39 protein-coding genes are annotated in these 45713 nt (G+C 58.8%); 14 read left to right on the forward strand and 25 right to left on the reverse strand.

The window, feature by feature from the left end; translation table 11 throughout:
- From D6B98_RS36210 to D6B98_RS36225, 4 genes are all read left to right on the forward strand, one after another.
- Nucleotides 1-1268, forward strand: a 1268-nt coding sequence (locus D6B98_RS36210) for a hypothetical protein (protein WP_349644829.1), incomplete at its 5' end; no start/stop codon positions are given.
- Between the two features lie 46 nt (nt 1269-1314).
- On the forward strand, nt 1315-3597 hold the full coding sequence (locus D6B98_RS36215) for a di-heme-cytochrome C peroxidase (RefSeq protein ID WP_283810189.1): 2283 nt from the start codon (nt 1315-1317) through the stop codon (nt 3595-3597).
- A gap of 918 nt (nt 3598-4515) precedes the next feature.
- Nucleotides 4516-5169 (forward strand): hypothetical protein, encoded by a 654-nt coding sequence (locus D6B98_RS36220; protein ID WP_235885252.1) that lies wholly within the window; start codon nt 4516-4518, stop codon nt 5167-5169.
- A complete protein-coding gene (locus D6B98_RS36225) occupies nt 5159-6109 on the forward strand; it encodes a nucleotidyl transferase AbiEii/AbiGii toxin family protein (RefSeq protein ID WP_126261760.1) in 951 nt (316 codons plus the stop codon). Before D6B98_RS36220 ends, D6B98_RS36225 begins: the two co-directional genes overlap by 11 nt.
- Before the next feature lie 869 nt (nt 6110-6978).
- Here D6B98_RS36225 and D6B98_RS36230 read toward each other — a convergent pair.
- From D6B98_RS36230 to nodU, 6 genes are all read right to left on the reverse strand, one after another.
- Entirely contained in the window at nt 6979-7179 is a 201-nt protein-coding gene (locus tag D6B98_RS36230) for a hypothetical protein (protein ID WP_126261761.1), read from the reverse strand.
- A 46-nt stretch (nt 7180-7225) separates the two neighbouring features.
- Nucleotides 7226-7657, reverse strand: coding sequence for a HipA domain-containing protein (locus D6B98_RS41115; RefSeq protein WP_347338982.1), 432 nt, complete (start codon nt 7655-7657; stop codon nt 7226-7228).
- On the reverse strand, nt 7569-8285 hold the full coding sequence (locus tag D6B98_RS41120) for a HipA domain-containing protein (protein WP_347338983.1): 717 nt from the start codon (nt 8283-8285) through the stop codon (nt 7569-7571). Before D6B98_RS41120 ends, D6B98_RS41115 begins: the two co-directional genes overlap by 89 nt.
- Entirely contained in the window at nt 8171-8500 is a 330-nt protein-coding gene (locus D6B98_RS41125; RefSeq protein WP_235884826.1) for a HipA N-terminal domain-containing protein, read from the reverse strand. Before D6B98_RS41125 ends, D6B98_RS41120 begins: the two co-directional genes overlap by 115 nt.
- The gene (locus D6B98_RS36240; RefSeq protein WP_126261762.1) at nt 8500-8787 is read right to left on the reverse strand and encodes a helix-turn-helix domain-containing protein; all 288 of its coding nucleotides are present in this window, start codon (nt 8785-8787) and stop codon (nt 8500-8502) included. Before D6B98_RS36240 ends, D6B98_RS41125 begins: the two co-directional genes overlap by 1 nt.
- A 294-nt stretch (nt 8788-9081) precedes the next feature.
- Nucleotides 9082-10743: a nodulation protein NodU gene (nodU, locus tag D6B98_RS36245; protein WP_126261763.1), complete on the reverse strand. Its 1662-nt coding sequence runs from the start codon at nt 10741-10743 to the stop codon at nt 9082-9084.
- Nucleotides 10744-12088: 1345 nt separating this feature from the next.
- Here nodU and D6B98_RS36250 point away from each other — a divergent pair.
- From D6B98_RS36250 to D6B98_RS36265, 4 genes are all read left to right on the forward strand, one after another.
- Nucleotides 12089-13666 carry an amidophosphoribosyltransferase gene (locus D6B98_RS36250; protein WP_235884827.1) on the forward strand — a complete coding sequence of 526 codons (1578 nt, stop codon included), beginning with the start codon at nt 12089-12091 and terminating at the stop codon, nt 13664-13666.
- On the forward strand, nt 13663-14343 hold the full coding sequence (locus tag D6B98_RS36255) for an HAD family hydrolase (RefSeq protein WP_126261764.1): 681 nt from the start codon (nt 13663-13665) through the stop codon (nt 14341-14343). Before D6B98_RS36250 ends, D6B98_RS36255 begins: the two co-directional genes overlap by 4 nt.
- Nucleotides 14344-14346: 3 nt before the next feature.
- The gene (locus D6B98_RS36260) at nt 14347-15249 is read left to right on the forward strand and encodes an NAD(P)-dependent oxidoreductase (protein ID WP_126261765.1); all 903 of its coding nucleotides are present in this window, start codon (nt 14347-14349) and stop codon (nt 15247-15249) included.
- A gap of 192 nt (nt 15250-15441) precedes the next feature.
- Entirely contained in the window at nt 15442-15768 is a 327-nt protein-coding gene (locus tag D6B98_RS36265) for a nucleotidyl transferase AbiEii/AbiGii toxin family protein (RefSeq protein ID WP_126261766.1), read from the forward strand.
- Between the two features lie 186 nt (nt 15769-15954).
- Here the strand turns inward: D6B98_RS36265 and D6B98_RS36270 are convergent, their stop codons facing one another.
- The 4 genes from D6B98_RS36270 to D6B98_RS36285 form a co-directional block, all read right to left on the reverse strand.
- Nucleotides 15955-17421, reverse strand: a complete 1467-nt coding sequence (locus D6B98_RS36270) for an NAD-dependent succinate-semialdehyde dehydrogenase (protein ID WP_126261767.1) — start codon at nt 17419-17421, stop codon at nt 15955-15957.
- A gap of 3 nt (nt 17422-17424) precedes the next feature.
- Nucleotides 17425-18354, reverse strand: a complete 930-nt coding sequence (locus D6B98_RS36275) for a dihydrodipicolinate synthase family protein (RefSeq protein WP_126261768.1) — start codon at nt 18352-18354, stop codon at nt 17425-17427.
- A gap of 175 nt (nt 18355-18529) precedes the next feature.
- A complete protein-coding gene (locus D6B98_RS36280; protein WP_126261769.1) occupies nt 18530-19681 on the reverse strand; it encodes a glycoside hydrolase family 88 protein in 1152 nt (383 codons plus the stop codon).
- Between the two features lie 249 nt (nt 19682-19930).
- Nucleotides 19931-21133, reverse strand: a complete 1203-nt coding sequence (locus D6B98_RS36285) for a CaiB/BaiF CoA transferase family protein (protein ID WP_126261770.1) — start codon at nt 21131-21133, stop codon at nt 19931-19933.
- A 264-nt stretch (nt 21134-21397) separates the two neighbouring features.
- Between D6B98_RS36285 and D6B98_RS36290 the strand changes: the two genes are divergently transcribed.
- Complete coding sequence (locus tag D6B98_RS36290) at nt 21398-22489, forward strand: LacI family DNA-binding transcriptional regulator (RefSeq protein WP_126261771.1); 1092 nt, start codon at nt 21398-21400, stop codon at nt 22487-22489.
- A 162-nt stretch (nt 22490-22651) separates the two neighbouring features.
- Here D6B98_RS36290 and D6B98_RS36295 read toward each other — a convergent pair whose 3' ends face one another.
- Nucleotides 22652-25288, reverse strand: a complete 2637-nt coding sequence (locus D6B98_RS36295; protein WP_126261772.1) for a CehA/McbA family metallohydrolase — start codon at nt 25286-25288, stop codon at nt 22652-22654.
- A gap of 198 nt (nt 25289-25486) precedes the next feature.
- Nucleotides 25487-26812 (reverse strand): MFS transporter, encoded by a 1326-nt coding sequence (locus D6B98_RS36300; RefSeq protein WP_126261773.1) that lies wholly within the window; start codon nt 26810-26812, stop codon nt 25487-25489.
- A 710-nt stretch (nt 26813-27522) separates the two neighbouring features.
- Between D6B98_RS36300 and D6B98_RS36305 the strand changes: the two genes are divergently transcribed.
- Complete coding sequence (locus D6B98_RS36305; RefSeq protein ID WP_126261774.1) at nt 27523-28305, forward strand: enoyl-CoA hydratase-related protein; 783 nt, start codon at nt 27523-27525, stop codon at nt 28303-28305.
- A 58-nt stretch (nt 28306-28363) separates the two neighbouring features.
- Here the strand turns inward: D6B98_RS36305 and D6B98_RS36310 are convergent, their stop codons facing one another.
- From D6B98_RS36310 to D6B98_RS36355, 10 genes are all read right to left on the reverse strand, one after another.
- Nucleotides 28364-29581, reverse strand: a complete 1218-nt coding sequence (locus tag D6B98_RS36310) for a substrate-binding protein (protein WP_126261791.1) — start codon at nt 29579-29581, stop codon at nt 28364-28366.
- A gap of 141 nt (nt 29582-29722) precedes the next feature.
- Nucleotides 29723-30979: an amidohydrolase family protein gene (locus tag D6B98_RS36315; protein WP_164719093.1), complete on the reverse strand. Its 1257-nt coding sequence runs from the start codon at nt 30977-30979 to the stop codon at nt 29723-29725.
- Between the two features lie 77 nt (nt 30980-31056).
- The gene (locus tag D6B98_RS36320) at nt 31057-31752 is read right to left on the reverse strand and encodes an ABC transporter ATP-binding protein (RefSeq protein WP_126261776.1); all 696 of its coding nucleotides are present in this window, start codon (nt 31750-31752) and stop codon (nt 31057-31059) included.
- Nucleotides 31745-32479 carry an ABC transporter ATP-binding protein gene (locus tag D6B98_RS36325; RefSeq protein ID WP_126261777.1) on the reverse strand — a complete coding sequence of 245 codons (735 nt, stop codon included), beginning with the start codon at nt 32477-32479 and terminating at the stop codon, nt 31745-31747. Before D6B98_RS36325 ends, D6B98_RS36320 begins: the two co-directional genes overlap by 8 nt.
- Nucleotides 32466-33476, reverse strand: coding sequence for a branched-chain amino acid ABC transporter permease (locus tag D6B98_RS36330; protein WP_126261792.1), 1011 nt, complete (start codon nt 33474-33476; stop codon nt 32466-32468). The genes D6B98_RS36325 and D6B98_RS36330 overlap by 14 nt, the downstream gene beginning before the upstream one ends.
- A gap of 65 nt (nt 33477-33541) precedes the next feature.
- Nucleotides 33542-34762, reverse strand: a complete 1221-nt coding sequence (locus tag D6B98_RS36335; protein WP_126261778.1) for a substrate-binding protein — start codon at nt 34760-34762, stop codon at nt 33542-33544.
- The gene (locus D6B98_RS36340; RefSeq protein WP_126261779.1) at nt 34759-35622 is read right to left on the reverse strand and encodes a branched-chain amino acid ABC transporter permease; all 864 of its coding nucleotides are present in this window, start codon (nt 35620-35622) and stop codon (nt 34759-34761) included. Before D6B98_RS36340 ends, D6B98_RS36335 begins: the two co-directional genes overlap by 4 nt.
- Before the next feature lie 892 nt (nt 35623-36514).
- Complete coding sequence (locus D6B98_RS36345) at nt 36515-38290, reverse strand: FAD-dependent oxidoreductase (RefSeq protein ID WP_126261780.1); 1776 nt, start codon at nt 38288-38290, stop codon at nt 36515-36517.
- Entirely contained in the window at nt 38283-39146 is an 864-nt protein-coding gene (locus D6B98_RS36350; protein ID WP_126261781.1) for a phosphoenolpyruvate hydrolase family protein, read from the reverse strand. Before D6B98_RS36350 ends, D6B98_RS36345 begins: the two co-directional genes overlap by 8 nt.
- On the reverse strand, nt 39139-40389 hold the full coding sequence (locus D6B98_RS36355) for a Tm-1-like ATP-binding domain-containing protein (protein ID WP_235884828.1): 1251 nt from the start codon (nt 40387-40389) through the stop codon (nt 39139-39141). Before D6B98_RS36355 ends, D6B98_RS36350 begins: the two co-directional genes overlap by 8 nt.
- 51 nt (nt 40390-40440) lie before the next feature.
- Between D6B98_RS36355 and D6B98_RS36360 the strand changes: the two genes are divergently transcribed.
- Nucleotides 40441-40851 carry a hypothetical protein gene (locus D6B98_RS36360; RefSeq protein WP_126261782.1) on the forward strand — a complete coding sequence of 137 codons (411 nt, stop codon included), beginning with the start codon at nt 40441-40443 and terminating at the stop codon, nt 40849-40851.
- Nucleotides 40852-41345: 494 nt separating this feature from the next.
- On the opposite strand, the gene D6B98_RS36365 is transcribed toward D6B98_RS36360, so the two are convergent.
- Nucleotides 41346-41543: a hypothetical protein gene (locus D6B98_RS36365; protein WP_126261783.1), complete on the reverse strand. Its 198-nt coding sequence runs from the start codon at nt 41541-41543 to the stop codon at nt 41346-41348.
- A gap of 357 nt (nt 41544-41900) precedes the next feature.
- Here D6B98_RS36365 and D6B98_RS42030 point away from each other — a divergent pair, with 357 nt between their 5' ends.
- Both D6B98_RS42030 and D6B98_RS36370 read left to right on the forward strand, forming a co-directional pair.
- Nucleotides 41901-42104: a DUF6894 family protein gene (locus D6B98_RS42030; protein ID WP_430642541.1), complete on the forward strand. Its 204-nt coding sequence runs from the start codon at nt 41901-41903 to the stop codon at nt 42102-42104.
- 306 nt (nt 42105-42410) lie between these two features.
- Nucleotides 42411-43112 carry an acyltransferase domain-containing protein gene (locus D6B98_RS36370; protein ID WP_347338638.1) on the forward strand — a complete coding sequence of 234 codons (702 nt, stop codon included), beginning with the start codon at nt 42411-42413 and terminating at the stop codon, nt 43110-43112.
- A gap of 131 nt (nt 43113-43243) precedes the next feature.
- Here the strand turns inward: D6B98_RS36370 and D6B98_RS36375 are convergent, their stop codons facing one another.
- Entirely contained in the window at nt 43244-43525 is a 282-nt protein-coding gene (locus D6B98_RS36375; protein ID WP_126261784.1) for a hypothetical protein, read from the reverse strand.
- Nucleotides 43526-43565: 40 nt separating this feature from the next.
- Between D6B98_RS36375 and D6B98_RS36380 the strand changes: the two genes are divergently transcribed.
- Nucleotides 43566-44153 (forward strand): hypothetical protein, encoded by a 588-nt coding sequence (locus D6B98_RS36380; RefSeq protein WP_164719094.1) that lies wholly within the window; start codon nt 43566-43568, stop codon nt 44151-44153.
- Nucleotides 44154-44638: 485 nt separating this feature from the next.
- On the opposite strand, the gene D6B98_RS36385 is transcribed toward D6B98_RS36380, so the two are convergent.
- A complete protein-coding gene (locus tag D6B98_RS36385; protein WP_126261786.1) occupies nt 44639-45208 on the reverse strand; it encodes a hypothetical protein in 570 nt (189 codons plus the stop codon).
- Nucleotides 45209-45713: the final 505 nt, after the last annotated feature.

Genomic DNA, 45713 nt, shown 5'->3' on the forward strand with positions numbered 1-45713 from the left:
CACGGCAGCCTAACCCCGGCAGAGGCTCCACTTATCGACGCGGATATTCTGTTCAGACAACCGGGGCCAGCTCAGACCTCGCCAATCTGATCGCCGTGTCCGATCTTGCGGGCCCTTCGGGATCGCCGCAGCGGCTGTTTTCCGACGCGGATTTCGCGCATTTTATCGCCAACGCCGAAAATCCGGAGCATCCGGGCGTGCCGGATTCGGGTGCACGGCACATTCAGTTTCCCGATGCCGTGAAAAAGGTCGGCGCCTGGTTTGTGGCCGGCATCCGCATCGATCCGGGCGCGCCGGGATTGTCGCCGGAGATCATCGCGCAGTTTGGCCGACAACCACAGATCCGGCTCATCATTCAGCCGGTGACCAACGGGCCGGACGGCTTCAAGGTTCATGACACTGCAGGCCACCTTATCTTCAGCTTCACTCTCGCCCCGGACCCGCCTCTGGATGGTTGCGGGCCGTTCCCGCGATTCAAACCGGACGACGAAGCATTCAAGGCGATCCTTCGTGACGTCGCGACCTTGCGCGATCAGCTTGGGGCCGGACAGTTTGGCAATGTCAAAGTCTCGACTGCGGGTGATCTGAATGTGCATCCGGGTCTTGTAGGAGCATCGGCAAAGGCGTTCCGCGATGCCCTCAAGGCTTTGATTGAGAAGCACCTCTCGCCGCAGCGCCTCAATACCATGGCCGTGATGGGCATCGCCCCGCCAGAACCCTGGATTTTCGTATCGATGTTAAGGGTCCCGCAAGCAGGCCTAATCCCAGTCCCCGCCCCGACGCTTGATGGTATGCACGTGGCACAAATGTTCAGCGCCGTCGGCGGAAAGCACGTGGTCCCGGAGCCGGGCACGAACAATCAAAACCCGGTCACCTGTCGACACGCGGCATTGCAAAATCCGCCCTTGCCTCAAGGCGATCGTAAGGGTGTTTCGACCTCCGAGTTCATCGATGGTAACGTGCCCAACAGCCGCATCATCGAGATCGTCAATACCATTGCCGATACGAAGAAGAGCCACTTCTTCAATACCGATTGCGTGAGCTGTCACACCGAGACGGCACAGCCACTCGCCAGGAAAATTCCAAATTTCGCAGTGCTGGGCGTCAACCGCGCGGTGTGGCCGAAAGAAAACTGGAATGTTCGCAACTTCGGTTGGTTCCCATCCTTTTTGCGCGGCGGCCCGGCAGCCGCGACGATAACCAGGCGCGCGGCAGCCGAGACGTCCGACGTTGTCGCCTTCATCAATAGCCAATTGCTGAACAAGTAACAGACGCCGTAGCCGTTTCCGGTAGCCTGCCGGGTCGGCTGGACGCATGAAAAAGATGGATGGAGTCCTTGCTATGGGCAGACCTTCTTTTGGCTCTCGTCTTTATTCCTGGTTGATGCGCTGGCCTCATATCACCAGCCTGTTATTAGCGACCGTCGTTGTCGTGATCGTGGCGGCCGGCCTGGTGTATTTCGCCCCGGAGAAGGTTCGCGACGCAGCCCTTAAGATCAAGAACGATGCCAATCTCGTCGCTCAATTACTGCCTGCGACCCTGCCCGAGCCATCAAGAGTACAAAGCGCTTATTGGCTCCCGCAAAATTGGAGCGCTCGCCAGCGTTACTGGTTTCACCACACATCGCAGGGGACAGCGACCATCCCTGTCCCTTATCAGTGGTTTTTGGCCCTGGAACGCCCGGAGCTGTCCTTCTCTTACACGAGCTTAACGGACGAGAACTACCTGCGCCGCCTCGGCTTCATTCCCAGTCCTAGCTCAAAGGACTTCGCCGGTATTGCGCCCGCATACGGTTATCACGACGATGCGCCGAATGGGGACATAGCCGACCCCGGTTGGACTCCAAGCGCGCCCGCGAACCCGAATGCTTTGCCGGTCGGCTTTGCCATCCTCAAGGGCGGTGTCGATCCGGCGACTGGCGTCCCGTATGAAGATCAGATCGGGCTAACCTGCGCCGCCTGTCATACGGGCCATCTCGAATACAAGAATGTTAGCATACGGTTCGACGGCGGGCCGGCGATGGTCAATCTTGGCGAGGTTGAAAGAGCCGTCGGGCTGTCTATCGGCTACACGCTGATCTTGCCATGGCGTTTCGAGCGTTTTGCTAGCAAGCTGGAGCAGATCAAAGGGCAGAGTGTCGATCGAAATCAGCTTCGACGCGATCTTGAGCTAGCACTCCAAAAGATCAAGAACCAAAAGGCAGAGACCGACAGACTTTTGACGGGTCAGGGAGTGGCGGATCTCGATGAAGGGTTCGGTCGACTTGACGCGCTGAATCGGATCGGGAACCAGGTTTTCTATAGCAATCTGCTCGATCCCTTGACCGGCGAACTGTCCGAGCCACTCCTCAAGGGCAACTTCACGCGCCACGATGCCCCCGTGAGCTTTCCACCGATCTGGGACACGCCGTATTTCCTTTGGGCACAGTATGACGCATCTGTTCTCAACGAACTCGTTCGCAATGCAGGCGAAGCGCTCGGTGTCAGCGCAAAAATTAATATGATCGCTGCCGCGCCCGGAAGGCCGCTTTTTGCCTCATCCATACATCTCTCCGACATCGCGCGGTTCGAAGAGCTTCTGCGCGGCACCGATCCCTTTTCGTCCGAAGATGCAGGAGGCAGAAAGTTCACCGGGCTCGTAGCCCCCCGATGGAAGGACGCGCAGCAGAAATTCCGCGGTGACCCGGCCTGGGCGATCGATGAAAAGCTCGTTGAACAGGGTCGCGATCTTTATCGTGCTCACTGCTTTGAATGCCACCGAGGCCCGGTGAACGATGCTGCCTTCGACAAAAAGTGGCCGGAAGACTCATTCTGGCGCGCAGAGAACCCCGATCGCTCAGCCAAGAACGAGAAGAATTGGGTAGAGGTCGGGGGACGGCATTATTTTAACGTCGTCCAGATGCCGGTCTCGGCGATCGGCACCGACCGCCAACAATCTAACGTCCTCACGACGCGGCGCGTTCACCTACCCGAGTCACTCGGATTAAATCCCGCAGATGACCTCAACAAAGCCGGAGGTTGTGGCCTTCTGGCTGATAAAGGCGTAGATCCTCTGTTTGTACTCGCGCTCATGGACGTGGTCGGCAAAACGATCGAAGAATGGGTCATTGCGAACGGCACTTCTGAAGAGACCAAGCGGCAAATGTGGGGGCCCCGGAAGAACTGCCAAAATCAGCGAGTCTATGTCGGGGCGCGTGCGAGCCGCAACGGCAAGGACGAAACAGTACTCGCCCTTGAGCCTCAGTACCGGGCCCGCCCGTTGGACGGCGTTTGGGCAACAGCTCCTTATCTTCACAATGGGTCCGTTCCGACACTCAGAGACATGTTGGTGCCGCAAGCCGAACGGCCGAGGTCGTTTTGCGTCGGCAGTCGTGCGTTCGACCCGGTCAAGGTCGGGCTTGTTACGAAAGTAAAGGCGACCGAGAGCTGTGCGGCCGGCCTGACGAACTTTAATGTGTCGCTGCTTGGCAACAGCAATCGTGGACATTCGTTCGAGGGCAAGGAAACCGACTTAACGAAGCTGCCGCCTGGCGTCATCGGACCAGAATTGACCGAAGCCGAGCGCCGAGCGCTTGTTGAGTATCTCAAGACTTTATGAGCGATGGGTTACCCGTCGACCTGTGTGTCGGCGCCGCCACCTTCGACCTTCCGCCGACGTCACGCGTGCCTCGTCAACGCGCGTGCCATTCGGGAGCTTTGCCTAACTGAGGGCTTCGAAGGGGAGCTTGGTCTCTTCGAGGCTGGTACGGTCGCCGGCTGAATCTTCTTATGAGCCTCGGCAACATCTGGCGCACGATGCTGCGGCGCGGATTTCATCTTTGATCCGGCATAGAAAAACTCTGCCGGTTGAATGCCGGCAGGGCTTCCTGTCCAACTCTCCGATACTTCAGCTCTGGAATCCTTCCATGCGGCGGGATCCGTGGCGATCGCGCGCTGGGCGTCGAGGCTTGATTGTCCCAACCGGGCGCGTCGCGACCTTAGTCTTCAGAAGGCCCTGGATCACGGCTTGCGGGTCAGTCAGCAGCAGCTTGCTCTGTTCCCGTCCAGCCAGGTGGCGCCATTTGAGCCGGGTCTTGTAGAGCTTCGCAGGATTGAAGTCCGCGGTCGGCTCGAAGGTCTCGACCCGGAAAACGATCGCCTGATTGACGGCGACCGTACGCTATGCGCTCCGCAGGCTCATTATCGAAAGTCTCGCCGATCTTCTCCTAGACCCTGTCAGTCAGTTCCTGAAACAAAGACAGATTGGCGCCCCGCGAAACACCCGCGCCGCAGAGAAATACGGCCTCTCCGTCATTGACCTCGCGGATCTATTCGGAATATCGGGGCTGGCCTCAATGAATTTCATCAATACCGGAAATCAGAACGCGAAAAGGACTCGCCTCGCGTGGAGGGTACGCCATCTTACGTCTTTAGATTGACGCCGTCCCCACATGAACAGGGCTAGTTCACTGCGATCTACAGCTGACCAATAACGACAACAATTTATACATTCTCTATCAAATAGATACACCTAAATTTGCATGATTTTTCAATGAAAAAACTTGCATATAAGTCAGTTCTGACTTATATGCTCAGCGTGACGAAGCTCGATGAACTCAAGCGGCATTTGAAGCCGGGCCAGGCCTATCGGCTCGCCGATCTGGCCCGCTGGTCCAGGTCTGTCGACCGGCATGCCAGAGAGTTGGTCGAGAACGGCACTCTTAAGAAAGTTTCGGGCGGATTGTACGTGTATCCGAAGGAAACGGCGTTCGGCCCGGCACCGGCATCCGACAAGGAGGTCGTGCGCGCCTTCCTGAAGGACGACACGTTCCTGCTGGCTTCGCCAAACGCCTACAACAGCCTGGGTGTGGGCACGACGCAGCTCTATGACAAGACCGTGGTCTACAATCACAAACGGCATGGAGAGTTTCGGCTCGGCAACCGCACCTTTGCGTTTCGCGTGAAGCCGCGCTTTCCCAAGGCGCTGACAAAGGAATTCCTGCTCGTCGATCTGGTCAACAATGTCAATCACCTTGCCGAAGCCAAGGATCAGGTTCTCAAACGCGTGGCGGAGCGTGCTGCTGAGTCCGATCCGAAGCGCTTGCGTCATGCGGTGCGCGCGTATGGGAGCGAGCGCGCCAAGAAGTTCTTCGAACGCGCGCTGAGAGCCAACGAATTGCATGTCGGCTGACTTTATCCACAATCATGAGCAGTTCGCAGATCTGATCCGGATTGTGGCGGAAGAAAAAGGCATTGATCCAGCATTGGTGGAGAAAGATTACTGGATCATGCATTGCCTATATGGCCTACAGCAGCAGAAATTCACCTTCCAACTAAAAGGTGGCACATCCCTTTCCAAAGGGAACGACATCGTCCGTCGTTTTTCGGAAGATATCGATATTCTGATCGAACCTCCGGCCGGCCAAAACGTGAAGACTCACAAGAACCACGACAAGCCGGCGCACATCCAGTCGCGCAAAGACTTCTTCGATTGGCTTGCCAAGACCATCAAGATTGATGGCGTCACGAAAGTGGAACGCGATACCACGTTTGACGATGTTCCCAACTACCGAGGTGCCGGCATCAGACTTAACTACGCTAGTGTGAGCGAGGCGATGGAAGGCCTTCGCGAAGGCGTATTGCTCGAGGTGGGTTTCGACACTATAGCCCCGAACGCACCGAAAGACATCAGCTCCTGGCTTTACGATCGGGCCAGTGCAAGCAACGTCGATATTATCGACAACCGCGCTAAGGCGGTGCCTTGCTACGATCCTGGATACACGTTCGTGGAGAAGCTACAAACCATCTCAACGAAATTCCGCAAACAACAAACCGACAACAGCGACCCTGTCGGGTTCATGCGGCACTACTACGACGTCTACGAACTGCTCCAGAATAAGGAGGTTCAGAATTTCATCGGCACGAAGGAATACGCAGAACACAAACAAAAGCGCTTCCGGCAGGGCGACAACCCGATTATCGCCCAGAATGAAGCTTTCCTCCTAAACGATAAGAAGGTTCGAGCGCTATACACCGATGCTTATGACCGCAGCCGCGCGCTGTATTACGCGGCCCCGCCTGGCTTTGAGCAGATACTCGACGAGATTAGCGAGTGGGTTGAGAAGCTATAGTTCTGGCGCTGGGAGAGTTCTATTCGGATTTGGCCAACGCAATGGCTTCACCCCGCCCTCAAATGCCGCATAGCGAGCGTCTACTCTACTAAGATGTGACTCGCTATTGTGGGTTGAAGAATCGGCCGATCCCCACTCGATTTCAGCATAGATCGCGCCGCCATACACGGAGCGGCCCGGGCCCCTGACGGACATTCTTCTAAAATCAACGACCGCAACAATCAGCCATCATGTGGTGTTCATCCACGGACTCAAGGGAATTGGTCACGCTCCCTGGATGTCGTCAGGGGCGCCTCAAGAGTTTTGGCCACTGCGGCTCTCGAAAGATATCGCCGAACTCGGCATTTGGAGCATCGAGTACGACTCCGCCCCCACCCTCTGGCGTGGTCACTCGACGCTCTCAACCTCGTTCCGACATTTAAGCCCAGCGATTACGAAAAGACGCCCGTACTCGCCTATCTGTCAGCAGGTGCACACCTCGTCCAAGCTACACCACAGGAGCTGCGGAAAGCCATTTTGGCAACTGCCGTTTGACTCTGCCTCAATTCCGCTGGCGGACGATGCCTCGTCTCTGAATGAGCGGCGTAAGGCGATTGATCTCTATGAGCAGACTGCAACGTTTGCATCTGCCCTTGGATGTACCCGGATAAGCAACGATGCGAGCGACAAGTTCAGTGCTTTTAGGAGGTTGCGTATAGTCGCTGCGCGCCCGAATCGCAATGATCTTCCGAAAGCGCCCTCATGTCGCGTTGAGATCGCTCCCAGAGATTCCCAAGCCTGCCGAAACCTTCCCTTTTGTCCTGGGTTCGGCCTATTTGGAGTTCGGGAAGCGGGTCCCTAATAGCGAGACTCAGCCCGTTTCTCGAGTTTCAAGTGCGGGCCGTATCACCCCCCAGAGCTATCAGGCCAATACGGAGGCACGTCATGGCTGGCGCCGGCTTGGTGTTGCTGCCGCTGCTGCTGATCATCGGCGCCGATGATCGCGGTCCGGCAATTCCGGCGCCGGTGCCGCCGACGGCCATCATGGCCGCGATGATCGCGCTGTCGACATCGATGCCGGCGATCAACATGCTGCTGCTGGTGCTGCCGGTGCGGATTGATCTGCTGGCCCCAAAACTAGGTTCCCTTCAGAACGCGTTCGCAGTCCCGAGCTCGTTTGGTCAAAGCCGCTGCCAATCGCTCGATAACGGCGTTCTCCAATCCCTCCTTTTGCGCGCGCGCGCGGATTTCGTTAACGAGGTCGGGGATCTGCCCAGCCATGGAGATAAGAGTAGCAGTGACCAAATCCGCATCAGCCCGCGTTTCGCGCGAGAACTTCTGCCATTGACGCAAGCCAATTTGGTCGAGCTTGTACGCGCCCCCGACTTTCATGGCGAGCTTGACCTTCCGCGGGTCGACGTGATCGTAAGGAAGAATGCTAGCTATGTCGTAGAGCGGCGCAAGCCGTACGTGCGGGCCGCTAGCCAAAAGCAAGGAATAGTTCTTGGCGTGAGCGTCGGCCCCCCCCAATGAGCCAGTTGAAGCCCAAAGCGCTGACGAACGTCTCAAGGTCAGCGTCGCGGTCCGTCGAGTATGTCCGTAAGGGCTCGATCACGTCAGCAGACGTTGGTCCTCCCTCGTTCTGGTATTTCTTGGTCGGCAGGATGCCCATGGCCTGGCAAATATCTTCCTGGTGAATCCGAATGATGTCGTTCCCACTAACTTGCTGGTCGTAGCGTTCAACGACGATTGCGATTTCCTTTTCGAAGCGCATCACCTTGGTTTCAGCGGCCGGCAGCCCGACTTCTCGCGCGAGCTGCAGGCAGATATGCTCGTTCTCGGCGTGACCATCGAAGTGGCCTGTCGGCGGTTTCAAAATGTGGGTGGTCGGTATGCGGCCGGACGGAATGCCCCATTTGCCGTCTTTGAGGACAAGAGCAGTTTTAGGCTGGGCGCCCGCAAGGCTGAATTGACCCGTATCGCCGGGCAGACGCCAGGCAGCATGATCCTCGCGTAAGGCTTGAAGCCGGTTTGCTATTTCCGGCTCGTCAAGCCATTCGATCTTGTCATCTCGGCCCGTTTTCAGGCCTCCAGTCGATCGGGGGTGACAAACTGAACGGCGCCTGCGCAATCCTGACCGACGTTCGAGATGAAAGCAAACACGTTGCGCGCTGATACCTGAAATTTCTTGGCCCAACGCTCGAGCACCTGCTCATTGTCGGGAAGCAGCCCCCACAGGAAGGCCTGAATGGCGGCTGGACCATGCTCCTCAGCGGCAAGCGGCATCGAAAGCGAGAGAGGATAGGCTCCCTCAGCGTTGCGCCATGCATTGTCATAGACAAAGGTCAGCCGGCCGCGTGCATCACTTCGGACACGACCGACTTCGTTGCCGTCCGCAATGAGCTCGGCCATTAAGGCTTGCCTTTTTTGGCTTTCGCCACGATGGCGTCCAGATCGACGGCGGTTTTCGGGACGCCGCGGCCCGCGGAGGGATTGCTGTCTGCATCGAGCTTAATGCCAAGAGCATCGAGGACGCGGCGGATTAGCCCGAGTTCTGCGCGCGGATGTCCATGCTCGACTTCAATGAGCCATTGGCGACTGACACCAACCTTTTTGGCCAGCGTCGACTGATCGAGCTTGAGGCGTTTGCGCCGGTCGCGGATGACGGCGCCAAGATCGGCTGCGGTACGTGTGAGCATGGCAAATCCGAATGTCAGCGTTCGCTTACATTATCATATGTCGCCATTCGCTGACAATCAAGATGTTGCCGTTCGCCGACATCGTCGAATGTCGCCAATCGACGACATCTACTGACTCAGACGTCCGACATCCGCCGCGGTCCGTTCACGGTCATCGGGTCCTCGGAAAGAGAGGGTATTCTAGCGGACGTCTGCGTGGGCTGGATGAGAACTATCCGCCGCCCAAATGGCTCTGAACGGTCGGCGTTCCGTTCTCAAATCTCACGTCCACAGAAAGATGCCTTTGACCAGCGCTCAGTCGCCGCCCTCGCGTCTCGTCCACAGCATGCCATCGCACCACACGTGGTCAACGCGGTTCCACTGGCAGGCAGATGCCGCATTCGGGAAAAAGCCGCGTCCATTGTGATTGGCGCTGGTGTTACATAGTAGCGGAATGCCTGTGAGGCCTTCGTATTCGACGAGAAGTTCGGCGATCTTGTGCCGAGAGGTCCTGCAAATGGTCTGCAATCGCGCAGATCCGTCCAGATGCACAACAGCGGGGATCTTATCCCGCCATTCTGCTCGTGTTAGGTGCTCGAAAAGCATGTAAGGGTCTGGCGTTCCGGGACTAAAAATATCCGGCGCCCGATCCTCCAGGCATATTGGCGCTACAGGCCGGAAGTGCTCGCGAAGTTTGATGTCGTTGAGACGGTCCTTCATTTGCGGCGATGTCGCCGCGGCCAGTATGCTTCTGCTACCGAGAGCCCGAGGTCCAAGCTCCGCGCGGCCGGCAAGAAAAATGACGGGTTTGTTGCTGGCGAGAATGGTTGCAAGTTCACGCATGCTGCATGGTGAGCCGCCCCATCCGGGCGGCATGTCGCCTCGTTCCACGGCTGGACCACTATAGACGGACCATTCCAATGGTACAAAACCTTGGTCCGCCGCCAATGCGGAGCAAGCAGCACCTATTGCCGAGCCACTGTCATTCGGAAAGGGTGGCACCCAGATAGCATCGAACAAGCCGGCAGCTCGTAGTGCACTATTCCATTTTATGTTGAGACCGCAGCCACCGACTATGCACAGATTGCGCGCGGAAAACCTCGAATGCCTCTGTATAGCACTCGCCAGTTTGCTAACGAGCAGACGCTCTTGGAAGCAATGAAAGGATGCAAGCACATCTGCGGGGGCTTTGGCCTTTAACCGTAGCACGCAGGCATCGAAGAACGCATGGACAGGCTCAAGCGCGGCGTCCTCGCTGCAACGACCGACTGGCTCCGTGAACATGCTAAAGTGCTTTTCATAGAGCTCCTGAAACACCTCGACGATGCTTTCATCGGCCGAACCGAGCGCGATGTAGGCCATCAACTTGCCCGCAACACCGAGGTCCCACTTGATGCGGTTAGCCTGCTTGTATGGTCCGAAGTGATAGCCTGCGGCAGCATAAGCATGCCCGATCAGCGGAAAGAGGCACTCGACGAACCTGGCTGCGTGGCGCTCTACATGGTAGAGCCGTGGAAAGGAGGCGCCGTCCCAAACCAGACAGAACGCGGGTTGCCCGGCCTTGGCGAAAGGACTGGTACAAAAAGCGGAAGCCACGTGACCTGTGACATGCGGATAGCTTTTATAAGGGAAGGCGCTCCCCTTGAGCATCAGCCCAGCGCCGTCGCGCGCTATGAGGAGGCCGTCGGCATCGCCCTCAACATACGGCGCCCCTTTAAGGGTAATGGGTGCAGTCCCGCTGAGAACCTGAAATTGTGACTCACTCTCGCCCCACCATCCATCGATGACGAACCGGTCAACGTCCCGCGGATCCAAACCGTGTTCTGCCAAGGCGACAACAACCGCATCGAGATTGTGGAGTTTTTGATATCGCGGATTATTGTCCCGCTTCTCCTGCTCCACACAAAAGACCAGCCTTCCGTCCTCGACAAGGGCGACTGCTCCGTCATGAGTCAGTTTGATACCGCAGATTCGCATACAGTCTCCGAACCTAATGTCAGATACACTCGATTTGAACGCTCCCCCAACTGCTGCTCACGTTGCGAGACTCAGATGGGCTCCCATCTTTCACGATGCACGCTCTGGGCCAGTTCCAATCAGAGGAATCGCCGGCAATTGTCTGATTAAAGTCGAGATTGGAGGCTGCTTGACCGATTCGTGACACCGAACGCGTTCGGTTTCGGACCAAGCACTCGGGCCTACAGCAACAATTTCCATGCGCGCGACCCGGGGCCCCCGTTATGCCTTCTGCGAGGTCGAGCGAACGGGTGCAGCGAAATTTTCTGCCGGCTAAACGAGATCATGGCCGCGCTGCCACGAAATGGCTCACCGTGAGACGAACGCGCTTCGTAATTCAGTTAGCGCCTAGGCATTCGCGCTAGGACGACATTATGAATCGTGGCGACTGCGCATCTCACAGGTGCCATGTGCCGAGATTCCGGGAGTGTCGGCAACACCGATGCGCTAGTCTGTACCGGCTTGGGAGTGACGGCACTTTGAGAAAACAAACAGATGCTCCTTTTTTAAGTGGTGTCTCGCTCAAGGTCGCGAACAGCCCCTGATCGTTGCACCGTCGTCTGTATTGCGTGAAGACACAGGGACGAGGATGCCCTCCACAGCTAGGACTCGGCAGTACAGGATCCGGGATCATGGCGGCTTGGTATATCCGCCTACCCACCTGTTATCTCAGCGCCGTCGATCGAGCCGCGTTTTGCCGCCAAGGACGTGGACACCTGAGCCCCCTCGGGCTCGAAGAATGTCGGATACAAGATAATTTGGCCGCGCGCGCAGCGCCAGAGTCGTTGAAGGTGACATATTGCAGTTCCTGACCACACCGTTTGAAGGTGGATCGTCATGGGTTGGTCCGCGCAAGCGACACGATTCGTTCTGGCCAAGGTTCATGGTCCTGATCAATCACCACTGTTAGTAGTTGATCAGGCGAGCGTCGAACGCCACTCTCTGGCCTGCTTAGAGCTCCTTTTCGTAGGCTGGTTGTCTTTAAAGAACCGGTTTGGTGGCTGGACGCAAAAATGAAAGACATGAGTGAAAGTGCAGAAGGCTTTCGTCGACCTTAAGCCCCCACTTCCTGCTCGCTCCGGTGTGGAGCGTTTCGCACATGGTCGTAGCATCCTGAACATCGCGTGGGTGCTGAAACGACGCACAATACCCACTCGATGGCTAGAATGGCCTGTCTTCCAACCCTACTCGCTCCGGAAATGCCAGCCAGCACATGCAAAGGGCTGGTACGACGCTTGCTTAAGGATGAATCGAAGTGCCATCGAGGCGCCCCGCCAGAGCGACTCCTTAACAAGTGGGTGACTATATGTCCGGTGTCGCCGGTGCATTTTTCTGCGCTTCAAGCGAACCATCGCCGCGTGTCCTTGATCAGCTAAACAAAATGATTCCGACACTTGCACTCCGTGGGCAAGCGGGTGTCGTCGTCTCTGCTTTTATGCAAGAGCGTGGACTCCGACATGGAACCTTTCGATCGAACGATAGCTCTGTGCTCATTGACTGCATCGAACGGGACCCGTGCTTTCGGCCTCATGTTGCAATCGCGCAGATCCGTGGCGGATCCTGTGGAACTGGAGATGGCGACGACGTGCAGTCAATGCCTAACCGCCATTTTGCCATTGCTCTGGACGGCGCCTTGGTGAACGCTCATGAACTCAAGAGCGAATTACTCGCTCGAGGCCAACTGATAGATACGAACACAGACGCCAAGCTCCTGCTGAGGTGGATTGAACACTCTTGCGAACGAGAATATTGGCGTCACGGCCGGCCCGTAAACTACGAAGCTATCTTTCGCGAGCTTGATGATCGTATCGATGGTGCCCTAAGTGCGCTTTTGCTAGATAAGGACGGAGATCTTGTTGCATACCGCAGTCGAAGCGGTTTGCGACCATTGGAGACTATGCGAGCAAGTAATGGCTTGTTGCTCTTTGCTTCTGAAAATTGTGCCTTCGCAGGCTTGGAAGGTGAGATCAGCCAGCTCTTGCCTGGGAGCATACAGCGCGTGGACGCCAAGACCGGCGCCAGCGTTGACCATGCCCTGAACTGCCGAGGACATAAGGCCAAGCTCTGCGCGTACGAAGCCCTCTATTTGGGAAGTCCAAACACGTCGGTCGAGGGCCATTCACATCGCCAAACCCGTTACAACATCGGGCTCTCTTTGGGAAGAATTGTTGCGGAGCGACTTCAAGCAGAGCCACTCTTGATGCCGCCAATCGTGTCCTCAATGCCAAATACTGGGGGCCCGTACGCCGATGGTCTATTTGACTCTTTCGCCGAACAGGGCGTGCTTGCCGAGCGTAGTGACGTAGTTGCAACGCAATTTCAAGAGCGAACGCTCCTCGGCAGAACCAGCGCCCGGCAATCTCGCATTGCCCAGAAGTATCGAGTTTCGGAACCGGCCATAGCCGAACGGACCTTAATAGTTGTCGACGAAGCCCTCATTCGAGGCGATACCAGCCAAGCCGTCACAATGATGCTCCTTGCCGCTGGAGCCAAAGACGTACATTGGGCGATAGGTTCTCCCCCTATAGTTGCGCCAAACTACTACGGCATGGGTATTGATACGCTAGATGAGCTCGCATTCTGGCAGGCATTGAAGCGGCTGCCGTCCGAGCTGCGCGCCCAATGCCTTCGCTTCCATAGGATGGAGCCGCCAGCACTCAGAATCGTTGAGAGCAACATTGCGACGGCGATCCAAGCAGCATCGATAACTTATCTGCCTTTCCGCGCCCTTGTATCCGTTTTGGCCGACAGGCTAGAGGGCATCGATCTATCACCGTTCACGTTCGACATGCCGACCCCCGCTGGACGGCAGCGCGCGCGTAGACACTTGGAAGCGTTGCTGGCCGCTTTTCCTGTCAATACCCCTCTGAGGTCAGAATCATGAAACCCGCTCTCGTATTTGACTGGAACGGAACACTGCTCGATGACACCTATGCGCTGCTCGAAACGACCAATGTCATTTTGGACCGCTTTGGTCGTCCGAGCATCGATATAAAGACCTTTCGGGATCGTTGTGATGTTCCCCTCTCTCTTCTCTACCTTAGCCTTGGAATGTCGCGCGAAGAGATTGAGGCAATGGAGCGTGATGATGGCGCACTATTTCACGACTTATACGAGCCTCTTGCGGCCAAGGCCGATCTACGTGAGGGCGCGCGCAGAGTGCTCGAGATAGCGCGACGACAATCCGCTCTACTCATCATCCTCAGCAACCACATAGTGGCGCCTCTACAGTCCCAGCTGAGGAGGCTTGGAGTAGATCACTACATTACCGATGTGCTCGCTTTTGAAAGCCGCGCCACGCAATACAAATCAATGAGCAAAGGAGAGCGGCTTCGGCTTTACATGCAAAGGTACGACCTGAAGCCCGCATCAACCTTCATCATCGGCGATATGCCCGTGGAGACTGATATTGCACGTAATCTCGGTCTGACGAGCATATCCATTACCGGAGGATTTGTTTCGACCTCGCGCCTGCAAGCCGCGCGTCCAGATTACACGATCAACAACCATCACGAGCTGCTGCCCATCCTGCAAAGCCGTGGCTACTTTTCGGAATGCTAAGCCATGAGTAAGGGATCATCAGCGAGCGCGGCTCCCAGACTGATCAAGCAGAGCGTAGGGCTTATCGGAGCGGGGCGCATGGGAACAGGTATAGGCATCAGCCTGCTGCGTCAGCAACGCGAACTCCACATCAAAGTCAACAAGGAGCGGTTCGGTGCCGATCGCCTGATAAGTGCAGGGGCCCGCGAACATACGTCGATCGCTGAGTTGGCGCAGCATGTAAGTGTGGTGGTGTTGTCCTTACCGTCCAGCCGCGAAGTTGAGATGGTGTGCCTTGATGACGATGGACTATTTGTCCACATGTGCCGAGGAGGCTTGATAATTGATTGCACAACCTCGTATCCTGCCTCGACTATTGCATTGGCGAAAACGGCGCAAGGACGAGGTCTAAGCTTTATTGATGCTCCAGTAACACGAAGCCCCGAGCAAGCAGAGCTCGGCCTCCTCAATGCGATGGTTGGGTCGGATACAACACTCTTTCCCGTCGCTGAACGCATTCTTGCTGCGTTTTGCGAGACCGTGATGCATGTTGGAGATGTCGGACACGGCCACAAGCTCAAGCTTGTTTACAACAGCATGACTATGGGCATAGCTGCGGTCGCCGCTGAGGTCTGCCAATTCGCGGATAGTCTTCAGATAGATCTTGTAACACTACGGTCTTTGGTCAGTCGGGGCTCTACGAACAGTGGAATATTCCAAGCCTTCGCCGCCTTTTTGTTGGGAGAGAAACCGGATGCACTGGCAATCTCGATTGCAAATGCTGCAAAGGACATCGAGTGTGCTGTGCGCCTAGCGCGCGAGAGTGCCGTTTCCGTGCCGGTCCTGGATGCTGCCGCGCAGGAACTCAACCTCTCAGTTGTCGCAGGCAAAGGTGAACTGACCCTACCACATTTGGCCCTATCGTAAATGCTTGGTATGGCTCCAAGCGGGCCATTTTTCCACGAGTCCGTGGCGCCCCTCGACTCCCTCGTCATCGAGAACGATGATTAGGACGAGACGGTCCGCATCTTCAAAGAAGTCAGCGGCGTTTCATACAACGATGGGCGGAGTTCGATCCAAACAGCCTCAAGGTCAATCGCATTCGCGAGGAAACCGAGTATGGCGGACTGCGCATCACCGCCGACGCATTGTTCCGCCAAGGCCCGTATCGTTATCGATATGGCCGTTGATGATGCGGTCGAACCGGGTCTACTGGAAATGGACTTGTCGGTTCTCCACGATCTTCCTGCTCCGCATCTGCGCGCTTATGCGCGTGAGATGGTCATCGCCGAGAAATTCCAGGCGATGGTCATGCTGGGCCGCGCCAATATTCGTGGTGCTCGCGGGCTATCATTGGCGCGGAAGTTTGGGGGCTTTGGCACACGCAGCTGTTATCCGTCCGCGCCGATTTGCCGGACAAAGTATCTTACTTCTGCTTCCGCCTGAATGAACAATAAGGTGTCAGTCCCGCAAGGAAAAAGAACCGCTGCCGGATTTCTCCGACAGCGGCTCAAGTCCGGGGAGAAGGCAGACGTACCGGTCTGCCAGCGGAGAAGGGGAGAGCGCTTGAAGCTATCCGGCGGCACCGTCGAACAATCGTTCTGCTCCGGTTTGGCACCTGGGATTCCGGTTCTAGCTCGCCTGGCTCACAAATTTGGTGTCGAGATAGCCCTCGATTGCCTCGAGGCCACCTTCCGAGCCGAAGCCGGACTCCTTCGTTCCTCCGAAGGGCACTTCGGGAAGCCCAAGCCCATGATGATTGATCGATACCATCCCGCATTGGAGATCGGCCCCGATCGCGGCCATGGTTGCGGCGGATCGCGTGTAGGCATAGGCGGCGAGCCCGTAAGGCAGTCGATTGGCCTCCGTGACAACGTCGTCATAGGTCTTAAACCGCGCAATCGGGGCGACAGGGCCGAACGGCTCTTCATTCATGATGCGCGCTTGAGGTGGAAGATCGGTCAGGACCGTCGGCTCGAAGAAGTACCCCGCATTGCCGATACGCTTGCCGCCGGTGCGCAACTGGGCGCCGCAATCGAGAGCGTCCGCGACAAAGCTCTCCATTGCGTCGATCCGCCGCGAATTGGCGAGCGGTCCCATGCGGCTGTCTCTCTCAAGGCCATTGCCAACCTTGATCGCGCTGGCCTCGGCAACAAACCTCTTGACGAAATCTTCATAGACACTCTCATGCACCAGAAACCGCGTCGGCGAGACGCAGACTTGGCCGGCATTGCGGAACTTGTTCGCCGACAAAATTCTTGCGGCTTTCTCGACGTCGGCATCTGGGAAAACGATGGCAGGCGCGTGCCCGCCGAGTTCCATGGTGGTGCGCTTCATGTGGGCGCCGGCAAGGGCTGCGAGATGCTTTCCGACTACGGTCGAACCGGTGAAGGAGACTTTACGGACGATAGGATGGCGTATGAGATGGTCTGAAACTTCGGATGGCACGCCGAAGACGAGATTGATCACGCCCGCCGGCGAGCCCGCATCCGCGAAACTACGCACCAGCTCCATGCAGCTCGCTGGCGTCTCTTCAGGTCCCTTGACGATGATGGAGCAGCCGGCTGCAAGGCTCGCCGAGATCTTCCGCACGGCCTGGTTGATCGGAAAATTCCAGGGCGTAAATGCCGCAACCGGCCCGACAGGCTCCTTGGTCACGAGCTGGGCAATATTGCCAAAGCGCGCCGGCACGATCCGCCCATAAGCGCGCCGCCCTTCTTCGGCGAGCCAGTCGATGATATCGGCAGCGAGGAGCGTTTCAGCACTCGACTCGCTCAGCGGCTTACCCTGTTCGAGGGTCATGATTGCAGCGATGTCGGCTGCGCGCGAGCGCATGAGCTCGGCGGCCTTGCGCATGGTCCTGTACCGGTCGAAGGCAGAAACCTTTCGCCAGATCTCGAAGCCGTCCGCCGCCGCCGCGAGGGCACGATCAAGATCACCGCGGGATGCGTAAGGCGTTTCGCCAATGGGCTGTCCGGTCGCGGGGTTGAGGATCTCTTCCGAGCGCTCTGCCTCCCCTTCCGTCCATTCCCCGGCAATGAACATCTTGATCTGGGGGTACACAGGTTGTGCCTGCACCGCTTGTTCCGGATTGTTCATGCCTCAATGTCCCCAGCGAAGAGCCAGCGGGTTGAGCTCGTGCGCAAGCTCGATCAATCCAGCTCTCGTCGCCGGATGGAGCCCATCGAGCGGATGCCGCACCGCTTCGTATTTGATCACACCACCTTCAGCCATCACGCTCTTGGCAGCGCGCAGGCCGCACTGGCGGTTCTCGAAATTGATGAGCGGCAGCACCTTTGCATAGGCAAGAGCGGCTTCTTGCCTGCGTCCCGCTTTGTGGTGATCGAGCACCGGGCGAAGCAGATCGGGCAGCAGCGCACTCGACATCGTTCCGGTCGCACCGGCGTCGAGGTCTGCCATCATGGTGATGGCCTCCTCCCCGTCAAAAGGACCAATGATGGCCTCACCGCCGAGCTCGATCAGACTGCGCAACTTGGCAGCAGCAAACGGGACCTCGATCTTGAAATATCTGGCGAGCGGCACCTCGCAAGCGAGGCGGACGAGAAACGGGACCGTCAATGTAACGCCGGAGAGCGGCGCGTCCTGGACCATGATTGGGATCCCTGCCGCGTCTGCGACCCGGCCGAAATGGCCAATCATGGCCCCGTCATCCGCCTTGAGGCTTGCACCATGATAAGGCGGCATCAGCATGAGGAGGCTTGCGCCACGTTCGGCCGCATAGCGGGCGCGTTGCACCGCAATCTGGGTGCTGAAATGGCTGCAGGTCACCATGACTGGCTTGCGGCCCGCGACATGCGAAAGACAGAGCTCGACCAGAATGTCGCGTTCTTGATCAGACAGCAGGAACTGCTCGGAATAGTTGGCCAGAATGCAGATCCCGTCCACGCCTTGATCAATCATGCAATCGATAACGCGCCGCTGCCCTTCAAGATCGAGATCTCCAGCCTCCGTGAACGGCGTCGGAGCCACCGGGAACAAGCCGCGATAGATGGGAGTCTTCGCACTTCTCATGTAGAGGATTCCAGACAGGAGGCGGTCAGTTGCTGTCGAACGGGGTCAGCCATCGCAAACATCTAAGGAATGGCGCCGATACCGGCGCACTTTTTTGACAGATTGACTAGCATGGCGTCACAAACGAGATTGGTTTGAGGCTTTGCTCGCGTTGGACGCCTTTCGTGCCTCCCCATTAAATCCAGCCAGGCGGCACCAGGTCCGTGAGGACGGCAAGACATTCAAACAGGAAGTAGCTTCCGAAGATCAGCTCGACGTTCTGAGCCGCATCGATATCGCGCACAATCGCCTTTCGGGTGAAGCAGCCGCCGGTGAGCATTCCAGGCGGGCGCGGGTCATCGGGAGCAGTCGGCGTCAGGTATTTCGAGCTCAGCTGAGTAACTGTGCGCTCCGCAAATGATCGATATCTGGCGCCCCGCTCAGGACCAAGTGCGGATGCGAGGCGCAGCGCCGCGGCAGCAGCGATAGCAGTGGCCGCAGTATCCCTGCTGGTATTGGGGATCGCCGGATCGTCGAAATCCCAGAAGGCAATGAGATCCGCAGGGACATGGTCGATCCACCAGTCAAGAAGGCGCACGGCGTAGTCGCGCCATAGTGGTTCGTCCGGGCGGACCATGGCGGCGTGAGCGGTGTAGAGCATCGCCCATCCCTGCGCCCGGCCCCAAGTGCTGATATCGCTATAGCCCTTGTGCGTGTGCGTTCTGAGCACCTCGCCGGTCTGTGGATCAAGGGTGGAAGACTGGATAACTGAATTGTCCTGCCGTACGTGGATCTCGAGGACACGCCGCATATGTGCATTGGCGACCTCCTCCATCCGGGCATCGGAAAGCTCGTCCGCGGCCCAAAAGAGCAGGCCTGTCGCCTGGAGCGAGTCGATGCTGCTCTCGGAGGCTCCGACTGCGCTCGCCTCCTCGGCATCCCTGCCCAACGGTATCAGTCCGAGGTGTGGATCGAACATATCACGAAGCGACCTTGCAGCTGTCAGAGCCACCTCGCGCGCGTTTTCGTCCTCGAACAGGATGCTGCCGAGGGCGCCAGCATGATAGAAGCCGAAACCCTTGAAGGCCGTAAGCCGCTCGGCACGCGGCAACATTCGGCTTAGCGCAGCACGCGCGTCTTCGATTGGGAACTGCCTGGGATTAGCGAGATGCGCGAGCCAAAGCTCGCCGACAAAGGCCCCGCCGGTCCAATCACCATCGGGCGTAAACGTCCATGTTCCGTCGGCGGCACTCGCCCAGTGTGGCAAGCCCGTGCGTGCAGTGTCCCTGGTCTCGGCAATGCGCTTCAACATACGCTCGCGCGCGGGCAGATATTGGCTTTCCGACATGGCTCTGATCCAACATAAAACTTGCCGCGCGGCTTTGGCCTGGCGGCAACTTAAAGCTCTTTACCAACAGGTCCTGGACTGGGGTGAACGGTTAATGTTCACCAGACTTCCAAGCGTGCGCTTGGTTGCATCGCTGCCGAGGAGCACGCCTCGTCAGCAACACCGCAGGGAAAGCCGCGCGCAAGTTTATGCCGATCACCATGCCCTCCTGACGTAAGCGCGCTACTTTCGAGAAGTCACTTTGGTCGTTTAGTGATGCGAGTCCGCAGCGCCGATGGCGCCCGTATCGTAAAGATGCTTCAATGTCCTGGCGTCATAGCCCAGCTCTTTCAGAATCTCTTCCGTTTGCGCACCGAGCTTTTGCGGGGGCAAACGCACGTCCGGCTGCTCGCCGTCGTAGCGCACGGGATGGCTGACGAGGGTGATGGGAGTTCCGGTCGCGCCGGTCACGACCTGAAAATTTCTGTTGTGCACAATCTGCGGATCCTCAACGACGTCAGCATAATCGTTCACCGCAGCGTGCCAAATTCCACGCGCCTCGAACAAGGCGATGCATTCGGTGGTTGTGCGTTTGGCGACACTGGGCGCAATCATGGCTGAGGCTTCGTCCCGCCGGCGATACGCCTCCCCGTCAGGAATTCGCTGGTCGAGCGGAAGGCCAAGCGCGTCTGAGAGCGCCTCCAGCGATCCCAAAGAGATCGCAATGTGTCCATCGCGTGTCGCATAGATGCCGTAGGGCGCGCCGTAGTACCAGCCCGCCACCGGACCCGGCTGACGGACGTCGTCAGGCCTTTGGCCGTTCAGGTAGCAGGTAAAGGATTCCATCTGCAGGTCGAGCGCAGCCGACAGTAGGCTAACATCGACGCGGCAGCCCTGCCCCGTGCGCGCTTTCCTCACCAGGGCAGCTAGAATGCCCGCGGCAAACAAGGCGGCGCCGTGATGATCGATGGCGGAAACGCCCACAGCCCGCGGCCCCTGCTCGCGACTTCCGGTGATCATCGCAAGTCCTGATAGGGCCTGGATCAAGAGATCCTGGCCGGGGCGGTTGACGTAGGGCCCGTCAGGACCGTAGCCGGAGGCAGCCGCATAGATGATCTGCGGATTGATCTTCTTTGCATCCTCGTAGCCGAGACCAAGCTTGTCGAGCACACCCGGACGGAAGTTCTCTGCGATTACATCCGATTTCGCGATCAGTTGCCTGGCGATGACGACGGCTTCGGGTTTTTTCAGATCGAGCGTGAGGCTGCGCTTGTTGCGGTTGCCCGTGAGAAGCAACATTGACTGGCCATCAACCCGCTTGTCCGCCCCGCCCCATTTCCTCTGAAAGGCCCCTCCGGGCGGTTCCACGGCGATCACGTCCGCACCGAGGTCGGCGAGAAACTGCACGCCGACCGGACCCATCAGAAAGTGATTGAGGCTGAGGACACGAATGCCCTTCAAGAGATCGACCATACGTCCTTGCTTTCGGTTTTGCCTGAAATCGAGCTGCTTGGCTCTCGATTTCTGAAATCGATTTCAGACTTAGGCCGCGCAAGAACCGGAGTCAAGCAAATCAACCAACTTTCGAATGAGATTCGCTTCCCCCGCTCGATGTGCGCATGAGAGGGCCAGAAATAGCGCCGACAGCCCGTATACAGGGCTTGAGAAGGTGGCGCTCATGATGGTTTAACCCTTTTGAGAGGGTGCCCCTCTCCTTCTTCTGGTTGACCAACGCAAATGGACAAGAAACCTGTAATCGCGCCAAAAGGCCGCCTGCAGCCGCGCGTGAAGATCGAGGACGTTGCCCGGAAGGCGAATGTGTCGCCGGCGACGGTATCGCGAGTGCTCAATCACCCCGATATCGTACGGCCGGAGCTTCGCGACAGGGTCATGCGGCATATCAATGACCTCGCCTACACACGCGATAGCGCAGCCAGAGCATTAAAATCGGGACGCATGCGGACCGTCGGCGTCATCGTTCCGACGCTGGCGCTCGGTATCTTTGCAGAAGGGGTCGAAGCGCTCCAGAACCGCCTCAGCGAAAGCGGCTACACGCTGTTCATTGCGAATTCGCAATATGACCAGCGGCGTGAACTTCAGGAACTGCAAAGTCTCATTGAACGTGGCATCGATGGAATTGTGCTGGTCGGAGCTTCCCACGGACGGGAGCTGAGGAGTCTGATCGAACAGGCAAGCGTACCCGTCATCACCACCTATGTTGCCAAGGCCGGCGGCGGCATCCCCGCGATCGGAATCGACAACGAAAGCGCCACCCGCGAGATGACGGAGTATCTGCTAAGGCTTGGACACGTCCGTTTCGGCGCAATTGCCAACGTTGTTGCTGCGTCAAACGACAGATCCCGTGCCAGGCTTGAGGGAATTCAGCGCGCGCTCTCGGACGCCGGCCTCCCGCTCAAGCCAACCCAGATCGTCAAGGCCGATTATTCACTTGCCCAAGGCCGTAGTGCCCTTCGTCAACTCCTCACCGATCACCCGGACACGACAGCAGTCATCTGCACCACCGACACGCTTGCCATCGGTGCAATGGCAGAGGCTCGCAAGATGGGTCTGGCCGTACCGGCCACGCTTTCCATCACAGGATTTGACGATGTGGAGCTGGCGGCGCAAATGGACCCGCCGCTCACAACGGTCAGTGTTCCGGCAGCAGAAATCGGCCGGGGAGCCGCCGATTATCTCATCAATGCCATTGCTGGAAGTCCTGTCCCGAGAAGTGTCGTGTTGCCTTATCGGCTGGTCATGCGCTCATCGAGCGCGCCGCCGCGCTCCAGCGCCCGTCCCGCCCGTCGCGGGCGCAATCGAGATCATTGATCGGGCCACGGTTCCTGAAAACTATTCAGAACCGTAGCCTGGCCTTCGCGTCCCAAGACCCGGTGACGGAAGCTGCTCGCCCCATAACATTATTCGGCCGTAAGTAGAGGCGGCTGAGATGCGATGCGCCGCCTGCGCGATCGTCAATGGCACAAGATCTTCTCAATGCTCGCGTTCAACGTGAACGGAGTGAACGGGCGCATGGTGGTGGCTGGCGCCCAATTCGTGCAGTCTATGATGCAGGCGATGATGCGCAAGTTCCAGGGCAGCTCGCAGCCGCGAGTGTCGCGCTTCGTCGGACTTGGGAGCGAGCGTGTCCATATAGGCGATCGATCCCTCGATTTGTGCAAGGACCGAGACTGCATCTGCGGTGGCAAAGATGGGCATCTCGCCTACTTTGACATATACCGCACTGGTGTGCGCCGCAATGTCGGCCTCGCGTCCGGCGACACTGCCCCGAACGCGCAGCGCGATCCAGCATGACTCGCTGATCGGCAGCGAAAGCTGTCCCTTGCACGACAAGCCCCCACATCGAATCTCCTCGACGACGCGGCCGTTGCGGATCAGCTCCACCCGCGCTGACGGAACGCTGACCGATTCGATCCGCCAGTCGATCGTGAGGGTGCCGCCTGAATGGGGAAGCGCGACCGTTCCTCCAGGGCGCCGTCCTTCAACGATCATCTCAACCAGAGGCCCGACAGTGATGAACGTGTCCCCCCTACGTACGGCATCCATCCAGTTGCGATACGTGAAGTCGTTTTCGCCAAGCCGCACATAGGTCCGCGAGCCCCCGAGGAGTGCGGCAGCGTCCATCTTGTCGGAGCCGGCTACCAGCGGCAGATGGTACCCGATATTGAGGTAGCGATACCAGTCGGCAAGACCAAATGCGCTGATCTGCGCGGTCCGCGGGTTGAACGACATCATTTCGATGGCGTCGACAAGGCCGAGCACGATGTCGGCCGCACGTTCCGCCTGCGGGTTCGGCGCATGCGGCATTACGACCAGGCCCCCTTGCTGACGGCAGCGCTCCGCCCAGTCGGCCATGGTCGCTTCCAGAACATGGCCGATCGCAGCTTCGTTGGACCCGCCGCAAGAGAGCGGATTGATCATCTCACCTTCGTAGCCGAGTAGCGATATGTGCCCCAGAACCTGCATCCGGTTCTCCGTGCCGACCCGAACCAGGAATTCCCCGTCCCCGCCGAAATCCTTTGCCCCGATCGTCGTGCGTCCGTCGAAATCGGCGACGTTGGTGAATAGCTCGCCCCACTGTGCGGCGAGCAGGTTGACGACGTTGACACCCTCCGCCTTGCCCTCAAGCAGCGCTGTCTGCGGGCTCAGGAAATGGACGTGCGTATCAGAGCTGACCCATCCCTGTTCGCGCCAGCGCAGCACACGGTCGAGCGCAAAGGTGAGATTGTCCGTCGTTGCAGTGATTTCGACGATGGCGCGCAACGGACGCACCTCAAAACCCCTGCAGATCTCAACGAACACGGGCCCGAGCGGCAGGTCCGCCTCGCAGCTGCCGTCCACGTAGGCGTACTGGTTCAGCCCATTGGCAAATTCGCCCGAGAAGTCCTCGAACCTGCCGGTATTGACCTTGCGGTGATGTCCCTTGGGTGGCAGATACTCCCCGTGCTCACCATGGAGATGCAGCCGCGCGGCAACACGCACCCCGCTGCCCTTCTCAACGATGCGGATCTTGACCGGTCTTGTGGCCGGTTCGACTCTTGCCACGGTGAGCGAGGCGCCGCCTGCGTTAGCGCAACCTTCCAACGATCGAAGATCGAATATGTGCGAGCGGCCATCGTCGGAGCACAGATAGAGCCTTGCGTCGGGATGCGCGGAGTACTCGACGATGACATCGTTGGCGGAGCGCACGGGTTGCACATCAACTTTGGCGCCCAGCCAATCCGCTCTGGAGTACTCGAGCACTGCGCGGGCCGAGATAACCGTTCCGAGGTCCATGCCGATCTGCTCGCCTCGATCGTCGACATCGAGCTCGCCAAGCTTATTGAGATGAACCCCGGGCGGCAGCCTCACCTTCAGCTTGCGACGGCCCTGGAGGCGCAGCGGGTGCTGGGTGAGCGTTGTCGTCGTCACCGCAAAGACAAGCGAGATTTCCTGTTCCGCGCGCAAGCTTAGCGCCGAAAGCTCCTTGTCCGGATAGGGGTTCGGGAGCGCGTAAAGCCACAGGTTCTCACCTTGTCGATCCATGCGTCCCGATTGGGTGCGGGCCTCGCCCTGGAAGAAGCTCGCCCCCGGCGCTCTGCCGAGTATAAAGTCCTCGCCCGTGCTTGCATGCACGATGGGGCCGCGTAGCGGCAGGGCGGCGAACGCACTCGCACTCCAGGAGATGTGGTTCTGCTGGATCGCGAAGCGGCGCAGCACCGGCACGTCGGTCTCGCTGCCGTCGGCATAGCGGAGCCCGTATGTCGCCACCCGCTCGCCGAGTGGATTGCCTTCTACAGGTAGCGTAGCCGGGCCGATCTCTCCGAAACCATCGGGGCTTATACTGGGGCGGTCTGCGACCACTTGCACGAACAGCACATAGCTCGTCATTGCCCGCGGCAACGCAATTACGGCAGGAGGGGCCCCGGGGCGCAGCTCCAGCACATCCGGCCCTGTTTCGCTGCCGAAGAGAAAGGGCATGCCGCGATGAGTCTGGAGCCCGCGAAGCGAATCGATCCACCCGGTGTCACCCGGGCGGTTGGCGAAACCCTCACCGGTATTTGCGCGCCTAGCGTTGAAATATCGCGTCAAGTCGACAGGCGTGAAGTGTGGCGATGAAGGTGTTTTCATGCTGAGGACTCCAGTTTCAGCAACTCTGGTGCCGCGCAAGCAGTCTTTGTCTTGTGAATGACTGCTCGCGCAAGGAGGCTTGCGCCAATCCCATGCCTATGCCCATGCCCAGCATGAAGGGATACGCGCGAACCGTTATGTTTTGCACTTGATGCGAACACTTTGCGTCTGTCGCGGCGAAGCGCAGGGGCAGAGTGTTCATTCACCGATGTAGAGGCGACCCCGCTTCTTGGCGATGTGGTAGACCAGCACGCTTAGGAGCGCGATCAACGATCCGTAAACGGGAAACATCCAGGCGATGTGCTCGCGTTGCAACCAGACCAGCAGATAGGGTGACGTCCCGCCAAACAGAGAGACGCCGAGCGCATAGCCGAGAGCCACTCCGGTGGTCCGCACGGCGCGCGGCATCAGCGTGGTGGCGATGAAATTATAGAGGGCCATGTTGAAGCCCACGATCGCGCCGCCGAACACCGTGACAAAGAAGAACGTGACGATGCCTTTTTCCGAATAGAGCAGTGTCAGGAAGAAGCATGGAATGAGCAACAGGCGCAGCAGCGTGAACGCGCGCGAGGGTCGCACCTTGTCCGCGAAAGCGCCGATAAGGGGCGCCGTTGACATCCAGATCAGGACCATCAGCGTCATGATCCCGTACACATACGTGCTGTTCTCCTTGAAGACCGTGTTGGCCATGTTGGGCAGGCCGGTGTTCCACGCATAGTTGGCGATCTGCACCGAGCCGATCACCAGGATGACGGCGAGCAGCGAAAGGCGGACGCTCCATAGCGTTTTCCACACACCGCCAGTCGTTTCCTGAATACGCGAAGACTCGTCTTGCCGATGCATGGCTCGATTGATCAAGGTTTCCGGCACCGTGGTGCGCAAATAGATGATCAAAAGGCCCAGCAGGCCACCGACCGCAAAGGGTATGCGCCAGGCCCACTCGCGCATGGCTTCAGGTGCGACCGAGGCGCTCACCAGGAAGGCAACCAGGCTCGATCCAAGGTTTCCCAACTGGATAAATGTGCCACCAATCAGACCGAGGTAGTGCCCCTCTTTGCCAGGTGGCGCCAATTCAATTGCAATGGCGTTGGCGACACCAGCCTCAGCGCCAGTAGCAAGCCCCTGAATGAGCCGCATGATCAGCAGCGCTATCGCCGCCGTGACGCCGAGATCCTTGTAGGTGGGCAGCAAGGATATCAAAAGCGAGCAAACCGCCATGGCCGTAACCGAGATCAACATCACGCGCTTGTGGCTGATGCGATCTGCGACCGGCCCCAGCAAAGCCGCGCCCAGCGGCCGAGCGCAAAAACCCGCCCCGTACACGGCCAGTCCCGCTAGCAGCGAGGTGGTGGGATCATCGGAAGGGAAGAAGTGCGGCGAGAGAAACGCTGCCATTACGCCGTAGACATTCCAGTCGTACCACTCCAGCGCCACCCCTCCTCCAAGGCCGGCGGTCATCCGCTTGTTGGCAGTTTGCTTGTCAAGCTGGATGGGTACTGCGCTGGGCTGAGCAATGATGTTCATGGGTCCTCGGGCTCTATTGATGTCGTTAATAATTTTAAGGGTCGCGCGAGAACGAGCAGCCGCTCGTCGGCCCAACTGCGCCCGCAGCGGCGGGGTCTATGAGAGCGGCGGCCTTGAGGAGGCCGGACCGCGGAAGCGCAGGCGCAAAGGGTGCCCGGGATGCCGGTGGAAAGCCCGCCTCCCTTCGCGTATTTGCGGGCCTCGCCTCAGGAGCGGCCATTGCACGATCCTAACGGCGCAGGACGCCTCCATCGTTGCCTCCGACTTGCGCGGCGGCTCGCATAAAGCGCGCGCGACATTCCGTGCCATTCCCATGGCTAACCCTCCTCCTGTTGCTCTTAGCGCGCTTCTGAAGAAGCTGATGTTCTTGTTGGACGGCGCGGCGTCAAAGAGCGCCGCAGCGTCAATGAGATCCTTCAGATGCGCCCGCTCTCGCTGGCCGCACGCTTCCGGTTTCCCGCATTTGTCAGCCTTTTTCTACACCATTCCTGAAATCGATTTCACGATCAATAAGAATTCAGAACTGTGGAGTCAAGCCGCTTTTCAAGGCTAAGGCGCGCCTCATGGGGCGCCGTCAGCCCGCTTGAGCGACCGGTGCCAGCGGCGCGGGGACTGATTCAGCCCAAAAACAGGCCCTAAGAACCGTCGTTGCCAAGAAATCGATTTCAGTTTATGCGCTGGTTCTCATATTCCTTCAGGAGAACCGCTCCATGACCAAGACGTCCGATCTCATCCAGTCGACATCTGTCGCGCCCCACGTGCGCCTTTTGACGCTGAATAGGACATCGAAACGAAACGCCTTGAGCAACGAACTGATTGTGGATCTAGGCGCGACCTTGCGGGATGCCGCAATTGACGAAGATGTCCGCTGTGTCGTGATTTGTGGCAGCGATGCGTTCTTCTCTGCCGGCGCCGATATCAAGGAGATGCGAGAGCGCGGCTTTGAGGCAATCGACAATCCCGCGCGACGTTCTGCCTGGCGGGATGTCGCCAATTTCCCCAAGCCTCTCATTGCCGCAGTCGAGGGCATTTGCTTCGGCGGCGGCCACGAATTGGCACTGCTCGCGGACATCGTGATAGCAGGCGAAGGGGCGGTATTTGGACAGCCTGAGATTAACATCGGGATATTGCCGGGCGACGGCGCGACGCAAAGGCTGACACGCGTTGCTGGCAAATCGCTGGCCATGCTGATGATCCTGAGCGGCCAATCCATCACGGCGCGGATCGCGATGCAGGCCGGCCTTGTGGCGGAAGTTGTCGAAAGCGGCAGGGCGCAGATTCGTGCGGTCGAACTAGCCGATCTGATTGCGCAAAAGCCTCCCCGTTCGGCTGAACTTGCCAAAGCTGCAGTTCTCGCCGCGTTTCAGACCACGCTGGACGCCGGGCTCGAGTTTGAACGGCAAGCGATCCGGTTTGCCTTCAGCACAGCTGACCAGCAGGAAGGCATGAACGCCTTCTTTGAGAAGAGGCCGCCAAACTATCGCGGAAACTAGCTACCGCGATCTGCTCGCATGCGGCGCCAGCAAAGCTGGACCGCGTAACATGGGCCTTTCAACACTCCTTTGGGTCGACCAGGCCGGCGCTACGGGCGACGATTTCGTATTGGCCGGCCCTTGCCACACCAACGTACATGTTCATCCTACAGTGGCGCTTGCCCGGCACCATCTCCGCCGGCCCGCCAGGCCCTTCCGCAAGCTTTGCGTGGTCGAGAGCGGCGGCGACCGCCTCGCGGTCAAGCGTACCAGCTTCCTTGACTGCGGCTTCCCACAGCTTCAATCCTCGATAAGTGCCGGTCGCGGCGCTGCCTGCTGAGAACCGGAACTTGCCAGGAAACTGCTTTTCGTAGGCCGACTGAATTTTGGCGCTCACCGGATCTTCCACCGCGAACGCCCTGTAGTAGTCCAGGCTGCTGGCGAGGCCTTCGATCTCGTGAGCCTGATTCATTTCGAGCGTGTTCTCGTCATAGTAGACGCAGCCAAGCCGTCCCCCATTCCTGGAAAAGCCCGCTTCATAAAGCTGTTTGAAGAAGGAGCCGACGCCCGGGGGGATGACGCTGTTGAAGACCACGTCTACTTTGTTGGACGTGATGCGGCTCACGGTCGATGAAAAATCGATCTGGTCAAGGGGATAGTACTCCTCGAACACCACCTCCCCGCCGCTGCTCTCGATCACCTTGCGCGCATAGGCGTTGATTGTTTGCGGCCAGACGTAGTTGGAGCCAGGCAGCGCGAAGCGTCTGCCCCCGTTCTTGATCAGCCAGGGGATGAACCGGTCGCAATTCTGCGCCGGAACCGGGCCGGTGCAGAACAGATTGGGCGTGCACTCCTTGCCTTCGTAGGCCTGCGGATAGATGTAGAGCGTCTTGCCACGAGAGATGATGATGTCCTTGATGGCGTTACGCATCGAGCTCGCAATGCCACCGAGCACCAGGTCGACCTTGTCTCGCTGAATCAGCTTGCGGACATTGCCGACAGCGACGGACTCGTTGGACGCGGTGTCCTCGATCAGGAGCTCGATGGGGCGCCCCAGTAGACCACCGGTCTCGTTGATCTCGTTGACCACCATGCGAGCGACATTGGCGTCGGTATTCCCGGCAAACCCGAGTGCCCCCGTAAGGTCGGTGGCAATGCCTATCCTGATCGGGCCTTCGGCGGCGTTGGCCCAGTCAGGACGGATCACCCAGCTGGCCGGGCCGGCCGCAATGGCCGCCGACGCAAAGGCGAAATTGTAGAGAAAGCGGCGGCGGCTGAGTTGTCGGCGATCATTCAACATCGAACTGACCCATAGCCTTAAATCCACGTGCCTTGCTCTTTCCCCGGGACCGGCAGCCTGAAAGCTATCTGTCATTTTAGGTTTCAAGCAGCCTCTTCCGCTCGCGTTTGGGTAAAATCGCGTAACAAAGGGCAGCCTTCAGGACAGTCTGAAAAACTCCTTCGCGTTCCCGCCAAGGATTCTGATCGCCAAACGCTCTGCGTCTCGCGACTGAAAGTAACCGTTCGCGACTTTTTCGTTCAGAACCTCACCGATCAACCGGCGTGCGCCCTGTATCGCGGCAAACGTCTCCTCAACGTGAAGACAATCTCCTCCGATCATCATTCGCGATTCATCTGGCAGGACTTCAATGGATTCGTGGAGGGCAAGCTTGAAATGTGACGGGCTCAATAGAAAAGACCAGCACAAATCAAGCCAGACATTTCGGTACACAAAGGCCATTCCCAACAGGTCCCGGCTCCATGGATAGGCCAAATGCATCAACAGAAAGCGGGTCCGAGGATGACGCTCAATCAACCCGGTCATGCGTAGGGGGTGGGAGCCGCTTATGATTGCCGTTCCAAGATGAGTTTGGACTGGCAGGTCGGCCTCGCCTGCGAGTTGGCAAAACAAGTCGACGACAAAGTCGCAGAACGCCTTGCGCGCCGCAGGGGATGGAGACCTTTGTCCCCAAGCCTGCCGAGCCAGTTCCTCGTCCGGTTCGTCAAAGCTTAGATCCCGGTCATAGGCGAGTGCGTTCTTGAGCGCGATGTGATTGCGCCGTGAGCAGCCGGCAACGAGCTCACGGATTGCGTCGCAATAATCATCGAAGGTTTTCACCTCGAGGCCGAGGCGCCGCAGCAACGTATGCCCGCAATTTCCATTATGATCGCGAGATTCGGGGTGCCAGCCGAGGGCGAATGCGTTAATCCGCAGGACCGCATCGTAACTTTGCCCAAGGACCGGCCGCGGATCCATCAACGGATCGAGAAAAGGGTCTGTTACGATCCTTCCGATGGCGGCCCGCCCGATCACCTCACTTGGCCATGTCGCCTCCTTGTGACGCAAGCGCACTGACGCATCTACCGCCTCCCAGTTGTCGCGAGTGATTCCAGTGTCGGCGACGCCGTAAAGCTCGGCGACTCCGCGGACGAGGTTACGGACGAATGCGTTCGATCCGCTCCTCTCGAGGAACGGCGCAAGGGCCTCCCAGGTGGTCGGCTCGGGAGGGATAGATACCATTTCGATGGTTGCCTTAGGCTCGGATGGCAGCACGTGACTCGTCCAAGCCGCATAGCTCTGTTGGAACAGTTTCAACAGATTTACGTCCGCGCTATGTGCGACCTCGGCCATGTGATGTTCATGGACATCGACGACTTGGCACGAATTGACAAAATCGCTCATGGTTTCGGACATTGCCCCTCTCCGTTCAGCCATCGCAAGAAACTCAAATGCGCCACCTTCGACATGGAGATAGCCTCCGGCGAACGCCTCTACGGCGCTAGATACGACAACAGCCGCGGGTCGTTGCGCAGCTGCTGCGACGCGCCCGAAAGCGCGACACGGCCGCGATCGAGCACATAGGCCTGCTCCGCTACGGGCATTGCGAGGTCGAGGTGTTGCTCGACGATGATGATGGCGATCTCTCTGGCTAGCTCGACCAACCGCTCGGTGATCTCCTCGATGACACCGATCCAGACACCCTCGGTCGGCTCGTCCAGCAGGAGGAGTTTCGGGTTTCCGAGGATCGCGCGCCCTATTGCGAGCATCTTGCGCTCGCCACCGGAGAGCGTTCCGGCCGGCTGATCGAGGCGCTGGCCGAGTTTCGGAAACATCTTCATCACCCGCTCCACTGCCGATCCATCGGGGTGCAAAAGCGATCCGACGGCGAGATTGTCACGCACGGAGAGGCGCGCGAACACTGAATGCTCTTGCGGCACATATCCAATGCCGGCCCGCACCCGCACTTCGGTCCGCCGGCGATCGATGTCTTGGCCGTTGAACTGCACGCCGCCCTTCCATGCCGGCAGTTCGCCGACAATCGCTTTCATGAGCGTGCTCTTTCCGGCGCCGTTGCGGCCGAGGACGGCGACCCCGCCATGCGGCGGGATGGCCATATTGACGCCGAACAAGACTTGGCTACGTCCATAGCCGGCATCGAGATGCTTGATATTGAGGAATTCAGGCACGGCGCAGATAAATCTCCTGGACGCTTCTGTTGGCTTGGATCTCGGCAACCGTTCCTGACGCCAGCACCTTGCCCTGATCAAGCACCGTCAAGCGGTCGCAGATGTCGCGGATGAAATCCAGGTCGTGCTCCACGATGACGAGCGAGCAATGCTGTTTGATCGGCTGCAGCAATTCGCCGGTGACGCGGCGCTCTTCCAGGCTCATGCCGCCGGTGGGCTCGTCCAACAGCAGCAGGCGGGGTCGGCATGCGAGCGCCATCGCGATCTCCAACCATTGCTGCTGCCCGTGAGATAAGGTCGCCGCAGCATCAAAGGCGCGATCGGCGAGCCGGAACTGGAGCAGCATCGTCATGACCTCCTCGTGCAGTCGTCCTCGAGTGCGCGAGAACGCCAGGTCCAGCAGTGAGGACCTGGCCTGCAGCGCGAGCAGGATGTTGTCGTAAAGCGTGAGGGTCGGTAGGACGGCGGTGATCTGGAATTTCAAGCTCATGCCAGCTCGCGCACGCTCTGGCGGCGTAAGCGAGGTGACGTCAGTGTTGATGAACGTCACCTTGCCTCGGGTTGGCACGAGCGCACCTGCAAGACACTTCATCAGCGTGCTCTTGCCCGAGCCGTTCGGTCCGATCAGGCCATGAAACTCTCTGTCGCCGACCGTGAGCGCCGCTCCGTCTAGCGCCGTGAGCTTGCCAAAAACCTTGGAGACGCCGGCGGCTTCAAGGAGCGGCATTGCGCTTCTCCTTCAGGCTCGGGCCGAAACGACCGACACGTTCTCGCTCACCTAGCACGAGGCTGATCAAGCCGAGGGGCCGGAACAGAATGACGAGCAACAGCAGAACGCCGAGAATGATCGGCCAGATATCGCGATAGTTGTCGGAAAGCCAGAAGCTGAGCCCCTCGACAATCGCGGTGCCGACGACCGCACCGATCAATGTCCCGGAGCCGCCGAACAAGACGTAGAGAACGACCTGGGTCGACATGACCACGCCCAGCATGTTTGGCCAGACGAACCCCTCGTGAAACGCATAAAGGCTTCCGGAAGTACCTGCAATCGCGCCGCTGATTGCGAATATGATCGCCTTCAAATGTTGCACTTTGTACCCGAAGAAGGCGATCCGCTGTTCGTTCTCTCGCAATCCCGCGAGCGCCAGGCCGAACTGGGATCGCAGCAAAAAGCGCGACAGAAGATAGATCAGAACTAGAATGGCGAGCACCAGGTAGTAGAAACCTGGTCCCTCGCTCAATTCGTGCGAGCCGATGGTCATCGGTTGGATCGAAGGGATACCGTTCTGGCCGCCAAGATAATGTGACCCTCTCGCCAGGCGGTCAGCTGCGTAAGCTCCGGTCATAGTACCAAGGGAAACGAAGACTACACTGGAGGGATGACGGCCGAGCAGCAGGAAGCCTGCCAGCAGCAATGCCGCCACAAAGCCTATCAGGGCTCCGGCCGGAAGAACGGCAAAAATCGATCCGACCCCGAAGTCGCGTGAAAGCAGCGCCACACCGTAGCCGGCCATGCCGAAGAACAACGACTGGCCCAAGCTCAATATCCCGGCATAGCCCCACACCAGGTCGAACGACAACGCGAAGAGGCACAGTATTAGCACTCGCGTCGCATAAACAGTGATGTAATCCCGCAGGACGAGAGGTGCGATCGAAGCCGCAATCAGCAATGCTAGTTCGAGAATCGGAAGCACCTTCGTTCGCCCTGCGAAGGCAGATGCCAAGGGGAGCGAACGAGCAGCTTCAATGACGCGTGGCGGAGGCTGTATGCCAGTGCCGGTCGATGACATCAGCACTCCTTCGGATCGACAAGGCCGGCGCTACGCGCGACAATCTCGTACTGGCCGCCCTTCGCCACTCCGATGTACATATTCATCTTGCAGTGGCGCTTGCCGGGCGCCATCTCGGCAGGCCCGCCCGGCCCTTCTGCGATCTTGGCGTGGTCGAGGGCGGCAGCTACCGAGTCGCGGTCAATTGTACCAGCCTCCTTCACCGCCGCCTCCCATAGCTTCAGTCCGCGATAGGTGCCGGTAGCGGCGCTGCCTGCCGAGAACCGGAACTTGGCAGGGAATTGTTTGTCGTACGCCGATTGGATCCTGGCGCTCACTGCATCCTCCGCCGCCAGCACCTTGTAGTAGTCGAGGCTGCTCGCGAGCCCTTCAATCTCGTGAGCCTGGTTCATTTCCAGGAAGTTTTCGTCGTAATAGACGCAGCCCAGCCGCCCGCCGTTTTTGGAGAAGCCGGCCTGGTAGAGCTGTTTGAAGAACGGGCTAACGCCGGGCGGAACAATAGCGTTGAAAACCACGTCTACTTTGTTGGATATGATGCGGCTAACCGTAGAGGAAAAGTCAATCTGGTCGAGCGGGTAGTATTCTTCAAAGACGACTTCGCCACCGCTGCTCTCAATCACCTTGCGCGCATAGGCATTAATTGTTTGCGGCCAAACATAATTGGAGCCAGGCAGGGCAAAGCGTTTGCCACCATTTTTGATCAACCAGGGAATGAACTGGTCGCAATTCTGAGCCGGTACCGGCCCGGTGCAGAACAGAGAGGGCGTGCACTCTTTGCCTTCGTAACCTTCCGGATAGATATAGAGCGTCTTGCCGCGAGAGATAATGACGTCCTTGATCGCATTGCGCATCGAACTCGAGATACCCCCGATCACCAAGTCGACCTTATCTCGCTGAATCAGCTTGCGCACATTTCCCACGGCGACGGATTCGTCGGAGGCAGTATCCTCAATCAGGAGCTCGATCGGGCGTCCCAATAGGCCGCCGGAATCGTTGATCTCCTTGACCAGCATGCGAGCGACATTGGCGTCGGTGTTGCCGGCAAAGCCGAGTGACCCCGTAAGATCGGTAGCAATGCCGAGCCTGATCGGGCCTTCCGCAGCATTTGCCCAGTCCGGGCGGATCACCCAGCTGCCTGGGCCCGCCGCGATGGCAGCCGAAGCGAAGGCAAAATTGCCGAGAAAGCGGCGGCGGCTCAGTTCACGGCTGGCGTTGATCATCGGTTGACCCCTCTTCCCGAAATTAGGCCTTGCGGCCGGAACTTGATGAAAATGATGGCGAGCACGAACACCAGAACGTCGGCGATCACCGGCGACATCAGCCAAGGCAACCAGGCACTGAACGTGCCGATGACGCTGGCGCCAGCGACCGGGCCCGCGAAGGACCCGACACCGCCGACCATCACGGCAACAAAACCCTGGATAAGAAATCGGATGCCGAGATCGGCGAACAGCGAAAAGACCGGCACGATCAGCGCGCCGGCGAGGCCCGCGAGCGCCGCGCCAAACGCAAAGGTGACGCTGTAGATCATGCCCGTGGAGATGCCCGAGGCACGCGCTAGCTGTGGGTTCTCCAGCGAGGCGCGGACCCGCAGCCCAAACGAGGTGTAGGCGAGCAGTGCATGGCTCGCGGCCATCACCAGCAAAGTGATGATGACGATGACGCCGCGCCAGGCAGCGAAATGCAGACTACCGATCGTGATAGAGCCACTGATTGGCTCCGGCACGGAGAGATAGAGTCCGCCGGTCAGGCCGCGCACGGCTTCACGAATGATCAGCCCGAGCGCATAGGTGCCAAGCATGGCGACGATTGGAGCGGCGTAGAACCGTCGCACCACGACTTTTTCCAGCACGAAACCAAGCGCGCCGACCGCGACGGGCGCGACAAGCATGCCGAGCGGGACCGGCAAACCGAGGCTGTGCACGAGATAAGTGACGTAGGCGCCGAGCAGGACGAACTCGCCCTGGGCGAAGTTGAAGATACCCATCATGCTGGCAATGATACCGAGGCCGAGCACGACCAGGACAACGATCGCGCCGAAGCTCAAGATTTCGAACATGGCGATAAGTAGCGTATTCATGCCGCTGCCTCACATTCCTTGAGATTGCGAGCACATCTTCTTCACCCCGATCGTTTGAAGGGGTGAGCTACTCGTTGGAAACGAAGGGCTGCTGGCACGAGAGCGCTCCTAGAAGGTCATCCCGGCAATGGGAGTTGCAGGCGATGGTGGGCTTCTTGGGCGGCCCGCCTGTCGGCGCTTCATTCACGACATGCTGCGCGAGATTGCCTAGAGAAAGGTAGGGAGATCTGAGTAATTTTGGGTAATGTTCGCCGGGCAACCGACATTGCGCCCGCGTAAAGAGAGCCGCCTGCGGGCCGCAAACGTTCTCGCCAGGCCAATTTCAATTCAGCCAAAACGATAGGAGAGCTACCCGCATGTCCTAACCGAGTCGCAGGGGGCGCAAACGCGTTCCGCGGCGAACGATGTCGAAGCATTGGAAGAAATCAGGTGAAATGACGCACTACTTGACTATGCCGCAGGCTGTTTGTTCAGTACTGAAAAGCTCATTGCGGCCGAACACCTGCCTTGCCAACCAGCGGAAAGGTAGATTCAGTTCCCCCGCACACGTGTTTTACGAGGTTTGGAGCAACTCGTCGGACGCCGGAGGCGTGTCATTATACTCTTCGAGCCGCCTGATGACGGCGCATGACAACCCGCTTCGGTCAGCGAATTCCTTCACCGACCAGTTCAGCATCACCGGGGGCTCGCAACTGCGTCCCGGTGAGCTTTGATGCGGGCCGACGGTTGCGACGATCTTGGTGTTGCGTGAGCGGCGCATCGTGCCCTCCAAATCATGAGATCATAGCTGCATGAAAACCCGGCAGGGCTCATAAGGTGTTTATAGCGGTGCTGGTAGGCCATGCGCACCGCTGGTCCGTCGTCGCGGGGCGAACAGGAGAGAACACTCGGCTTATACTCTGGATGCCGCCGCGGGCTGCCCCTGTCGCGCCGACCGCACGATGCGGTCGATCGCGCGATAGGCGAACACAATCGCCGGCCCGATCGTAATGCCTGCGCCAGGATAGAATCCACGCATTGGCGAGGTCATGTCATTGCCGCAGGCATAAAGACCTGCGATCGGCGCCCCATGTCCATTCAGGACCTGTCCCTCTGCATCTGTTGAGAGGCCGGTCGCCGTCCCAAGGGTTGCCGGGACAATTGGGAGTGCGATGAATGGGCCGCTTTTGATAGCCCCAAGGTTCGGGTTTTTCTTTGCGACCGCCGGATCTCCCAGCGTACGGTTGAAAGCCGATTCACCCCGGTTGAAGAGCGGATCGCGTCCTTCAGCTGCGTGGGCATTGTGTTCTTCAACGGTCTTTTGGAGCTCGTCGGGGTCGAGGCCCAATTCCGCTGCAAGCTCCGCAATAGTCCGGCCGATCTCGATGTAGCCCAACCGGGCATACTTGTTGATACTCAATGTCCATGGCCAGGGGAGCAGATGTCCCATGCCCCTGAGGCGGACGAATTCCTTGTCGCAGATGAAATAGAACCGCTTGTCCGCCGGATAACCGTTGTTGAACATGGCAAGGCAGATATCATGATACGAATTGGATTCGTTGACGAATCGCTTGGCGTTTGGCCCCACCGCGATGACGCCTGGACGGCCACGATCGAGCCAGCCGTAGGGGACCACTTGCGAGGAGCGCCCGCTCCTGAGGATCGAGACGGGCGTCCAGAAGCCGCTCGATGCCACGTCATTATCAATTGCCGCTCCGAGCTTGCCTGCGAGCGCAATACCATCACCAGTGACATCGCTGTGGGCCAGCGTATCATTGTGCTGGTGGGCTCCGCTGAGCTGGGCTCGCAATTTTCCGTTCCGCGCAAAGCCACCAGTTGCCAGGATCACTGCGTGCGCGGCGCGCATGCGGAGATCGGCGCTATCCCGCTTGAGGAGTGCGCCAGTAACTCTCCCTCCCTCCCTCGTCAGATCTACCGCCGGGCAGCGTGGCCAGATTTCAACGCCATATCTGCGCAGGCTTACCAATAATTGCGCGATCAGCGCATTGCCGCCACTGAGTTCAGTGCCCCTCCTGTAGCGCAGCCGGTCGCCTGCGTAGCGGCTGACCCGGCGCAGGACGTGCTTGAGCGAGGCAACCGACTGGAAGGGGTTGAGGAAGCTTCTGACCTCGCCAGACGAAATCATCATGCCGCCGAGCACGACGCGAATCGGATCACCTATCAGGTCGAAATCCTTGCCGAGAAGCCGTCCGTCGTAAGGTGCTGGGCTCAGCGCCCGCCCCTTGTCGACCCCGCCGATTTGGCTGGAATGATAATCCGGAGCGGAGGCCAGTGTGAACTTCACTTCACTCCCATTCTCCAAGCTGGCGAGCGCCGTTGGGCCGTCTTCAAGATAGGCGTCCACGAACTCGGGGCGATAGTAGTTGCCAAGTTCTTGTTGCAGATAGATCTTCGCATTCGCAATCGAATCATCGATTTTCGCGGCTCGGGCCTGCATTGAGCATGGAACCCAGATCATGCCGTTCGACAGGGCGGTCGTGCCACCGAGCCGGTCAGACTTCTCGCACACCGTGACGCGAAGTCCGGCCTTTGCCGCATAGAGCGCTGCGGACAGTCCAGCGGCGCCGCTGCCGATCACGAGCACGTCCGTCTCCAAATCGTGCGTTGGCTTGCTCGCTTTGGAGAAGGAAGCTGCATTGGGTTTCAATTCGGTGATTGGGCTATTCATTCGTGCCTCGGTGCAGATTCTGCAGTGAATGCTGGCGCTCTCGCGGGAGGGGAACGGCCTTGAATTCTTCGGCTGCAGCCTTCACCGCCCGCTCGATCGGGATCCGTTCGATGGAGGAGGCGCCAACGAAGCCAACACAACCGGTCGAGCGGTAGACTTCCGAGGTATCCTGGGGCTCAGCGATTTCCCCGCCATGGCAAAGAAGCGTGACGTCCGGGCGGACGGCTTGAGCTGCATCATTGATATCGTTGATGCGCCTGATGGCCTCTTCAATCGACTTTCCCTCCTCATGTCCCACAAGCCCGCCGCGCGTTGCGCCAACATGTGGGACGATGCAATCGGCTCCAGCGCTTGCCATCGCTTTGGCGTCGTGCGGGCTTGCCACATACGCGAGCGAGAAGATGTTCTTCTTACGGGCCGCCGCGATCATCTCAACTTCACGCTCAAAGCCGAGCCCCACGCGGCCTCGACGCTCACGCCATTTCTCACCCATCGTTGAAATGGTCGGATAGTTGATCACGCCGGAGAAGCCGGCAGCCCAGAACTTGTCCAGAAGATCATCGAGGTCGAGCCGGAGGGGATCCCAGGCCTCGACACCGCCTATAACAGGAACGGAGGACACGACATTGCGGATCTCCGCCGCCAGCTCAAGCGTCCGCGCATTGGAATCGCCGATCCGGCTCGTCGGCAGCCCCATCAACCGCGATAACCCAGTACTGTAGACCACGAGCATGTCAGCCCCGCCCAGAGCTGCGCATTTTGCGACGAGCCCGCAACTGCTCGCCGCGGCAAGCACTGCCTTTCCCGCCGCAACTTGAGCTATGATCTTTGCGAGTATTTCGGACCGATCAAACATCCGCACGGGACGACCCTCCTGGCGTCAGTCGTTCAACGATCCACGATGCGGCCGCGTCCGCAAATTCCGGATCGTTGATGTGACAATCCAGCTCGCGGGCGATGATCGAGGGCGGTAGGTTTTGCCTGACAGCGTCGAACCAGGCTCTATCGGCTTCAGGATTTCGAAAGATTCCACCGTCCCGGTCATAGTCAGACACCCCCTTGGCCGGCCACAACACGAGGGCGGGCGCCTTTGCTTGCGAGAGGCGCTCTGCTGTGAGCGTGCCTATGCGCTCGTTCTCCGAGGCGGTCGTGCGCATGAGCGTCGTGAAGGGAGTATGCGAATAGAATTGGCGCCCCTTGAACTCGGCAGGCACGCTCGAGGGAGGGCCAAAGTTCACCATGTCGACAGCTCCCGGCGCGATAAGCTGAGGAATCATGCGGTGAGAAGCTGCTTTGAGCCGATCCGGACCTGCACTGGCCGTACCGCCGACCAGCTCGTCAGCGAGCTCGGTTGTGGTCAAATCGATCACCGCATCGAACTCACCGGCGGACACGAGCTGCTCCATCTTGCGGCCCCCAGCGCCATTGGCCGGAAAGACAATCGCGTCGAAGCCGGCCTCTGCCAGCCGCGCTACACAGCGATTTGCCGCCGGCGTCGTGACCCCAAAGGCCGTGATCGCAACAGTCTTTCTCTTCCGCCGCTCTCGAGCAGGCACATAGCGCATCGCCGCAATGGCGCGCCCTGCATTGCCCAGAACGCGTTCGGTGAACGCGTTGATTCCGAACAGATCGACCAGGGTCGGATAGAGGATGATGTCATGGTGGAGGGCGAGTTCGGCCAGGAGGGCTGGCCTCGCGCTGCTCACCAGCAGCTTTGGGAATCCATACGGCAAATCCGATACAACTTCACCGAAGACTGCGCTACCTTTGCCGCCCGCCACTCCGACGGCGGCGTCGATCGCACCTGATCGCAGGAGCTCCTTGACTTCTTCACGCGCGCTTGCGGCTATTTCCCGTAAGAGCTCAGCGGGTGCAGCCATCCGTTCATCGCTGCTATCCGCCTCGCTTCTGCACCTCCTGTTTGATGTGCCTACATCAATCGTAAGAGTCTTGCGGCCCCACTGTTCGATGACGCGCGCAAGATAAGCGCTTTCGCGGCCCTTTGTGTCCAAGGTTGCAATAATCGCGACCTTGCCCGCATGATCGGAGGCGTGACCATCCCGGACCGACCTCAGGTCGCCCGCGCAATGGTGAGACACGATCTTCCTCCTAGACGTTTCTGGACATTTGGAGGTCTAGATCGAAGTAAAATGGCCCATAAGCCCGGATACGAGCGCAACTGGGTAAAGTTGGGTAAGCACGCCTATCCTTTCCAGATTGCCCGCATGGAGCGCCTGCGGGAGCTGCTCGCGATCAACTCAGCGAGCCCCGTGATCCTCGCAGAAATAGCTCCGGTCCCGGAGCCGGCTGAAAATCACCGAGGGAAGACCCTCTCCCGCCCGGCTCAGCAAGCGATCGAGCAAGGGACCATTGAGGGCCCGGACGCTGAAGCTGGGCGAGAATCGCGGACATTGGCCGAGGACGGGCTAGACCTTGAAGCGAGGGGCGCAAGCAAGATAGTTCTGGAGCAATCGGAAGATCTCGACCGGCTGACCGTCCAGACAATCAGGCTTCCGGCCAGCAGCGAGATCGTTCGCCGCAGCCCGCCCCAAAACCGCTAGGAGCCAGGCCAATGGCACCGAGATCCTCTAGGGGCCACAAGTCGAGGCGTTGCATTCACTGTGGCCAGGTTGGACCTCACGTTGTCGTCCTCGGGGGATACGCACACCGCCGCTGCATCGGCAAAGCCGATCCAAGTGCCGCGACGAGAGCCATTGCGCCCCACGGAGAAATCTCCTCCGGGCCGCAGGACCTGAGCCCGAGGTCCCGATCCCGGTGGTCGCCAGCATCTTGGCACGCCGCTCTGTGAGGCTTCCCCTCTACCATTCACGCGCGCAGCCGCAATCTCGCGCCCGACGTCGGCGATCAAGCCGCTGCGCCTTTTTGCCGTTGGCGGAACTGCAGGTGCAGCGCGCTTACAGAAGCATCCATTGCGCCGCGTGCACACAGGCCTCAACCGCGAGGCAAAGCTCCGGTCCCTGAAACGCCGCAGTTCAGACGCCCAACAACGATCTGACTTCCTCAGCGCATGATCGCGGGACTGGAGACGACATGATCACGACTGCGCCCTCGTCACGGTGAGGTGAAGCCTCTGCCCGTTCTCCAGGAGAACAGATAACACGGGGCAGTCGCCATTGGTCTTGCCGATGGAAACCGCAGCCTTGCGCTGCCCGAACGAGTAGTGTCTCAGGAGGGCTTCCTTGAAGTCCTCAGCAAGTATTTCCAGCGGGTCTGAAAGCACGGTGGCCGCCATAGATTTGGCTCCTGCGCGCGTTGAAACTTCAGCATATCCTTGTTGCAAACCTATTTGCGGCGTACTCCCCCTGCACTTGGATACTTTCCTGCATCGCCCGAGCATTTCGCGGTGAAATCCACCTCAAGCGAGGCTGTATGGCGAGTGCCCGCCGGACGCGGCTGAACGCTTAAATGAGGTGTTATCGGCGCCGGTTGAGTTCGGCGGGAGCTGGCAGTTCGGAAGCTCGCACGTGAACCGCTTCGTATCTTTCCAATAAGGCGCCGGATTTCGGCAGCATAAGGTCCGAGATCAGGGAATTCCGCTTTACTTGCATAGTAATGTCATTGCGTCCGAAGCAACGAACCGAGCGAACAAATGGCTCGTTTTTACTTCAACCTGGAATGCAAGCACAATGTCGCTGATCCCGGCGGGCTGGCATTCGAGAGCGAGCTCCAAGCCTTTCGTGCGGCACAGCGTCTAGCAAATGACCTAGCGAGTGCTCAGCCTCCACTACGGGGTACAACTTGCGTGGTTGTTACACGTAACGATCGGGGTGAGTCCTATTACGTGAGCGTTTGACGAGCTTGCCAATCAAAGCTTTCGGCCATACTGCGCTTCGATTGCTGCGCTTTCCTGGCATTCCAAGCCAGTAGATGGAGGACACCGCGTCCTTGGCGACTCTCCTCAACGAATTCGGATCGAGACTAATCAGCTGGCCATCTTGTCGCGGACCAGCCTGCCGCAGAGCCGGTTTTCGCCGCAGCAACCGCTTGTCTCGGCGAAGACTCGCGGGAGTTCACCAGGACGCGCAGCGCCGATGCGCTGTCGGCCAACCAAGTCAGCCAAATCCTGACCGTCACATCGGCGCTCGCGATCCACGCCTGCATTGCCGATTTGCCAACCGAGCCGACCGCCATCGCCGGCTATAGCGTCGGCGAGAAGGCGGCCTGGGGCGTAGCAGGAGTTTGGACGGCGAACGAGGCTTTGCGGCTGACAGACATCCGTGCACGATTGATGGATGGCGCGGCAGGACCTGGCGGACGGCTCGGCTATGTCCGCGGGCTCGCTCAGACCACGCTCGAGTCCTTACTTGCGAAGCATCGCTGCGAGATTGCAATCAGAAATCCCGACCTTCTCTACGCCGTCGGCGGCGCTGAGCAGGACGTTTTCAAGCTCTGCGAGGAGGCGCCATCGCTGGGCGCCACGCGCGCCGGCCTGATCGCCGTCAGGATCGGCTCGCACACTTCGCGACTTGAGGCGGCCTGCGATCCCCTACAACAGGCGCTCGCGGCAAGCACGCGCGCGCCCATCGCCGAGCGAAAGATCCTCCTTGCCGGTGATGGGGGCCCGCGCCTGTTCTCCGCATCGAATGCCATGGCAAAGCTCGCCAGCCAGGTCGCGCGCCCTATCGACCTCGCCGCAACGCTGGAGGCTCTTGCCGAGCAAGGAGCCGATCGTGTGCTGGACCTCGGCCCAGGACACGCACTGGCCGAAATGATGAAAGGCGTCTTTCCATCGATCCGCTGCTATGCCGCCGACGGGTTCCGCAGCATCGACGGCTTGCGCAACTGGATCGCCCTCCAATAACGCGACGTCCCGAGCTTCGAACGGTTATTGGGGGTCCAGACCCGCAAACAGAAAGGGCTTCGTACGTCTCGAGTACAAAACTTCCACTACTCGCAACTCAGGCTCGATCGTCCAGACGTCCTCGATCCGATCTAGCCTGCCAGGTAATCGGCAACGCGCACATCGGCGCTGCCGCGGAATGAGCTAGGAGATCCCGTCCATTCGAACCCGAACAGGTCGTACAGGGACACACCTTCCGCCAGCCACGCATGTAGCCATGTCTTAATAGGGATACATCCAATAAGTCGTGTTGGAATCGTCGGGCACCCACACGCCCTCAGGCGCAACATCTCCGCCACGTCATCCGGCGTCTTCATCACCTGCCCCCATGGATCAATCCATGACGAGCCTTCAGTGATTCGTTCCTGCTTCATTCACTCTCTCCCCAGCTATCCGAGGAGGGGGCAATTCCTCGTGACGCTGAGGGGCAGTTTTCCATGGCGCGCGACAGGCACGAACTTTGAAGGCGCCGCTCGCTTTGCGTGTCATGATGTTGCTGAGGACGAATCAGCCGAGATTTCACCAATGCAAGTGGACACAATTGGAAGACCCGAGCAACTGAGTAACGTGCAGCCGGGTGAATGTATCTTTTTCGATTCCAGCAACGGAATGCGATTCGGAATGCTCACCAAGGACGGCAATCAGAAAGGCTTTCTCGTATTTGCAAAATCGGATGATGGCCGTGCACCTTGGGTCATCACCGGAGGACTGCCGCAAAACGTGCTTGTCGTCGACAAGGTGCAGATCAGGGCTGATTGGACAAGCGCCGCGATAAGTGCGGCATCTCAAATTGGCGAAATCACGAGCGCTGCCGGTAATTTCTATATGAGAGCAGCTCTGCGGAAGATGGAGACGGTCTCAATCAACCTCGCTAGCGGCCTTCTAGATGATCCTCCGTCTCTGGGTCCGATTTTCCATTATGCCCGCTGGAGCGCAGGTCTTGTGAGGGACGGCAAATGGTTGTCGCTCGTTGAGTTTCCATTCACGAAAGGATCCGTCTGATGGCAACGCGCGACGAAGAGATATGGCAGGTCAAAACGGCTTCAGCGGCGCTCATAGCGATGTTTGGTGAGAGCGCAAGAGCAATCAGATCCTCAGTTCGAAGAGCGCTTCCTAGCGATCCTTGAGCGAGCCTACTACCATTTCCGCGACGATTGTCCGAATGCCCCCGACGGCAAACCGCGCGAAGTGACGACTGTGCTCGAAATGCTTTCGTCGACGCGTGAGCTGCTCACCGGTTGGAACAATATCACGGGTCAAGGCGAACCATTCTTGAAGCCATAGGGCAATACTCATGCAGACCAAAGGCTCGCCGACAAATCCAAATGAAAGACGCCGCCAACTGGGGCGTCCTCACTTTAGGGCGATCGATTAACCATCGCTTGCGGAAGCGGGTCGGAGCGCTTTTTGGATTTCGCGTCATTGGACCATAGTACGCCCTCAATCAAGCCCAGGGATATTTACAGAGATACTTTCTGCGAGTTGTTTCAAGGTGCCCTTAGAGATATCCCCATCTGGCTCGACAACCGAGCAAGTGCGAGCGCTGCCCCTTTATCTTTCAGCGGCTGAATTTCCCCCTCTAGCAGCTTCCTCTTCAAATCATGAAGGTGAATCGCGGCAGCGCCGGTGAGGTTGTCTTGCCTAATCTCAGTCTCCGCCAGCAAACAGGCTGACTCAACTAGAGTGAATCTCCCCCTGGTTCGAATTGAACGAGCAATTCCACTTGGAGCGATTTCACCGACTGACTCATCGGCCACCTCTTCTTTGGGAGGCGGTTCATCCGACTTGTGAAGCGGCTCCTTGCTCATCTTGCGGGAGCGCCACGACAATGGGTACTCCCGATACAGCTCTCTCCGACAGAACTTGATCCAGACATATCCGTATGCGGTGCCCGTTGTCTGCCGACCTATTTTGACAGCGTGCAGGGCCGGGCTTGGCTTCCTGTCTATGTCCGAAAGATCTAACTCCAAAAGTGACCAGCTTTCCGGTGCAATTTTCTCGTATGGCTTTTTTCCATCCGGCGTGCCGAAGGCGGTTATTTCTCCCAGCCGCAGCAAATCATGTAGTTCATCTTCGATCCGCTTTCACAGCCTACCCTCGATAATGCCGGACGGAGTCAGATGAGATGCATACCTAAGAGGGGTCGTTAGCGCCCGCTTCGTAGTAACCGTTTTGCGTGCCTGCTGTTTCGCGCAATGGCGTTGAATGCTTCCGCGCCGTTCAAGTCTGGTCGGAGTTCTACAGGCAAGACGAATGGCCTTACCTGTCGCCAGAGTCCCGGCAGGAACACCGTTCCAAGCAGCGCCCCAAAACCGCGCATCGCGAAGAGCATGCGAGGACGCCTGAATCTCCATCAAACCAAACAGCCAAACGCAACGGCCCAGGCGACCGATCGCCCTTGAAGGCGACACGCGGTTAGGACTTCGGATTAAGCGGAAATGACGATACGGAGGAATGTGTGATAGCCGTATGCACTGCTGCTAGGCTGAGCTGGTCCCGCAAATCTGAACAGCGCGATAAGTGGAGTTTCTGCCTGACGGCGGGCAAGATTGACCCGCGAAT

The organism is Bradyrhizobium sp. LVM 105 (assembly GCF_003957705.1).
GTDB classification, from domain to species: Bacteria; Pseudomonadota; Alphaproteobacteria; order Rhizobiales; family Xanthobacteraceae; genus Bradyrhizobium; species Bradyrhizobium frederickii.

Bases quoted from the DNA above. Each gene is read 5' to 3' on its own strand.
- D6B98_RS36215 (WP_283810189.1), top strand. From the start codon at position 1,315: ATGAAAAAGATGGATGGAGTCCTTGCTATGGGCAGACCTTCTTTTGGC.
- D6B98_RS36225 (WP_126261760.1), top strand. From the start codon at position 5,159: ATGTCGGCTGACTTTATCCACAATCATGAGCAGTTCGCAGATCTGATC.
- D6B98_RS36230 (WP_126261761.1), bottom strand. From the start codon at position 7,179: ATGTTGATCGCCGGCATCGATGTCGACAGCGCGATCATCGCGGCCATG.
- D6B98_RS41125 (WP_235884826.1), bottom strand. From the start codon at position 8,500: ATGGCCGAGCTCATTGCGGACGGCAACGAAGTCGGTCGTGTCCGAAGT.
- D6B98_RS36240 (WP_126261762.1), bottom strand. From the start codon at position 8,787: ATGCTCACACGTACCGCAGCCGATCTTGGCGCCGTCATCCGCGACCGG.
- nodU (WP_126261763.1), bottom strand. From the start codon at position 10,743: ATGCGAATCTGCGGTATCAAACTGACTCATGACGGAGCAGTCGCCCTT.
- D6B98_RS36250 (WP_235884827.1), top strand. From the start codon at position 12,089: ATGTCCGGTGTCGCCGGTGCATTTTTCTGCGCTTCAAGCGAACCATCG.
- D6B98_RS36255 (WP_126261764.1), top strand. From the start codon at position 13,663: ATGAAACCCGCTCTCGTATTTGACTGGAACGGAACACTGCTCGATGAC.
- D6B98_RS36260 (WP_126261765.1), top strand. From the start codon at position 14,347: ATGAGTAAGGGATCATCAGCGAGCGCGGCTCCCAGACTGATCAAGCAG.
- D6B98_RS36265 (WP_126261766.1), top strand. From the start codon at position 15,442: ATGGCGGACTGCGCATCACCGCCGACGCATTGTTCCGCCAAGGCCCGT.
- D6B98_RS36270 (WP_126261767.1), bottom strand. From the start codon at position 17,421: ATGAACAATCCGGAACAAGCGGTGCAGGCACAACCTGTGTACCCCCAG.
- D6B98_RS36275 (WP_126261768.1), bottom strand. From the start codon at position 18,354: ATGAGAAGTGCGAAGACTCCCATCTATCGCGGCTTGTTCCCGGTGGCT.
- D6B98_RS36280 (WP_126261769.1), bottom strand. From the start codon at position 19,681: ATGTCGGAAAGCCAATATCTGCCCGCGCGCGAGCGTATGTTGAAGCGC.
- D6B98_RS36285 (WP_126261770.1), bottom strand. From the start codon at position 21,133: ATGGTCGATCTCTTGAAGGGCATTCGTGTCCTCAGCCTCAATCACTTT.
- D6B98_RS36290 (WP_126261771.1), top strand. From the start codon at position 21,398: ATGGACAAGAAACCTGTAATCGCGCCAAAAGGCCGCCTGCAGCCGCGC.
- D6B98_RS36295 (WP_126261772.1), bottom strand. From the start codon at position 25,288: ATGAAAACACCTTCATCGCCACACTTCACGCCTGTCGACTTGACGCGA.
- D6B98_RS36300 (WP_126261773.1), bottom strand. From the start codon at position 26,812: ATGAACATCATTGCTCAGCCCAGCGCAGTACCCATCCAGCTTGACAAG.
- D6B98_RS36305 (WP_126261774.1), top strand. From the start codon at position 27,523: ATGACCAAGACGTCCGATCTCATCCAGTCGACATCTGTCGCGCCCCAC.
- D6B98_RS36315 (WP_164719093.1), bottom strand. From the start codon at position 30,979: ATGTCCGAAACCATGAGCGATTTTGTCAATTCGTGCCAAGTCGTCGAT.
- D6B98_RS36325 (WP_126261777.1), bottom strand. From the start codon at position 32,479: ATGCCGCTCCTTGAAGCCGCCGGCGTCTCCAAGGTTTTTGGCAAGCTC.
- D6B98_RS36335 (WP_126261778.1), bottom strand. From the start codon at position 34,762: ATGATCAACGCCAGCCGTGAACTGAGCCGCCGCCGCTTTCTCGGCAAT.
- D6B98_RS36340 (WP_126261779.1), bottom strand. From the start codon at position 35,622: ATGAATACGCTACTTATCGCCATGTTCGAAATCTTGAGCTTCGGCGCG.
- D6B98_RS36345 (WP_126261780.1), bottom strand. From the start codon at position 38,290: ATGAATAGCCCAATCACCGAATTGAAACCCAATGCAGCTTCCTTCTCC.
- D6B98_RS36350 (WP_126261781.1), bottom strand. From the start codon at position 39,146: ATGTTTGATCGGTCCGAAATACTCGCAAAGATCATAGCTCAAGTTGCG.
- D6B98_RS36360 (WP_126261782.1), top strand. From the start codon at position 40,441: ATGGCCCATAAGCCCGGATACGAGCGCAACTGGGTAAAGTTGGGTAAG.
- D6B98_RS36365 (WP_126261783.1), bottom strand. From the start codon at position 41,543: ATGGCGGCCACCGTGCTTTCAGACCCGCTGGAAATACTTGCTGAGGAC.
- D6B98_RS42030 (WP_430642541.1), top strand. From the start codon at position 41,901: ATGGCTCGTTTTTACTTCAACCTGGAATGCAAGCACAATGTCGCTGAT.
- D6B98_RS36375 (WP_126261784.1), bottom strand. From the start codon at position 43,525: ATGAAGCAGGAACGAATCACTGAAGGCTCGTCATGGATTGATCCATGG.